The 56,031-nt window shown below is 61.9% G+C and carries 54 protein-coding genes (1 of these 54 only partly in view); 24 read left to right on the top strand and 30 right to left on the bottom strand.

Going from position 1 to position 56,031, the window contains the following annotated elements; all coding sequences use genetic code 11:
* Window positions 1-39: 39 nt before the first annotated feature.
* Window positions 40-414: a rhodanese-like domain-containing protein gene (locus CRO18_RS04995; RefSeq protein WP_097081555.1), complete on the bottom strand. Its 375-nt coding sequence runs from the start codon at window positions 412-414 to the stop codon at window positions 40-42.
* 256 nt (window positions 415-670) lie between these two features.
* Here CRO18_RS04995 and uvrA point away from each other — a divergent pair, with 256 nt between their 5' ends.
* Window positions 671-3,544 carry an excinuclease ABC subunit UvrA gene (uvrA, locus tag CRO18_RS04990; protein WP_097081278.1) on the top strand — a complete coding sequence of 958 codons (2,874 nt, stop codon included), beginning with the start codon at window positions 671-673 and terminating at the stop codon, window positions 3,542-3,544.
* 127 nt (window positions 3,545-3,671) lie between these two features.
* On the opposite strand, the gene CRO18_RS04985 is transcribed toward uvrA, so the two are convergent.
* The 8 genes from CRO18_RS04985 to CRO18_RS04950 all read right to left on the bottom strand — a co-directional run bounded on the left by CRO18_RS04985 (window position 3,672) and on the right by CRO18_RS04950 (window position 10,480).
* Window positions 3,672-3,980, bottom strand: a complete 309-nt coding sequence (locus CRO18_RS04985; RefSeq protein ID WP_143128597.1) for a hypothetical protein — start codon at window positions 3,978-3,980, stop codon at window positions 3,672-3,674.
* 184 nt (window positions 3,981-4,164) lie between these two features.
* A complete protein-coding gene (locus CRO18_RS04980) occupies window positions 4,165-4,356 on the bottom strand; it encodes a DUF2892 domain-containing protein (RefSeq protein ID WP_097081276.1) in 192 nt (63 codons plus the stop codon).
* 162 nt (window positions 4,357-4,518) lie between these two features.
* Entirely contained in the window at window positions 4,519-5,181 is a 663-nt protein-coding gene (locus CRO18_RS04975) for a Crp/Fnr family transcriptional regulator (protein WP_097081275.1), read from the bottom strand.
* A 68-nt stretch (window positions 5,182-5,249) separates the two neighbouring features.
* The gene (locus CRO18_RS04970) at window positions 5,250-5,588 is read right to left on the bottom strand and encodes a hypothetical protein (RefSeq protein WP_097081274.1); all 339 of its coding nucleotides are present in this window, start codon (window positions 5,586-5,588) and stop codon (window positions 5,250-5,252) included.
* 85 nt (window positions 5,589-5,673) lie between these two features.
* Entirely contained in the window at window positions 5,674-6,546 is an 873-nt protein-coding gene (gene mmsB / locus CRO18_RS04965; protein WP_097081273.1) for a 3-hydroxyisobutyrate dehydrogenase, read from the bottom strand.
* A gap of 31 nt (window positions 6,547-6,577) precedes the next feature.
* A complete protein-coding gene (locus CRO18_RS04960) occupies window positions 6,578-7,621 on the bottom strand; it encodes an enoyl-CoA hydratase/isomerase family protein (RefSeq protein ID WP_097081272.1) in 1,044 nt (347 codons plus the stop codon).
* The gene (locus CRO18_RS04955) at window positions 7,621-8,766 is read right to left on the bottom strand and encodes an acyl-CoA dehydrogenase family protein (RefSeq protein ID WP_097081271.1); all 1,146 of its coding nucleotides are present in this window, start codon (window positions 8,764-8,766) and stop codon (window positions 7,621-7,623) included. The genes CRO18_RS04960 and CRO18_RS04955 overlap by 1 nt, the downstream gene beginning before the upstream one ends.
* Before the next feature lie 214 nt (window positions 8,767-8,980).
* On the bottom strand, window positions 8,981-10,480 hold the full coding sequence (locus tag CRO18_RS04950) for a CoA-acylating methylmalonate-semialdehyde dehydrogenase (RefSeq protein ID WP_097081270.1): 1,500 nt from the start codon (window positions 10,478-10,480) through the stop codon (window positions 8,981-8,983).
* 149 nt (window positions 10,481-10,629) lie between these two features.
* On the opposite strand from CRO18_RS04950, the gene CRO18_RS04945 reads away from it, so the two are divergent.
* Window positions 10,630-11,574 carry a LysR family transcriptional regulator gene (locus CRO18_RS04945; RefSeq protein ID WP_097081269.1) on the top strand — a complete coding sequence of 315 codons (945 nt, stop codon included), beginning with the start codon at window positions 10,630-10,632 and terminating at the stop codon, window positions 11,572-11,574.
* 111 nt (window positions 11,575-11,685) lie between these two features.
* Window positions 11,686-12,180 (top strand): pantetheine-phosphate adenylyltransferase, encoded by a 495-nt coding sequence (gene coaD, locus CRO18_RS04940; RefSeq protein WP_076483380.1) that lies wholly within the window; start codon window positions 11,686-11,688, stop codon window positions 12,178-12,180.
* Between the two features lie 123 nt (window positions 12,181-12,303).
* Here the strand turns inward: coaD and CRO18_RS04935 are convergent, their stop codons facing one another.
* Window positions 12,304-13,380, bottom strand: a complete 1,077-nt coding sequence (locus CRO18_RS04935; RefSeq protein WP_097081268.1) for an Mrp/NBP35 family ATP-binding protein — start codon at window positions 13,378-13,380, stop codon at window positions 12,304-12,306.
* A gap of 302 nt (window positions 13,381-13,682) precedes the next feature.
* Between CRO18_RS04935 and CRO18_RS04930 the strand changes: the two genes are divergently transcribed.
* Entirely contained in the window at window positions 13,683-13,886 is a 204-nt protein-coding gene (locus CRO18_RS04930; protein ID WP_097081267.1) for a DUF1127 domain-containing protein, read from the top strand.
* 469 nt (window positions 13,887-14,355) lie between these two features.
* A complete protein-coding gene (locus tag CRO18_RS04925) occupies window positions 14,356-15,156 on the top strand; it encodes a 23S rRNA (adenine(2030)-N(6))-methyltransferase RlmJ (RefSeq protein WP_097081266.1) in 801 nt (266 codons plus the stop codon).
* Between the two features lie 96 nt (window positions 15,157-15,252).
* Here the strand turns inward: CRO18_RS04925 and CRO18_RS04920 are convergent, their stop codons facing one another.
* Window positions 15,253-16,299: a cytochrome-c peroxidase gene (locus tag CRO18_RS04920; protein WP_097081265.1), complete on the bottom strand. Its 1,047-nt coding sequence runs from the start codon at window positions 16,297-16,299 to the stop codon at window positions 15,253-15,255.
* A gap of 169 nt (window positions 16,300-16,468) precedes the next feature.
* On the opposite strand from CRO18_RS04920, the gene speB reads away from it, so the two are divergent.
* Window positions 16,469-17,434 (top strand): agmatinase, encoded by a 966-nt coding sequence (speB, locus tag CRO18_RS04915; protein WP_097081554.1) that lies wholly within the window; start codon window positions 16,469-16,471, stop codon window positions 17,432-17,434.
* Between the two features lie 135 nt (window positions 17,435-17,569).
* Window positions 17,570-18,613: a DUF475 domain-containing protein gene (locus CRO18_RS04910; protein WP_097081264.1), complete on the top strand. Its 1,044-nt coding sequence runs from the start codon at window positions 17,570-17,572 to the stop codon at window positions 18,611-18,613.
* Between the two features lie 73 nt (window positions 18,614-18,686).
* On the opposite strand, the gene CRO18_RS04905 is transcribed toward CRO18_RS04910, so the two are convergent.
* From CRO18_RS04905 to CRO18_RS04875, 7 genes are all read right to left on the bottom strand, one after another.
* A complete protein-coding gene (locus CRO18_RS04905) occupies window positions 18,687-20,753 on the bottom strand; it encodes a PAS domain-containing methyl-accepting chemotaxis protein (RefSeq protein ID WP_097081263.1) in 2,067 nt (688 codons plus the stop codon).
* 97 nt (window positions 20,754-20,850) lie between these two features.
* The gene (locus tag CRO18_RS04900; protein WP_097081262.1) at window positions 20,851-21,846 is read right to left on the bottom strand and encodes a dihydroorotate dehydrogenase-like protein; all 996 of its coding nucleotides are present in this window, start codon (window positions 21,844-21,846) and stop codon (window positions 20,851-20,853) included.
* 12 nt (window positions 21,847-21,858) lie between these two features.
* A complete protein-coding gene (nifJ, locus tag CRO18_RS04895; protein ID WP_097081261.1) occupies window positions 21,859-25,491 on the bottom strand; it encodes a pyruvate:ferredoxin (flavodoxin) oxidoreductase in 3,633 nt (1,210 codons plus the stop codon).
* Window positions 25,484-27,124: an NAD(P)-binding protein gene (locus CRO18_RS04890; RefSeq protein ID WP_097081260.1), complete on the bottom strand. Its 1,641-nt coding sequence runs from the start codon at window positions 27,122-27,124 to the stop codon at window positions 25,484-25,486. The genes nifJ and CRO18_RS04890 overlap by 8 nt, the downstream gene beginning before the upstream one ends.
* Window positions 27,125-27,281: 157 nt before the next feature.
* Entirely contained in the window at window positions 27,282-28,184 is a 903-nt protein-coding gene (locus tag CRO18_RS04885) for a U32 family peptidase (protein ID WP_097081553.1), read from the bottom strand.
* Between the two features lie 2 nt (window positions 28,185-28,186).
* Window positions 28,187-29,164 (bottom strand): peptidase U32 family protein, encoded by a 978-nt coding sequence (locus CRO18_RS04880; protein ID WP_076483390.1) that lies wholly within the window; start codon window positions 29,162-29,164, stop codon window positions 28,187-28,189.
* A complete protein-coding gene (locus tag CRO18_RS04875) occupies window positions 29,164-29,709 on the bottom strand; it encodes an SCP2 domain-containing protein (protein WP_076483391.1) in 546 nt (181 codons plus the stop codon). Before CRO18_RS04875 ends, CRO18_RS04880 begins: the two co-directional genes overlap by 1 nt.
* 135 nt (window positions 29,710-29,844) lie before the next feature.
* Between CRO18_RS04875 and CRO18_RS04870 the strand changes: the two genes are divergently transcribed.
* Together CRO18_RS04870 and CRO18_RS04865 are read left to right on the top strand one after the other, a co-directional pair.
* Window positions 29,845-31,356 (top strand): UbiD family decarboxylase, encoded by a 1,512-nt coding sequence (locus CRO18_RS04870; protein WP_097081259.1) that lies wholly within the window; start codon window positions 29,845-29,847, stop codon window positions 31,354-31,356.
* Window positions 31,353-31,916 (top strand): UbiX family flavin prenyltransferase, encoded by a 564-nt coding sequence (locus tag CRO18_RS04865; protein WP_097081258.1) that lies wholly within the window; start codon window positions 31,353-31,355, stop codon window positions 31,914-31,916. Before CRO18_RS04870 ends, CRO18_RS04865 begins: the two co-directional genes overlap by 4 nt.
* Here the strand turns inward: CRO18_RS04865 and CRO18_RS04860 are convergent.
* The gene (locus tag CRO18_RS04860) at window positions 31,913-33,175 is read right to left on the bottom strand and encodes an NnrS family protein (RefSeq protein WP_076483394.1); all 1,263 of its coding nucleotides are present in this window, start codon (window positions 33,173-33,175) and stop codon (window positions 31,913-31,915) included. The two genes, CRO18_RS04865 and CRO18_RS04860, sit on opposite strands and share 4 nt — an antisense overlap.
* A gap of 97 nt (window positions 33,176-33,272) precedes the next feature.
* On the bottom strand, window positions 33,273-34,193 hold the full coding sequence (locus CRO18_RS04855; protein ID WP_097081257.1) for a hydrogen peroxide-inducible genes activator: 921 nt from the start codon (window positions 34,191-34,193) through the stop codon (window positions 33,273-33,275).
* A 117-nt stretch (window positions 34,194-34,310) separates the two neighbouring features.
* Here CRO18_RS04855 and katG point away from each other — a divergent pair, with 117 nt between their 5' ends.
* Window positions 34,311-36,482, top strand: a complete 2,172-nt coding sequence (gene katG, locus CRO18_RS04850) for a catalase/peroxidase HPI (RefSeq protein WP_097081256.1) — start codon at window positions 34,311-34,313, stop codon at window positions 36,480-36,482.
* Between the two features lie 239 nt (window positions 36,483-36,721).
* Here katG and CRO18_RS04845 read toward each other — a convergent pair whose 3' ends face one another.
* The 8 genes from CRO18_RS04845 to rsxA are packed head-to-tail and all read right to left on the bottom strand — an operon-like array spanning window position 36,722 to window position 43,203.
* Window positions 36,722-37,726: an FAD-dependent oxidoreductase gene (locus CRO18_RS04845; RefSeq protein WP_097081255.1), complete on the bottom strand. Its 1,005-nt coding sequence runs from the start codon at window positions 37,724-37,726 to the stop codon at window positions 36,722-36,724.
* Between the two features lie 14 nt (window positions 37,727-37,740).
* Window positions 37,741-37,998, bottom strand: coding sequence for an RnfH family protein (locus CRO18_RS04840; RefSeq protein ID WP_076483398.1), 258 nt, complete (start codon window positions 37,996-37,998; stop codon window positions 37,741-37,743).
* Window positions 37,995-38,726 (bottom strand): electron transport complex subunit E, encoded by a 732-nt coding sequence (locus CRO18_RS04835; RefSeq protein WP_076483591.1) that lies wholly within the window; start codon window positions 38,724-38,726, stop codon window positions 37,995-37,997. Before CRO18_RS04835 ends, CRO18_RS04840 begins: the two co-directional genes overlap by 4 nt.
* Window positions 38,726-39,385: an electron transport complex subunit RsxG gene (gene rsxG, locus CRO18_RS04830; protein ID WP_076483399.1), complete on the bottom strand. Its 660-nt coding sequence runs from the start codon at window positions 39,383-39,385 to the stop codon at window positions 38,726-38,728. The genes CRO18_RS04835 and rsxG overlap by 1 nt, the downstream gene beginning before the upstream one ends.
* A complete protein-coding gene (locus CRO18_RS04825; protein ID WP_097081254.1) occupies window positions 39,382-40,482 on the bottom strand; it encodes an RnfABCDGE type electron transport complex subunit D in 1,101 nt (366 codons plus the stop codon). Before CRO18_RS04825 ends, rsxG begins: the two co-directional genes overlap by 4 nt.
* Window positions 40,479-42,041 carry an electron transport complex subunit RsxC gene (gene rsxC / locus CRO18_RS04820; RefSeq protein ID WP_097081253.1) on the bottom strand — a complete coding sequence of 521 codons (1,563 nt, stop codon included), beginning with the start codon at window positions 42,039-42,041 and terminating at the stop codon, window positions 40,479-40,481. The genes CRO18_RS04825 and rsxC overlap by 4 nt, the downstream gene beginning before the upstream one ends.
* Complete coding sequence (locus tag CRO18_RS04815; protein ID WP_076483402.1) at window positions 42,038-42,601, bottom strand: RnfABCDGE type electron transport complex subunit B; 564 nt, start codon at window positions 42,599-42,601, stop codon at window positions 42,038-42,040. Before CRO18_RS04815 ends, rsxC begins: the two co-directional genes overlap by 4 nt.
* Before the next feature lie 20 nt (window positions 42,602-42,621).
* A complete protein-coding gene (rsxA, locus tag CRO18_RS04810) occupies window positions 42,622-43,203 on the bottom strand; it encodes an electron transport complex subunit RsxA (protein ID WP_097081252.1) in 582 nt (193 codons plus the stop codon).
* Between the two features lie 392 nt (window positions 43,204-43,595).
* Between rsxA and CRO18_RS04805 the strand changes: the two genes are divergently transcribed.
* From CRO18_RS04805 to CRO18_RS04775, 7 genes are all read left to right on the top strand, one after another.
* Complete coding sequence (locus CRO18_RS04805) at window positions 43,596-44,900, top strand: FprA family A-type flavoprotein (protein ID WP_083951860.1); 1,305 nt, start codon at window positions 43,596-43,598, stop codon at window positions 44,898-44,900.
* A 26-nt stretch (window positions 44,901-44,926) separates the two neighbouring features.
* On the top strand, window positions 44,927-45,214 hold the full coding sequence (gene fdxC, locus CRO18_RS04800) for a ferredoxin FdxC (protein WP_076483404.1): 288 nt from the start codon (window positions 44,927-44,929) through the stop codon (window positions 45,212-45,214).
* A 63-nt stretch (window positions 45,215-45,277) separates the two neighbouring features.
* Entirely contained in the window at window positions 45,278-45,475 is a 198-nt protein-coding gene (locus tag CRO18_RS04795; RefSeq protein ID WP_076483405.1) for a DUF362 domain-containing protein, read from the top strand.
* 1 nt (window position 45,476) lies between these two features.
* Window positions 45,477-45,971: a SoxR reducing system RseC family protein gene (locus tag CRO18_RS04790; protein WP_170952559.1), complete on the top strand. Its 495-nt coding sequence runs from the start codon at window positions 45,477-45,479 to the stop codon at window positions 45,969-45,971.
* Complete coding sequence (locus CRO18_RS04785; RefSeq protein ID WP_097081250.1) at window positions 45,968-47,056, top strand: FAD:protein FMN transferase; 1,089 nt, start codon at window positions 45,968-45,970, stop codon at window positions 47,054-47,056. Before CRO18_RS04790 ends, CRO18_RS04785 begins: the two co-directional genes overlap by 4 nt.
* Before the next feature lie 66 nt (window positions 47,057-47,122).
* Window positions 47,123-47,494 carry a ferredoxin FdxD gene (fdxD, locus tag CRO18_RS04780; RefSeq protein WP_076483408.1) on the top strand — a complete coding sequence of 124 codons (372 nt, stop codon included), beginning with the start codon at window positions 47,123-47,125 and terminating at the stop codon, window positions 47,492-47,494.
* Window positions 47,495-47,551: 57 nt separating this feature from the next.
* A complete protein-coding gene (locus tag CRO18_RS04775; protein WP_097081249.1) occupies window positions 47,552-48,091 on the top strand; it encodes a peroxiredoxin in 540 nt (179 codons plus the stop codon).
* Between the two features lie 69 nt (window positions 48,092-48,160).
* Here CRO18_RS04775 and CRO18_RS04770 read toward each other — a convergent pair whose 3' ends face one another.
* A complete protein-coding gene (locus tag CRO18_RS04770; protein WP_097081248.1) occupies window positions 48,161-48,391 on the bottom strand; it encodes a hypothetical protein in 231 nt (76 codons plus the stop codon).
* Window positions 48,392-48,671: 280 nt separating this feature from the next.
* Between CRO18_RS04770 and rplU the strand changes: the two genes are divergently transcribed.
* From rplU to proB, 5 genes are all read left to right on the top strand, one after another.
* Window positions 48,672-49,121, top strand: a complete 450-nt coding sequence (gene rplU / locus CRO18_RS04765) for a 50S ribosomal protein L21 (RefSeq protein WP_076483410.1) — start codon at window positions 48,672-48,674, stop codon at window positions 49,119-49,121.
* Window positions 49,122-49,127: 6 nt separating this feature from the next.
* Window positions 49,128-49,397: a 50S ribosomal protein L27 gene (rpmA, locus tag CRO18_RS04760; protein ID WP_076483411.1), complete on the top strand. Its 270-nt coding sequence runs from the start codon at window positions 49,128-49,130 to the stop codon at window positions 49,395-49,397.
* Between the two features lie 188 nt (window positions 49,398-49,585).
* Entirely contained in the window at window positions 49,586-50,125 is a 540-nt protein-coding gene (locus CRO18_RS04755) for a GNAT family N-acetyltransferase (protein WP_076483412.1), read from the top strand.
* 158 nt (window positions 50,126-50,283) lie between these two features.
* Window positions 50,284-51,309: a GTPase ObgE gene (gene obgE, locus CRO18_RS04750; protein WP_076483593.1), complete on the top strand. Its 1,026-nt coding sequence runs from the start codon at window positions 50,284-50,286 to the stop codon at window positions 51,307-51,309.
* Window positions 51,309-52,412, top strand: a complete 1,104-nt coding sequence (proB, locus tag CRO18_RS04745; RefSeq protein WP_097081247.1) for a glutamate 5-kinase — start codon at window positions 51,309-51,311, stop codon at window positions 52,410-52,412. The genes obgE and proB overlap by 1 nt, the downstream gene beginning before the upstream one ends.
* 223 nt (window positions 52,413-52,635) lie before the next feature.
* On the opposite strand, the gene CRO18_RS04740 is transcribed toward proB, so the two are convergent.
* Complete coding sequence (locus CRO18_RS04740; RefSeq protein WP_097081246.1) at window positions 52,636-54,012, bottom strand: M20/M25/M40 family metallo-hydrolase; 1,377 nt, start codon at window positions 54,010-54,012, stop codon at window positions 52,636-52,638.
* A gap of 235 nt (window positions 54,013-54,247) precedes the next feature.
* Between CRO18_RS04740 and hemA the strand changes: the two genes are divergently transcribed.
* Together hemA and CRO18_RS04730 are read left to right on the top strand one after the other, a co-directional pair.
* Entirely contained in the window at window positions 54,248-55,477 is a 1,230-nt protein-coding gene (gene hemA / locus CRO18_RS04735) for a 5-aminolevulinate synthase (RefSeq protein WP_097081552.1), read from the top strand.
* A gap of 105 nt (window positions 55,478-55,582) precedes the next feature.
* Window positions 55,583-56,031, top strand: partial view of a helix-turn-helix domain-containing protein gene (locus tag CRO18_RS04730; protein WP_097081245.1) — the start only. 748 nt of this gene lie beyond the right edge of the window; the window shows 449 of its 1,197 coding nt (coding positions 1-449); its start codon is at window positions 55,583-55,585; its stop codon lies off the right edge, out of view.

The following is a 56,031-nucleotide window of genomic DNA, read 5'->3' as shown; positions in this document are numbered from 1 at the left end:
ATAAAAAAGGGGGCCGCGGCCCCCTTCTTTCGTCTCAGCTTAGCGCACCACTTGGCCGCCGCCGTGGTGCCAGTCGTTTAGCCCGCCGAGGTTGAAGACCTTGGTATAGCCCATCGAAACCAGCATCCGCCCCGCGCCTTGGCTGCGCGCGCCAGAGGCGCAGTAAAGCACCACGGGTTTGTCGAGCGACAGCTCTTTCAGGCATTCGGGGCTCGACGGGTCGCACTTCATCGACAGCGACATCATCGGCACATGCAGCGCGCCCTTGGCTTTGCCGGTGGCGCGCAGCTCCATCCCGTCGCGCACATCAAGCAAAACCGCTTCGCCTTTGGCAACCATTTGCACCGCGTCTTTCGGCGCGATCCGTTCGACGCGACCTTGCCCTTGGCCAGAAGGGCGCAGGAAGTTGAACATCTCGAATTCCTTCTTTTGCGGCGCCAAAGGGGAGGGGCGCCTGTCGGTTTCATGTGGCAGAACGTTGCGCGGTTTCAAGCGCTTTTGCCTCAGATATGCGAAGAAATGAATAATTGCCATGCTGCGCGGCAGCAACAAGCGGCAGGCCGCGCAAATCTTTGGCGCTTGGCGAAAAAGTTCCCCTTCTGTTCGCATTTTCGCATTGGAGACTCGCCCGCGACCCCCTATCTATTGTTGGCTTTGAACGGAGACGGGTATGGCCGAGCAAAAATTCATCGAGGTGCGGGGCGCGCGCGAGCATAACCTCAAGGGGGTCGATCTCGACATCCCGCGCGATGCGCTGACGGTCATCACCGGGCTGTCGGGCTCGGGCAAGTCATCGCTCGCCTTCGATACGATCTATGCCGAGGGGCAGCGGCGCTATGTCGAAAGCCTGTCGGCCTATGCGCGGCAATTCCTTGATATGATGGGAAAACCCGATGTCGATCATATTTCGGGGCTGAGCCCTGCGATCTCGATTGAGCAAAAGACCACCTCAAAAAATCCGCGCTCCACCGTCGGCACGGTGACCGAGATTTATGACTATCTGCGGCTGTTGTTCGCCCGCGCGGGCACGCCCTATAGCCCCGCGACGGGGCTGCCGATTCAGGCGATGCAAGTGCAAGACATGGTCGATCGCGTGATGGCGATGGAAGAGGGCGCGCGGGGCTATTTGCTGGCCCCCGTCATCCGCGACCGCAAGGGCGAATATCGCAAAGAGTTTGCCGAATGGCGCAAGGCGGGCTTTCAACGGGTGAAGGTGAACGGGGCCTTTTACGACCTTGAGGAACCGCCCACCTTGGACAAAAAATTCCGCCACAATATTGATGTGGTGGTGGATCGGATTGTGGTCCGTGAAGGGTTGGAGACACGTCTGGCCGACAGTTTCCGCACTGCGCTCGATCTGGCCGATGGGATCGCACTTTGGGAAGAGGCGCTCTCGAATGATGCGCTTGAGGCGGGGCAAGAGCCCGCGCGGGTGACCTTTTCGGAAAAATTCGCCTGCCCGGTCTCTGGCTTCACCATTCCGGAAATTGAGCCGCGCCTGTTTTCGTTCAACGCGCCTTTTGGCGCCTGCCCGGCCTGTGACGGGCTGGGGGTTGAGCTTTTCTTTGATGAACGGCTCGTGGTGCCCGATACTACGCTAACGCTGATGGCAGGCGCGCTTGCGCCTTGGGCGAAGTCGAAAAGCCCTTACTTCACGCAAACGATTGACGCGCTTGCCAAGCACTATGGGTTTGATAAGCGCAAACCGTGGAAAGACCTCAAGCCCGAGGTGCAGCGCTTGTTCCTCTATGGCTCGGGCGAGGAACAGATCAAATTCCGCTTTGACGAGGCGGGGCGGGTCTATGAGGTCAGCCGGACCTTTGAAGGCATCATCCCCAATATGGAGCGCCGCTACCGCGAGACCGACAGCGCTTGGTCGCGCGAAGAGATGGAGCGCTATCAAAACAACCGCTCTTGCGGCGCCTGCCACGGCTATCGTCTGAAGCCCGAGGCTTTGGCGGTGAAAATCGCCGGGCTGCACATTGGCCAACTGGTCGAAATGTCGATCCGCGAGGCGCATGACTGGATTGGCACCGTGCCAGAAACGCTTGGCACGCAGCACAATGAAATTGCCCGTCCGATCTTGAAAGAAATCCGTGAGCGGTTGGGGTTCTTGGTCAATGTGGGCCTTGATTACCTGACGCTTTCGCGCGCGGCGGGCACGTTGTCGGGCGGCGAAAGCCAGCGGATCCGGCTGGCCAGCCAGATCGGCTCTGGTCTGACGGGCGTGCTTTACGTGCTCGACGAACCCTCGATCGGGTTGCACCAGCGCGATAATGATCGGCTGCTTGGCACGCTGAAAAACCTGCGCGATCAAGGCAATACGGTGCTGGTGGTGGAGCATGATGAAGATGCGATCCGCCATGCGGATTACGTTTTTGACATTGGCCCCGGCGCGGGCGTGCATGGCGGCCAAGTGGTTGCGCGCGGCACACCTGCCGAGATTGCGGCGGACCCGGCGAGCCTCACCGGGCAATATCTCTCTGGCACCCGCGCGATTGAGGTGCCGCCCAAACGCCGCAAGGGGAATGGCAAAAAGCTCAAGGTCTCAAAGGCGTGCGGCAACAACCTCAAAGATGTGACGGTGGAATTCCCGCTGGGGAAATTTGTCTGTGTCACGGGCGTTTCGGGCGGCGGCAAATCCACGCTGACGATTGAAACGCTTTATAAAAATGCAGCGATGCGATTGAATGGCGCGCGCGAGACCCCCGCGCCGTGCGAAAGCATCCGCGGCTTTGAACACCTTGATAAGGTGATCGACATCGACCAACGCCCGATTGGGCGCACGCCCCGTTCTAACCCCGCCACCTATACCGGGGCCTTCACGCCGATCCGCGATTGGTTCGCGGGGCTCCCCGAGGCGCAGGCGCGCGGCTACAAGCCGGGGCGGTTTTCCTTCAACGTCAAAGGTGGGCGTTGTGAGGCCTGCCAAGGCGATGGCGTCATCAAGATCGAGATGCACTTCCTGCCCGATGTCTATGTCGAATGCGAAACCTGCAAGGGCCACCGCTACAACCGCGAGACGCTGGAAATTCAGTTCAAGGGCAAGTCGATTGCCGATGTGCTGGATATGACGGTGGAAGACGCGCAGGAGTTCTTTAAAGCCGTGCCCGCGATCCGCGAAAAGATGGATGCGCTGGTGGAGGTGGGGCTTGGCTATATCAAGGTCGGCCAGCAGGCGACCACGCTTTCGGGCGGGGAAGCGCAGCGGGTGAAACTGTCTAAAGAACTCAGCCGCCGCGCCACGGGCCGCACGCTTTATATCTTGGATGAGCCCACCACGGGGCTGCATTTCGAAGATGTCCGGAAACTTCTGGAAGTTCTGCATTCGCTGGTCGAACAGGGCAATACGGTGGTGGTGATCGAACACAATCTCGATGTGATCAAAACCGCCGATTGGATCATCGACATTGGCCCCGAGGGCGGCGATGGCGGCGGGCGTATCGTGGCCGAGGGCACACCCGAACAGGTGGCCACGGTACCCGAAAGCCATACCGGGCGCTACCTTGCGCCAATGCTGGGTTTGCCGGTCGCGGCGGAATAAGGGCAGGGGGGGGCGCTGCCCCCTCTTTTCCTGCGGAAAATTCACCCCCGGGATATTTAGGCAAAGTCGAAGGGCAAAGCGTTTTGCTTCAACGTCGCGCCGCGCCAGAAAGGGCAGCGCTACGCGTTTAGCGGCGGCGCATGCGGCCCAGCACCTCGATTACCTTGCCGGTCTCGGCCGAGACTTTGTAGATGATCCGGTGGTGTTCATAATAGCGCCAAGGGCCATCCACCGGGGACAGATTGTAGCGCCGCAGATCCATCAACATGGACTGTTCATAGACCGGGAAATCATCGCCCACCGCATAGTCCGGCGCGCGCGCGTTTTCGAGTTTCCAGCGGTGGCCGTATTTGCAAAACCGATCCCCTGTCGCCTCCAAAATCCGGCATTCGGAGGGCTGCTCGGCCTGCGGCACTTGGGGGCCAATCGGTGCCACGCTTTCGGCGCGCGCGGGGAGCGCTGCGCAAAGGGTAACTAGCAAAAGGGCAGGGCGGAAGCACATGGGCACAGTGTAAAACCGCCCTCGCCAAATGAAAACCCGCCGAAGGCGCGGGGGGCCGTCGGCGGGTTTGCCCCGTAGCAGAAAATCGGTGGCTCTGGCCAGCCACCGATGCGCGGGGTTAGCTCTTGCAGGTGTTGATGCCCACGATCGTGTAAAGCGGGCAGGAGCCAGCCAGACCGGTGATCAGCGGCACGACGCCGATCAGCCAGAACCACGAGGCATCGGGCATCAGGAAATAGGCGGCCAGCATGGCGGCGCCGAGAACGATGCGGGCGATTTTATCCATCCCGCCGACGTTGTTCTTGAACATATGCACTCCCTCCAATCGGCCCGCGACAGCGCGGGTTTGTGGTAAAGGAGATAGCACGCAGGCGTTTTAGCGTCGGTGACGTGATCACCAAGACCGATCACAGGGACGCGAGCGGATGTTTCAGGCGCGCTCGGTCAAGCTCCCCCGGTCACGATCCCTCAGTCACGCGCCTTCGGTCACCGCATCAAGGCGTTTGAGCGCGGCAGCGTCGCATATCTCAACGAGCCCGCGTTCGGTGCGCACCCAGCCGCGCCGGGCAAAAGCATCCAAGCGGCGCGAAACCACCTCGCGCGCCGAGCCGATTTGCGCGGCAATCTCGGCATGCGTTGCGGCGACGCGGCTATTTTCCGCCCGCGCCAAAAGCCAGCTGGCCAAGCGGCTTTCCACTGATTGGAAAGAGACCCGTTCCATCAGCCGGATCACCTCTTCCATCCGCACCGCCATCGACGAAAACACAAGCGCGCGGAACGAGGGGCTGTCTTCCATCAACCGCAAAAAGGTCGGGCGCGGCACCAGCACGATGCGCGAGGGCGTGGTGGCAATGGCCTCGCCGGTGTAATCTGCCTCGCCCAAAAGGCCGAGTGTGGTTTGCACGCAGGTCTGGCCGGGCTCGACCGCGTAAAGCATCAACTCGCGCCCATTGGCGCCGGTCAAAAACACCTCGACCCGGCCTTGCAGCACCAAAACAAAGCCCTGCACCGCATCGCCGGGGCGAAACAGAACGGCGCCCTTGGGCACATCCATCGGGCTTAGATCTTGCAGCAATGCCCGCTCAGGGGCACCGAGTCGGGCAAGGGCGGGGGAGGTCTCAATCCAGTGCGTCATGGTTTGGATTTAGGCGTGCAGGGGCACGAGTTACAAGCCCCCGCAGTGGGTTTTGCCGTCGCGTCGGTTTAGTTGTTCAAAAGCGCCGTCAGCAGCCCAAGCACTGCCATGGTATTGAGCGTGTCGGAATCGATCAGCACGACACGATTGTCGACCACCCGGTATTCCTGTCCATGGGGCGGCGGAGGCAGGCGGCGCAATTGCGCGCTGCTCGGCGCGTGGCCGGGCGCTTGTTTGGCGGCTTGCGGGGCTTGTTTCTTGGCGTGGCCCGGGGGCGTGTTGTGGCCGGGGGCAGCACAGCGCGCGCCGGGGGCGCTACAGTCTTGCGGCGGGTTTGCCATCGCGGCGGGGGCAAAGCTTGCAAAGGCAATGGCGAGGGCGGCAAGCGTCAGGGGGGTCTGTTTCATAAGCTCGATCTCCTTGGTCTGAAGATCGAACGCGCGAGCGGGGCAAATCAGTCGCCCCGCTCGCAGTTTTGTGAGGAAAATCCGCCTATTCGCGGCTGCGGTTTTCAAAGCGCGGCAGCATGGCCGAGAAATCCATCCCCTTGCCGCCTTCTTGTTCGACAAAGCGCTCGTAAAGCGCCGCTGCCTGCTGGCCCATCGGCGTATCGGCATCGACCGCTGCTGCGGCTTGCTGGCTCAGCCGCAGGTCTTTGAGCATGAGTTCCGCCGCAAAGCCGGGTTTATAGCCATTGTCGGCGGGGCTTTGCGGGCCAACGCCGGGGGCCGGGCAATAGGCATTCATCGTCCAAGAATAGCCCGAGGAGGTCGAGACCACATCGAACATCTTGGCCCGATCAAGGCCCAGCTTATCGGCCAAGGCAAAGGCTTCGCAGGTGGCGATCATCGTCACGCCCAAGATCATATTGTTGCAAATCTTCGCCGCTTGGCCCGCTCCGGGGGCGCCGCAATGCACAGCCTTTTGCCCCATGATCGCAAAAAGCGGCTCAACCGTGGCAAAGGCATCCTCTGTGCCGCCGACCATGAAGGTGAGCGTGCCCGCCGTCGCGCCGCCCACCCCACCAGAGACCGGCGCATCCAAAGCGCCAAGCCCGGCTTTTGCGGCTTGTTCGGCCACCGCGCGCGCGCTTTCGACATCCACGGTTGAGCAATCACACAGCACAGCCCCGGGCACCATCGCCGGGATCACCTCTGCCGCCACCGCGCGCAAAATCGCGCCATTGGGCAGCATGGTGATCACCACCTCCGCCCCGGTGGCCGCTTCGCCTGCCGTGGCCGCTTTGGTGACGCCCGCCGGGCAGGGGGCGGCAAGGTCAAACCCCACCACCTCATGGCCCGCTTGCACAAGGTTCGCCGCCATCGGCGCGCCCATATTGCCAAGCCCGATAAATCCGATCTTCATCTGTCCTCCCCCAAATATCAGACGCCTCTCCTCAAGCGTCGAAGTCGATCTCCCACTCCCGCGGCAGAGGGGCCAGGAGTTTCGTCACCAGCGCTTCGGGCAAGGTGTCGAGGCTGTAGGCCCATTGCGGGTTGCGGTCTTTGTCGATGATTTGCGCGCGCACGCCTTCCAAAAAGTCGCTGTGCTCCACCGCGCGCAAGGTGAAACGAAACTCGTTTGACAGCGCTTCGCGGATATTGGGCACAGCGCGGGTCATGCGTACGAGCCGCAGCGTGCATTCTTCACTCAGCGCAGAGTTGCGGCGCAAAGTGGCCAATGTTTCGGCGGCGAATTTCGTGGGCAGGTTCTCGAGCTTTGCCACGATCATCGCAATATCTTTGCCACCAAAGATCGCTTCAATCTCGGGGCGGCGATCGGCCAGAAAGCCTTTGTACTCGGGCTGAAACCCGCGCGGGATCACCGAAGCCTCGCCGCTCTCGGCCAATTGCGCGATCACCTCGGGCCAGCGCGCTTCGGGCAGATAGATATCCGCAAAGCCCGCATAAAGCGCATCCGCCGCGCCAATCCGGTTGCCGGTGGTTCCCAGATATTCCCCGACCCGCCCCGGCGCACGTGCCAAAATCAACGTGCCGCCGACATCGGGAATAAGCCCGATCCCGGTTTCGGGCATGGCGATTTGCGTGCTTTCGCCGACCACGCGGTGGCTTGCATGGCCGCCCACGCCCACGCCGCCGCCCATCACGAAGCCCTGCATAAAGGCGACAATGGGTTTCGGATATTCGGCGATTTTTGCGTTCATCCGATATTCGGCGCGCCAAAACTCGGCCCCGACCTGCGGATAGCCCGCGCGCCCGGCTTTATAAACAGCGGCAATGTCGCCGCCTGCGCAAAAGGCCCGGTCGCCCTCGGCATCAATGATCACAAGCTTGACCTCAGGATCATCGCGCCACTGATCCAGCGCCTGCTCAATCGTGAAAGCCATGCTTTCATCAAGGGCGTTGAGCGCCTTGGGACGGTTGAAGGTCAGCCGCCCCGCGCGGCCTTCCTTGCGAGCGATCATCCAGTCTTCTTGCATCAGCCGCGCTCCGCCAGCAGGCTGCGGCTGATGATCAGCCGCATGATTTCATTGGTGCCTTCCAAGATCTGATGCACACGCAAATCGCGCACGATCTTTTCGATCCCGTAATCGGCAAGGTAGCCATAGCCACCATGCAATTGCAGGCATTGATTGGCCACCTCAAAAGCGGCGTCAGTGACGTAAAGCTTTGCCATCGCACAGAATTTCGTGGCGTCGGGGGTGCGATTGTCCAATTTCCACGCGGCTTGGCGCAAGAAGATGCGCGCCGATTGCAGCTTCACTTCCATCTCGGCGAGCCGGAACTGCAGCGCTTGGAATTGGTCGAGCGATTGGCCAAAGGCTTTGCGCTCACCCATATAGGAAAGCGTGGCCTCAAGCGCCGCCTGCGCGCCGCCCAAAGCACAAGCAGCGATGTTGAGCCGCCCACCATCCAGCCCCGCCATCGCGTAGCTGAACCCCTTGCCGAGTTCGCCCAAAAGGTTCTCTGCCCCGATCACGCAATCATCAAATTGCACCTGCGCGGTGGGTTGCGCGCGCCAGCCCATCTTATGTTCCTGCGCGCCAAAGCTCAGCCCCGGCGTGCCGGCTTCAACGATGACGGTGGAAATCCCTTTTGGTCCCGCGTCTCCGGTGCGCACCATGGTGATATAGGCATCCGAATAGCCGCCGCCCGAGATGAACGCCTTGGTGCCATTGAGCGTGAACTGCCCCGGCGTTTCCTCGGCACGGGTGCGCAGCGCGGCCGCGTCGGAGCCAGAGCCGGGCTCGGTCAGGCAATAGGAAAAGACGCTTTCCATCGAACAAAGCTTCGGCAGATAGCGCGCTTTCAAATCCGGTGCGCCGAATTTGTCGATCATGCCGCCGCACATGTTGTGAATGGACAAAAAGGCCGAAACGGCAGGGCAGGCCATTGCCAAAGCCTCAAAGACGAGCGTCGCATCCAATCGGCTCAGCCCCGATCCGCCATGCTCTTCGGAAACATAAATCCCGCCCAAGCCAAGCGCTGCCACTTTGGGCCACAAATCGCGCGGGATCGTGCCTGCCTCTTCCCAAGCGCGCGCATGGGGCGCGATTTCATCTTGGCCAAAGGCATAGGCCATATCGAAAATGGCCTGTTGCTCCTCACTGAGCGCGAAATCCATGCCTTCCTCCCCAAAGCCTGAATTGAACACCTGTTTAATTTGGAAACCTTGCACCAGTGTTGCAAGGGGCGGTGGCGGGGCGCTGCCCCTCTTGGCCTGCGGCCAATTCACCCCGGGATATTTTGAGCAAGATGAAACAGCCCCCTTTCATCTTGCTGCAAATATCCCCGCCGGAGGCAGGCCGCGCCAAAGGCGCGGCCCGCTTGCGGTGAGATCAGTCGAGCGCTTTAAAGTTCAGCGCGACACCGTCTTTGATGCCCGAGAACCAACGCGCGGTGACGGTTTTGGTTTTCGTGTAGAAGCGCAAAGCATCGGGGCCATATTGATTGAGATCGCCAAAGGCCGATTTCTTCCAGCCGCCGAACGTGTAGTAGGACAGCGGCACCGGGATCGGGAAGTTGATCCCCACCATGCCCACATTCACCCGCGCCGCAAAGTCGCGCGCCGTGTCGCCATCGGCGGTGAAGATCGCGGTGCCGTTGCCGTAATCATTGTCGATGATCAGCTTCAGCGCGTCTTCATAGCTATCTTGGCGCACCACGCTCAAGACCGGGCCAAAGATCTCTTGTTTGTAGATCTCCATCTCCGGGGTGACTTTGTCAAAAAGGCTCGGCCCGGTGTAGAAGCCGCCTTCATAACCTTGGATCGTCAGGCCACGGCCATCAATCAGCAGCTCCGCGCCCGCTTCCACGCCCGAGGCGATCAACCCTTCGATCCGCTCTTTCGCTTGCGCAGTGATCACAGGGCCAAAGTCCACATCATTGCCGCCGGTATAGGGGCCGACTTTGAGCTTTTCGATCTTCGGTACCAGCCGTTCGATCAGCGCTTCCGCCGTGCCTTTGCCAACCGGAACGGCGACCGAAATCGCCATGCAACGCTCGCCCGCCGCGCCATACCCGGCACCGACCAGCGCATCCGCCGCTTTGTCCATATCGGCATCGGGCATGATGATCATATGGTTCTTGGCGCCGCCAAAGCACTGCGCGCGTTTGCCGTTCGAACAGGCGCGGCCATAGATATATTGCGCGATCGGGGTCGAGCCGACAAAGCCCACCGCTTGGATCGTGTCATTGTCCAAAATCGCATCCACGGCTTCTTTGTCGCCGTTCACGACTTGCAGCACACCATCGGGCAGACCCGCTTCTTGCGCGAGTTCCGCCAGCCGCAGCGCGGTCGATGGGCAGCGCTCAGACGGTTTGAGGATCATCGCATTGCCGGCCACCAGCGCCGGGCCCATTTTCCACAGCGGGATCATCGCCGGGAAGTTAAAGGGCGTGATGCCCGCGACAACGCCAAGCGGTTGGCGCATCGAATAAAGATCAATGCCGGGGCCCGCATCGCCGGTGTATTCGCCCTTCATCAGCGCGGGCGCGCCCATGCAAACCTCGATCACCTCAAGGCCGCGTTGCACGTCGCCGCGCCCGTCCAGCAGCACTTTGCCGTGCTCCATCGAGACGAGTTCCGCCAGCTCATCCATGTGCTGGTTGATCAGATCGCCAAATTTCATCATCACCCGCGCGCGGCGCTGCGGGTTGGTGGTGGCCCAGCCCGCTTGGGCTTTTTCTGCCGCGGCCACAGCGGCATCCAGTTCCGCTTTGGTGGCAAGTGCGAGTTTCGCGATCACTTCGCCCGTGGCCGGGTTCAGCACTTCGGCAAACCGCTCCGAAGTGCCGGGGACCATTTTGCCGTCAATCCAGTGTCCGATCTCTTTCATCTTTTCCTCCCTATAGTGCCTGCGCCGTGCGTGGCGTCTCGTGCGTTTGGGTGTTTGTGAGTGGGTTCCGGCGACACTCTAGCCTTGCGAAAATGCGCCATAAAGAGGAAGTCTGGCAAAAGCGTTTTGCAATAATGCAAAGGTGGGGCATGGATTGGGATGACTTGCGGGTGTTTTTGGCCGTGGTGCGGGCAGAAAGCCTTTCTGGCGCGGGGCGGGCGCTGAAATGCGATGCCGCGACCGTGGGGCGGCGTGTTGCGCGGCTGGAGGAGGCTTTGGGCAATGCGCTTTTCGTCAAATCCCCGCAAGGCTATGCGCTGACAGAGGCGGGCGGGCGGCTCTTGCCCCATGCCGAAGCGGCGGAAGCCGCCTTTGCGGGTGCGGCTGAGGAACTCTCGGGCACCGGGCGGCAACTGACCGGGCAATTGCGCATCGGTGCGCCCGATGGCTGCGCGAACTACCTGCTGCCGCAGGTCTGCGCCGAGATTTGCGACAGCCATCCGGGGCTCGAGATTCAGATCGTCGCTTTGCCACGGGTCTTTAACCTCTCGAAACGCGAGGCGGATATGGCGATTGCCGTTTCACCGCCCACGGCGGGGCGGCTTACGGTGCAAAAGCTTGTCGATTATCAACTGCATCTGGCCGCGCATGAAAGCTACTTGGCCGCGCATCCACCGATCCTGTCGCGCGCCGATCTGCGCACGCATCGGATCGTGGGCTATATTGCCGATATGATTTTCGACAAGGAACTCGACTATTTGGCCGAAACGCGGGCGGAGGGCGTGGGGCTCGCGTCCAATTCCGTTTCGGTGCAAATGCAGATGCTGCGCGCGGGTGCGGGGCTCGGCATCGTGCATGATTTCGCGCTGCCCTTTACGCCGGGCGTGGTGCGGGTGCTGCCCGAGGAAATTGGGCTGAGCCGCGCGTTTTGGCTCATTCGCCATGCCGATGACCGCCGCTCGGAACGGCTCGAACGGCTTGCCGCCGCTTTGGGGCGCGGCATGCGGCGCGAGGTGGCGCGGCTTGAAACTTTGGCCGCTGTGGGGCAGGGGGTGGGCTCGCCCACGCGCGCGGTGGCCGCGCCGGGGCTTTGAGGGCTTAAGGGGTGTGACGCTGCGCTGCGCAGCGAGTGGGTTGCAAATCGGGTGCGAATGCTGTTGCGTGCGCTCACCCGTTCGTGAATGCGGCGCAGGAGGAGGGCACCCATGCGCATCGGTCTATATCCCGGCACCTTTGACCCGGTGACGCTTGGCCATACCGACATTATTCAGCGCGCGCTGGCGCTGGTGGACCGGCTGGTGATCGGCGTGGCGATCAACCGTGACAAAGGGCCTTTGTTCACGCTCGAAGAGCGTGTGGAAATGCTGCAAGCCGAATGCGCGGGCATCACCGCCAAATGCGGCGGCGAGATTGTGGTGCATCCGTTTGAGAATCTGTTGATTGATTGCGCCCATGATGTGGGGGCGAGTGTGATCATTCGCGGCCTGCGCGCTGTGGCGGATTTTGAATATGAATTCCAGATGGTTGGCATGAACCGCGCGCTGGATGACAGCGTGGAGACGGTCTTCATGATGGCCGATGCCCGGCGTCAGGCGATTGCCTCGAAGCTGGTGAAGGAAATCGCGCGCCTTGGCGGCGATGTTTCCAGATTTGTGCCGCCTGCGGTGGAAGAACGGCTCGTCGCGCGGCTGCGGGGCTAAATCGGCCCTCTCCGTGGGGGCTAAGGCCACGGCCGCTTTCATCTTGCGCGAAATATCCCGGGGGGGCGGGGGCAGCGCCCCCGCCGGGTCGCTTCGGCAGCGCCGCAGCGAAACCCGCTTTTCTTACGCGACCCCAGCCTCAATCACATGGCGGGCGAGCGCCGCATAGGCCTCGGCTGCCGGGCTGTCGCCGGCTGCAATTGGCGTGCCTTCATCGCCGGCAATGCGCACTTCCAACGCCAAGGGGAGGGCGCCCATGAAGGGCAGGCCGAGCCGCGCGGCCTCGGCTTCCACGCCCCCATGCCCAAAGAGATGCGCCTCATGGCCGCAATTGGGGCAAACATAGGTGGACATGTTTTCAATCAGCCCGACCACCGGCACCTTCAGCTTGGCAAACATATCGAGCGCTTTCTTGGCATCCAAAAGCGCCACATCTTGCGGGGTCGACACGATCACCGCGCCATCAAGCGTTGCTTTTTGGCACAGGCTCAATTGCACATCGCCGGTGCCCGGCGGCAGGTCGATCACCAGCACATCCAAATCACCATAAGCGTTCCAGCGCACTTGCCCCAAAAGCTGTTGCATCGCGCCCATCAGCATCGGGCCGCGCCAGATCACCGCCTCATCTTCGCGCAGCATCAGCCCCAAAGACATCAGCACCACGCCATGCGCCATCACCGGCAAGATCGTATCGCCGTTTTCCGAACCGGGGCGCTCGGTCGCGCCCATCATGCGTGGCTGGCTCGGCCCGTAGAGATCGGCATCCAAAAGCCCAACGCGGCGGCCCGCTTTCGCCAAGGCGACAGCAAGGTTCGCCGCCACGGTAGATTTGCCGACGCCGCCTTTGCCCGAGCCCACCGCCAAAATGTGGCGCACACCGGGGACCGGGGCAGGGCCAGCCTGCGGGGTTGGGTGACCTCCGATCTTCACGCCTGATTGCGGCTTCTTCGCCCCCATCCCCTTGGGCGGGCCTGCCGGGATCACCACGGAAAGGGAGCTGATCCCTTCAAGACTGCGCACCGCTTGTTCCAAAACCGGGCGGATCGCCACCAGTTCGGCCTCGGGCGCCCCCTCAAGCACGAACCGCACCACACCCGATTCGACCGCCAGCGCATGCACCAGACCGCGGCTCACGGCATCTCCGCCTTCCAGCGGGGTATTGCGCAAACGTTCGAGCACTGATTCTTTCGTAAGAGCCATGAATTTCTCCTGTCGATTTGCGGGCGACTGTGGCGCTTTTGCCGCGCTTCGCAAGGGGGCACACCCCACCCAAGCAAGATTCGCCTCTTTTTTGAACTGTTCCAAAGCGAATTAACGCTGTTTTGGGGCGGAAACAGGTCAGAATCCGTTATGCATTTTTCGCAAGGCGGCGTTGCACCCGTCCGCCGTTGTGCAGATGCAGCATTTCCCCCATGTTAGCCCCAACAGCGACGGCGCACCGCAGAGACATCTCGGTCAAGCAGGCGCAGAACAACACACAGCGATAGCGAAAGAGACGACGAATGGCACTGGCGACCGACATCCGCACTTCCGACACCGGGCTTTCCCAGGTGCTTGCGACCGTGCGCGAAGCGCTGGCCCGCCGCAAGGTTTATCGTCAGACGCTTTCGGAACTGCGCTCGCTTTCGGAGCGTGAACTGAACGATCTTGGCATGCACCGCTCGATGCTGACCCGCATCGCGCTGGAAGCGGCCTACGGCAAATAAGACTTCCTGAGGCCTCTCCTCCTCCCTGGCCTCGGAGATCGGCGACACCCTCTCTCCTCCTCCCTGAGGGTGTCGCCAAACCAATACCGGCCCCATCTGCCGGAAACGTATCAGGCCCCCTCCTCCTCCCTGGGGCTTGTAAAGAAGGCGGCGGCCTCTCTCCTCCTCCCTGAGGTCGCCGCTCCTTCAACCTGATACCGCGTCCTCTCCTCCTCCCTGGGCGCGGGATATGGTGCTGCTCACCTCCTCCCGAGCAGTGCCGGACATACCAAGGCCTCTCTCCTCCTCCCTGAGGCCGCGGTTTTTAACGGCGGTGCCCCTCCTCCTCCCTGGGCGCCGCCGTTTTCCATTTTGGGGCTTTGCTCCCGTCTCCCGGCGACATTTCTGGCAAGATGAATGCGGCCCGTTGCACAGCCCGCTTGCGGGGGCGGGCGGTTGCAGGCAGGAAGGCCAAAAGAGGGATCGACCCATGCTGTCTTACCAACACGCCTATCATGCGGGAAATCTGGCCGATGTGCACAAACATGCACTCTTGGCCGCGATGATCGACTACATGACCCGCAAAGACAAACCGCTGAGCTACCTAGAGACCCATTCGGGCCGGGGGCTTTATGCGCTCGATGGGGCGGAGGCCGCGAAAACCGGCGAGGCGGCGGCAGGGATCAGCCGCGCTTTGGCCGAGCGCTGGTTCGACGCCGATCACCCCTATCTGCGTGCGCTCAAAACGGTGCGGGACGCGCAGGGCAAAACCGCCTATCCCGGCTCGCCGCTTTTGGCGGCCACGCTCTTGCGCCCGATCGACAGCATTCAATTGTGCGAACTCCATCCGCAGGAATTTGCCGCGCTGAAAGAGGCGATGGCCGAGCATGGCGGGATCTTTCACCAAAAGGATGGGCTGCAAATGGCGCTCGCCATGTGTCCGCCCACGCCGCGCCGGGGGCTGTTGTTGATTGACCCGTCTTGGGAGGTGAAGGCCGATTACGAAACCGTGCCAAAGCTGATGGGGCAGGTCGCGCGCAAATGGAATGTCGGCGTGATTGCGCTTTGGTATCCGGTGCTCGCTGCCCATGTGCCGGTGGCCGAGGCGCAAGCGCGCATGGTGCGCAACCTCAAAGCCGCGCATCCCGAAGGGCTGCTTTCAGAGGTGCGCTTCCCGCCCGCGCGCGCCGGGCACGGCATGGTGGGCTCGGGCATGTTCGTGCTGAACCCGCCTTGGGGGCTGCAAGACGAGGCCGCAAAACTCGCCAAGCTCTTTGCCAAGCTGAAATAGGGCGCCCCATAAGGAAAGGCGCCCCATAAAGAAAGGCGCGAGGGTTTCCCCCCGCGCCAGCCCTTGGGACGCACCCCTTGGGACAATTGCTCGATCTTACATCGGCGCCGGTTTCGGCGTGGCCGAGGTGCGCACCGGCAGGGTCGGGTGCACGACTTCGGGTTGTTCGCCGGTCAGCGTGGTCAGGAAGGCGGTGATATCGTCGACCTGTTCATCGCTCAGTTCCGCACCAAGCTGCGAGTTTGCCATGATCGCCACGGCTTGCTTCAGATCCCAAACCTTGCCGGAGTGGAAATAAGGCGCGGTGAGCGCGATGTTGCGCAGCGGCGCGGCGCGGAAGACATATTCGTCATCCGCCGTTTCCGAAACCGCAAACCGGCCTTTGTCGCCTTCGGGCAGCACATCGGCGCCGGGTTTTTCAACCAAACCAAACGGATAGTAGCCGTTGCCGCCGAAGTTGATGCCGTTGTGGCAGCTTGCGCAGCCGGTTTCGACAAACAGGCTCAGACCGTTTTTCTCTTGATCGGTCAGCGCGCCGTCTTGGCCCATCAGCCATTGGTCAAACTTCGAGTTCGGGGTCACAAGCGTGGCTTCAAACGCCTCGATCGCGAGCGCGAAATTGTCAAAGGTGATCGGGTCGGCTTCGCCCGGGAAAGCGGCATCAAACGCGCTGACATAGCCATCCATCGATTTCAGCGTCGCCACCACCTGCTCGGGGGTGTTGTTCATTTCCACGCCCGCTTGCACCGGGCCTTTGGCTTGCGCAGCAAGGTCAGGCGCGCGGCCATCCCAGAATTGGGCGATGTTGAAGACCGCGTTCAGCATGGTCGGCGCGTTGCGCGGACCCGCTTGCCAGCCGTGGCCAACAGAGGTTTCCAGCCCGTCAACCCCGCCGATCCCGACGTTGTGGCACGATTGGCACGAGAACAGGCCCGATTTCGACATGCGCGGATCGAAGAACAGCATCGCGCCCAGATCGACCTTATCGCGGGTGACGGCGTTGTTGTTTTCAAGCATCGGCGCTTGCATCGGGATCACTTCGAAGAGCCCTTTGGCCTCTTCGCGTAGCGCGGCATCATCCGCCAAAACGGGCGTGGCGAGGACCGTTGTCAGGGCCAGCGCGAGGGCGATTTTGCGTTTCATGGATGGTTCCTCCGTAGCAAAAGGTAGAATAAATCTAAGTTCACGGGGGCGTGAGAGAGTTGATCCAGATCAAGTTTGGAACGGTTCTAGATGCGGCAGCCTGACGCAGGTTTTGGTTGACACTTCTACCTGAAAAAGGCCCATACTATCGCCCAAAATGGGGGCGCTGATGGCACTGGAAGACGCGAAAAATCAAGTAGATACCGCATTCACCCGCGCCGAACTGCGCGGCCTTGCCTATGAAAACGCCTTTGCGGGCGCGCCGTCCTTCTTGCGCCGCCGTTACAGCAAGGATCTGGCTGGCGTCGATCTTGCTATTACCGGTGTGCCCTTCGACCAAGCGGTGACGAACCGCCCCGGCACCCGCTTTGGCCCGCGCGCGATCCGCGAGGCGGCAACGCTGCAAGCTTTCGATGCGCCCTATGGCTGGGGCTATGATCCGCTTAGTGAAATGAGCATTGTCGATTACGGCGATCTGGCCTTTGACTATGCGCATACGGCGAGCTTTCCCGACCGGGTCACCACCCATATCGCCACCATCTTGGGCGCGGGTGTGGGGGTGATTACGCTTGGCGGGGACCATTTCATCACCCAGCCGATTTTGCGCGCGATGGCGGACCGCCACGGGCCGGTGGCGCTTATTCATTTTGACGCCCATTCCGACACTTGGGCCGATGACGACATGAGCCGGATCGACCACGGCACCTTCCTGTATAAGGCGCTCAAGCTTGGCTACGTTGCGCCCGAAACCACGGTTTCGGTGGGCATCCGCACCGACAACCCCGACACTTGCGGCGTGCATATTCTTGATGCGCCCTTCGTGCATCAAGCAGGCGTGGAAGAAACCGTTGCGCGGATCAAGGCGGTGGTGGGGGAGCGGCCCTGTTACATCAGCTTTGATATCGACTGCCTTGACCCCGCTTTCGCGCCCGGCACCGGCACCCCGGTCTGGGGTGGTTTAGCCAGTTGGCAGGCGGCGGCGCTTTTGCGCGGGCTGGCGGGCATCAATATGGTCGGCGGCGATGTGGTCGAGGTCTCGCCGCCCTATGACCCAACGGGCGTCACCGCGATTGCGGGCGCCCATGTCGCCACCGAGCTTGTGGCGCTTTACGGATACACCCGCCGCAAAGGCTGAGGGCTTAACTCGGGGCGGGTCACATCCGCGCAGGGGCGCTTGCAACGGGGCTGGGGTCTTGCAGCATGGCCCTGCGATGCCTACATCCAGCAAAAGCATTTGCGGCCGGGTCTCGGCCGCCACAGCGGGGACAGAATGCGCAGCGCCTTCCACTACTTCGGCTGGGCCTTCGGCTTCACGGCGATTGGTCTCTTGCTCTCTCTCTGGCTTGGGTTTGTCTACGAACACACGTTCTCGGGGGCGATGTCGTTCTTCTTTGTCGCCTGTGTGCTGGCGGTCTTGGAAATCTCGCTTTCCTTCGACAATGCGATCGTCAATGCCAACAAGCTTAGCCGCATGTCACCGCTTTGGCAGCGGCGGTTTTTGACATGGGGGATCATCATCGCGGTCTTTGGGATGCGGATTATCTTTCCGCTCATTATCGTTGTGGTGGCGGCCCATGTTGGCCCGCTAGAGGCGATACGGCTCGCCGCGACAGAGCCCCAAGAATACGCGAAGATCATCGACGAAGCCCATGTTTCCATTGCAGGATTTGGCGGCGCCTTCCTGATGATGGTGGCGCTGACCTATTTCGTCGACGAGGGCAAAGAGGTGCATTGGTTTGCTGCGCTTGAGCGGCGGCTAAGCGCTTGCGCCTCGGTCCGGGGGCTAGAGTTGGGCTTTGTTCTGGCACTGGTTTTGGGCGTGACCGCCATTCAACCCGTGCATGAACAGGGCACCTTCTTGGTGGCCGCTTGCACCGGGCTGTTGACCTTCTTGGCGGTGGAGGGCTTGGGGCAGGTGCTCGACCGTGGGGCGTTGGCCTCTGATGTGGCGCGCGGCGGCATTGGCGCATTCCTCTACCTTGAGGTGCTTGATGCCTCCTTCAGCTTCGATGGCGTGATCGGGGCCTTTGCGCTGACGCAAAACCTCTTCTTGATTGCCATTGGCCTTGGCATTGGCGCGTTTTACGTCCGCTCAATGACGGTGATGCTGGTTGAACGCCACGCGCTGTCTGAGTTCCGGTTTTTAGAACATGGGGCGTTTTGGTCGATCTTGGTGCTCTCTGCTGCGATGTTCCTGCAAACACTGTTCCCGGTGCCGGAATGGGCCACGGGTCTGCTGGGCGTGCTTTTCATCGGGCTGAGCTTCATGTCATCGGTGCGTTGGAAACGCGCCAACCCGGAACCCTGCGAATAAGCAAAGCTGCGGTCCAAAGTGAAACGCCGCGCAGGGCACTGCGCGACGCTTCTTCTTTCCGTGGTGGTATGTCTTACGAGGCGGCGCGCAGCGCCAATTCGCTGGTGGCGCTGCCACTATTGCCGATCCGGAACACGCTCGCCTGTGCCGCCAACTGACCCGCCTGATTGCTGAGCACTGCGACGGCGGCGGAGCTTTCTTCAAACATTGCTGCGTTTTGCTGGGTGACTTGATCAAGCTGGTTCACGGCGGAGTTGATCTCGGCCAAGCCGGTGGATTGTTCCACGGCAGAGCTGGCAATCGCCTGAACCAGCCCATCGACCTCGCCCACAAGCACGTCAATCTCGCTCAGCGCTTGGCCGGATTCATTGACCAGTTCCACCCCTTGGCGCACCTGCCGCCCAGAGGTTTCAATCAGTTCGGCAATCTCGCGCGCCGCTTCCGAGGAGCGCTGCGCGAGCGCCCGCACTTCCGAGGCCACAACCGCAAAGCCACGCCCCGTCTCGCCCGCCCGCGCGGCCTCAACACCGGCATTCAGCGCCAGCAGGTTGGTTTGGAAGGCGATGTCGTCAATCACGCTGGTGATGCGCGAAATCTGATCGGAGCTTTGCGCAATATCGCCCATCGCCGAGATTGTTTGGTCGACCACACGCCGCCCTTCGGTCGAACGGCTGCGCGCCTTGCCCACAGCGCCCGCTGCATTGCGCGCGCCGGTGGCCGAGCTTTCCACCGAGGCCGAAAGCTCGTTCAGCGCGGCGGCGGTTTCTTCCAGCGAGGCGGCTTGCGTTTCGGTGCGCCGCCCAAGTTCCGCAGAGGCCCCCGACAGATGCGAGGTTTCAACCCGGATCGATTCAGCGCTGTCCAAGATTGCGCCGACAAGGTCCGAAAGCTGGCCCATCGCCTCGTTGAAATTGTTGCGCAAAGCCTCAAATTCGGGCGGCATCGCGCTGTGCAACCGATGATTCAATTCGCCCGCACTCAGCGCCGCGACGCCTTTTTCAAAGGCGAAGATCGCGTTTTTCTGGGCGGTGATATTGGTGGCGAATTTCACCACTTTATAGGGGCGCCCCTCGGCATCCAAAATCGGGTTATAGCTCGCTTGAATCCAGACATCTTGGCCGGTTTTCGAAATTCGGCGGAATTCAGAAACCTGCGCCTTGCCTGCGCGCAACTCATCCCAAAAACGGCTGTAAGCGGGGCTTTCGCGTTCCTCGCGCGCCACAAAGAGCGCGTGTTTTTGGCCGTGCAATTCGTCCAGCGTATAACCCAAGGCCGACAAGAAATTCTCGTTCGCGGTCAGGATATTGCCTTGCATGTCGAATTCGATCACGGCTTGCGAACGTTGCAGCGCATTGATCTGGCCCGCGCGGTCGAGCGCGAGGCGGAAATCCTCGGTCACGTCTTGGGCAAATTTCACCACGCCGGACACTTTGCCATCCAGCCCTTTGATCGGGTTATAGCTGGCGCGCAAGAATACCTCGCGCCCGCCTTTGGCGACCCGGTGGAACGCGCCCGAGACAAATTCGCCGGTGCGCAACGTATCCCAAAACTGTTTGTAATCGGCTTTTTCCGCCGCTCCCGGCGGCATGAACATGCGGTGATGTTTGCCGATCAGCTCCTCGCGCGAATAGCCCATCGCTGCAAGGAATGTGTCGTTCATCTCGACGATATTACCGTGCAGGTCGAATTCGATCACCGCTTGCGAGCGATCCAGCGCCGCCATCATCGATTCCCGATGTTTCCGCTCGCGGGTTTTGTCGCTGATATCAGAGGCGAAGTTGAACACCTCGACCACATTGCCCGCCGCATCGCGCACCGGAACGTAGGTGGATTCGAGCCAAACCATTTCGCCCGATTTGCGCACCCGCGTCACCGCCATATGCACCACTTCGCCCGCGCGTAGATCATCCCAAAACTGTCCCGTGCCCACGCTTTTGGCGTAGCTCGGCAGCATGATGATTGCGAGTGATTGGCCCACAAGCTCTTGTTCGGAATAGCCAATAATGTCGCAATAGCACCGGTTGGCACTGAGGATTTTGCCGGTGAGGTCAAAAGAAATCACAGCAAGGGCAGATTCGACCGCAAGGTTCAGCGCATTTTGACGTTGTTCTTGGGGCTTGGGCGGACGGCGAAGGAACATAGCGGCTCCGGACTGGGCTGGAATTCCGCGCCAGCATATGCGCCGCCGATTTATGGGGCGTTAATGTGCATCCGCCTTTTGCAAATAGGCCAATTCCTTAGGCTTTGCCCCAGCTTTGCATGACTTTGATGTAATTGGCGCGCTCATATCCCTCGGGGTCGTCCATCGCCCCATAGGCGAGTTTGCCGCGCAGATCGGCGGGAGTTTCAAGCCCGCGCGCATCAAGCCAATCTTCCACCCCCTTGAGCAGCACGCCGATATGTTCGGGCCCATGGCGCAAAAGCGCGGAGGTGGTCATCACCACATCGGCCCCCGCCAGCAGATAGCGCACCACATCCTCGGCGCTTTCCACGCCCGTCGTGGCGGCAATCGAACCGCCGAACCGCCCCGCCAAAACGCCGATCCAGCGCATCGGCAGCCGCATCTCGTAGCGGCGCGACAGTTCCAGCTGCGGCTCTACGGTCAGGCGCACCGGGTCGATCTCGGGTTGATAGAAGCGGTTGAAAAGCACCACCCCCTTCGCCCCCGCGACCACGATCCGCTTCGACATATGCGCGGGCGAAGAGAAATAAGGCCCGATTTTCACCGAAACCGGGATTTGCACCGTCTCGCAAACCGCGCTCACCACATCGAGCGTGCGCTGTTCCACCTCCGCGCCCGACATATCCGGGTCGGTGGGCAGGAAATGCACGTTGAGTTCAATCGCGCCCGCACCGGCTTCGGCAAATTCATAGGCCATATCGGTCCAGCCGGTATCGGTGGTGCCATTGAGCGAGGCAATCACCGGAATAGGCAGCGCGGTGGCCGCCTTTTCCACCAGCGTCAGGTGGTTCGAACTGTCAAAGGCAAAGGCGGATTGGGTCGGGAAATAGCTCAGCGCTTCGCCCGAACTTTCTGACCCATGCTCGACCAGCTGATCGAGAATGCGCTGCTCGTGCCAGATTTGCTCCTCAAAGACCGAGGGCAGCACCACCGCCCCCGCGCCGTGATCGGCCAAGATCTTGAGCACCTCAAGTTTGGCATTGAGCGGGCTTGCCGAGGCCACAAGCGGGCTTGGCAGATCAAGGCCCAGATAGCGGGTTTTCATCTCCATCTCGGGTCTCCGTTACAGTTTGCCAGCCGCCCCAAGCGCCTGCGCCGGGCCGGGGCCGCCATCCATCGCGGCAAAATCTTCATAGCTGCGGTATTTCTCCAAGATCGCCTGCTGCGCCTCGTCCAACAGGGCGGCGGCATCTTCGGGCCGGGTGGCGGCAAGGGCGGAATAACGCAACTCATTATAGGCGTAGTCCTTAAAGGGCAGCACCGGGCGCGGGCTATCAAGCCGGAACGGCGCCGCGCCGGTGCCCCGCAATTGCGGATCATAGCGTAGGAGCGGCCAATAGCCAGAGGCGACGGCCCGGTCTTGCTGGTTCAGCCCTTTGCGGATGTCAAACCCATGCGCGATGCAATGGCTATAGGCCAAGATAAGGCTTGGCCCGTCATAGGCCTCTGCCTCGCGGAAGGCTTGCAGCGTTTGCTGCGGGTTTGCCCCCATTGCCACCTGCGCGACGTAAACATTGCCGTAAGCCACCGCTTGCAGGGCGAGGTCTTTGCGCGCGGTGCGCTTTCCTGCGGCGGCGAATTTTGCAATCGCCCCCAAGGGCGTGGCTTTTGAAGCTTGCCCGCCGGTGTTGGAATAGACCTCCGTATCCATCACCAGCACATTCACATTGCGCCCCGAGGCCAGCACATGGTCAAGCCCGCCATAGCCAATGTCATAGGCCCAGCCATCACCGCCAACGATCCAAATCGAGCGGCGGACGAGGTGATCCACCACGCTCAGAAGATGCCGCGCTTGCGGGGCCTCGCGATGGGCGAGCAGCCGGGTTTTCAGCGTGGCGACGCGCTCGCGTTGCGCGCGGATCTCGCTTTCGCGGATTTGCGGCGCGCTGAGGATATCTGCCACCAAATCCTCGCCCACCATCGGCGCCATCTCTTGGGTGAGTGTGCGGGCAAGATCTAAGTGCTTGTCGGCGGCAAGCCGGAAGCCAAGGCCAAATTCGGCATTGTCTTCAAAGAGCGAATTCGCCCAAGCCGGGCCGCGCCCTTCGGCGTTTTTCGTCCAAGGCGTCACCGGAAGGTTGCCTGAATAAATCGAGGAACAGCCCGTGGCATTGGCCACCATCAGCCGGTCACCAAAGAGCTGGGACAGAAGCTTCACATAGGGTGTTTCCCCACAGCCCGCGCAAGCACCCGAGAACTCGAACAAAGGCTCAAGGAATTGCACGCCACGCACATTGGCAAAGTCGATCCGCGCGCGGTCATTCACCGGCAGATGTTCAAAGAAGGTCATCGCCCTACGCGCGGTTTCGACAAGCGGTTGCTTCTCTGAAAGGTTGATCGCCTTCACGCCGGGCTCATGGGGCGAAAGCGACGGGCAAGCCTCGATACACAGCCCGCAACCGGTGCAATCTTCGACATGGAATTGCAACGAAAACCGCGCGCCGGGGTAGCCGCGCGCATTGACCGGCGCGGATTTGAACCCTTCGGGCGCGCCTTCCAGCAGGTCTTCGTCAAAGTATTTCGCGCGAATGACGCTGTGCGGGCAGACGAACGAACATTGCCCGCATTGGATGCACAAATCCTCGCGCCAAAGCGGCACTTCATCGGCCACGTTGCGTTTTTCCCACGCCGCCGTGCCGGTGGGGAAGGTGCCATCGGCGGGCAGCAAGCTCACGGGGATATCGTCGCCGCGATCTTCCATCATCAGCGCGGTGACGCGGCGCACAAATTCGGGCGCGGTGGCGGGCACGGCGGGCGGGCGCTCGGTCTCTGAACTGGGTGCTTTCGGCACGGGGACCTCATGCAGCCGTTCCAGCGCGCCATCCACCGCCGCCCAGTTTTGCTCGATCACCCGTTTGCCCTTGCGGCCATAGGTTTTCTTGATCGAGGCTTTGATCTGTTCAATCGCCGCCTCGCGCGGCAACACGCCCGAAAGCGCAAAGAAACAGGTCTGCAAGATCGTATTGGTGCGCCGCCCCAGCCCCACTTCGCGCGCGGCTTTGTTGGCATCAATCACATAGAATTTCAGCCCCTTTTCGATGATGGCCGCTTGGGCCGAGCGGGGCAGGCGGTCCCAGACCTTCTCTGGCCCAAAGGGGGCGTTCAAAAGGAAGGTTGCCCCCGGGGCCGCCACGCGCAACACATCAATCTTTTGCATGAAGTGGAACTGATGGCAGGCCACGAAATTGGCCGAATGGATCAGATAGGGCGCTTTGATCGGGCGCGGGCCGAAACGGAGGTGAGACACCGTCTGCGCGCCGGATTTATGGCTGTCATAGACAAAATAGCCTTGCGCAAAGCGCCCGGCTTCTTCCGCCAAAATCTTGACCGAGTTTTTATTGGCCCCCACCGTGCCATCGGCCCCAAGGCCATAAAAGACCGCGCGGACAACGTCTTGCGGCTCGGTGACAAAGCTGGGGTCCGCGGGCAGCGAGGTCAGCCCCACATCATCGGTGATGCCAACGGTAAAGCCCTGTTTGGGCGCATCCCCCGTCAGTTCATCATAAATCGCTTTCACCTGCGCGGGGTCAAAGTCTTTGGATGAAAGCCCATAGCGCCCGCCGGTGATGCGCGGCAGGGTGGCGCGTTTTTCGGTGGCGACGGCTTCGGCCAATGTGGCCACCACATCCAAAAAGAGCGGCTCGCCCGGGGCGCCGGGTTCTTTGCAGCGGTCCAGCACGGCCAATTTGGTGCACGTAGCAGGCAGCGCCGCCAAGAACGCCTCGGCCGGGAAGGGGCGGTAGAGCCGCACCACCACCGCGCCGAGTTTCGCCCCTTGTGCGTTCAGCGCGGCGAGCGCTTCTTCCACCACCTCCGCGCCCGAGCCCATGACCACAATCACCCGCTCGGCCTCTGGATCGCCAATGTAATCGCACAGCTTGTATGCGCGCCCGGTGAGCGCGGCGAGTTTTGCCATTTCCTCGGCCACAATGCCCGGCACCGCCGCGTGGAACGGGTTTGCCGCTTCGCGCCCTTGAAAGAACACATCGGGGTTTTGCGCCGTGCCGCGCACCACGGGATTGTCGGGCGAAAGCGCGCGGGCGCGATGCGCGCGCACCAGATCATCGTCAATCATCGCGCGGATTTGCGCATCGGGGATGAGGCTCAGCGTATTGACCTCATGGCTGGTGCGGAACCCATCGAAAAAATGCACAAACGGCACGCGGGCGCGCAGCGTCGCGGCTTGCGCAATCAGCGCCATATCATGCGCCTCTTGCACCGAGGCGGAGGCGAGCATCGCAAAGCCCGTCGAGCGCACCGCCATCACATCGGAATGATCACCAAAGATCGAGAGCGCATGGGTTGCAAGCGCCCGCGCCGCCACATGAAAGACCGTGGGTGTTAACTCCCCGGCGATCTTGAACATATTGGGGATCATCAGCATGAGGCCTTGAGAGGCGGTGAAGGTCGTCGTCATCGCGCCCGCTTGCAAAGCACCATGCACCGCGCCTGCGGCCCCGGCTTCAGACTGCATTTCTTGCACCACGGGGACATTGCCCCAGATGTTACGCAGATCGCGCGCAGCCCATTCATCGGCCAGTTCCGCCATCGTCGAAGAGGGGGTGATCGGGTAAATCCCGCAAACCTCATTCACGCGGTAAGCGATATGCGCCACCGCTGTGTTGCCATCCATCACCGCTTGCACGGTGGTTGCGTCTTTTGCGGGGGCCTCTTGTTGCACAACACTGTCACGCATGGGGGGCCTCCTCCGCAATCATATCAAGCGCGCCGCAGGGGCATTGGTCGTAACAGCTTGAACAGCCTGTGCATTTGGTCAGATCAATGCGGTACCCGCGGCCCGGCCCGTGCTTCACAATTGCCTCTTCCGGGCAGGCGGCAAAGCAATTGTCGCATTCATAACATTGCCCGCAGGAATAGCACCGCGCCGCCTCATAACGGGCTTCCTTGGTGGTCAGCCCTTTGATGATTTCCTGAAACCCGCCCATGCGCACGGTTTCCGACAAATGCGCCTGCGCGCTTTGCTCGGCATCGGAATAAACGGGCAAATGCAGCGTCGCGAAATCTGCCAACGGCTGGGGTGGGGGCTCGCTGTACGTCTCGCCGCGCAGCCACGCATCTATATGGCGCGCGGCGCGTTTGCCGTGGCCGGTGGAGATGGTGACAGATTGCTGCGCGGGCACCATATCGCCGCCCGCAAAGACGCCCGTGGCCCCGGTCATCATCTCGCCCGAAACCACCACCGCACCATCGGGGGTGAACTCCAGCCCCGGCACGTTTTTCAAAAACCCACTGTCGGTTTGCTGGCCCAAGGCCAGCACCACCGCATCCGCCGAAAGGGTCTCAATCTCGCCCGTGGGTTGGGGGCGGCCCTCGGCATCAATCTCCATTCGCTCGACTTGCAGATCGGAGCCCGAGATTTCCTTGATCGTCGTCAGCCAGCGGATTTTGACGCCTTCTTCAATCGCCTCATCGGCTTCAAAACTATGCGCGGGCATATGCTCGCGGTCGCGGCGATACACGATGATCGTTTCCGTTGCGCCAAGGCGTTTCGCGGTGCGCGCCGCATCCATCGCGGTATTGCCGCCACCATACACCACCACGCGGCGGCCCAAGAGTGGCGGGGTCTCGGACGAGGTTTCATGCAGCAGATTCACCGCATCGAGCACCTTGGCCGCATCGCGCGCGGGGATTTCGACGCGTTTGCCCAGCCCCGCACCAATCGCCAGAAACACGGCATCAAACCCGCCCTGTTCCTTTTCGGCCATCAGGTCGGTGACCTTGTGGTTGAGCGTGATCCGCACCCCCAAATTCACAATCCGCGCCACATCGGCGGCCAGTTCGGCGCGCGGCATCCGATAGGCGGGAATGCCGAAATGCATCATGCCGCCCGCAATCGGCCCGGCTTCGCGGATTTCGACCTTATGGCCAAGCCGCGCCAAATGATAAGCGGCCGAAAGCCCTGCAGGCCCGGCCCCCACAATCAACACGCGCTTGTCGGTGTCCGAGCGGAGCTTGTGAAATTCCCAGCCTTCGCGCGTGGCCATATCGCCCAAGAAGCGCTCGACCGCGTGGATCGAGACCGCCTCATCCACCTCGCCCCGGTTACAGCCGCTTTCGCAGGGGTGGTAGCACACCCGGCCATGCACGGCGGGCATCGGGTTTTCTTCGGTCAGCTTTTCCCATGCGGCGCGGTAGCGGCCCTGCATCGCAAGTTCTAGCCAGGCGCGGATATTTTCTCCTGCCGGGCAGGCGGCTGAACAGGGCGGGGTGAGTGTGACGTAGCGCGGATGCTGGCTGCGCACCGGCCCCGTGCCGCGGTTGCCATAGGGGCTGACCGATGGTGTGAAATCCCGAAGCCGCGTGCTCATGCTGTTCCTCCCCAGGCGCAGTGACCGACGGGGCGAGATTAGCGAGGCGGGGAGGGGGCTTGCATGACATAGATCAGCCTAAAGGCGTATTCCTACATCACATTATTGCGCTTGAGGCGGGGCCGGGGGCAGAGCGTTGCCGCCCCCGGCCAAAATCTCAGGCCGGGATCGGATGCGCCCAATCCGAGCCAGAGGGCCCGGTAAAGAAGCCATCGGCAAAGCGGCCACCCGGCGCTTCGGGCAGCAGTTGCGCGACCAAAGCTTCGGGGGTGATATTGCCCGCGATCCGATCCGCATAGGCGGCGCAAAGCCCCATGAAATCGCCGGTTTGCGGCGACAGGCGCAGGCTATCAACGCCCGCATCGCGCAAGGCTTCGGTGTGATAGGCCGCGCAGCCGGTGGCGGCGGAAAGCGTTTGCACGCCATTCACCGACAAGAAGGCTTGCCCGTCGAGCGTATCCACCTCGCGCCCATCCCAATCTTCACCGCAGATGAATTGGCAATTGTCCTTGGCCCGGTCATGGAGCCGTGCATGGTAGCAGCGCGCCGAAATGGCGAGCGGCAACCGCCCATGCCCCCAGACCTCGATCTTCACGCCCGCCTCTTTGCCTGCTTTCGCCAAAGTCGCGATCGAGGCCAGCGGCAATTCGGGCGGCAAGCAGATGCGGGTCGCGCCCCGGCGCGCCAGATAGGCCACCGTGCCCTCGTTATAGACGTTCACCAGCGGGCCCACCCAGAACGGGGTGTTTTCCGGCAAATGTTTGAGCGCGGTGATATCGTTGATCTCAACCGGAACCCCCATCCCGAAAATATCATCGGTCTGGTTGCGTTCGCGCTTGAGCGTGACAAGCCCCAAGGTCGAGATTGCCACTTCCTTGCCCGCCTCTTGCAGCGTGGCGAGCGCCGTGGGAATTTCGGCTTCCCAAAACGGCAAGCGTTTTGAGCAGACCACTTCGCCCACAACCACCCGCGAGACCGGGGCCTGCGCAAGGTCAGCGTAGAATTTGCGCGTTGCTTCGGCTGTCCAGAAGAACAGGTTCGAGCCTACCGTCAGGTCCATCGTCATCTCCAGGTTTTCGCATAGGCCCCGGCGGTGGCGGATTGGCCTTCTGTCAGCCGGGCAAGCTCTGCCAGCGGCAATTCGCGCCCATCGGCAAGGGCATCGGTGGCAGCGCGGAAGGCGCGGACCACTTCGGCCACATAGGCGCGCGAGCGTTGCCGCCCCTCGATTTTTAGCGCGGTCACGCCCGCTTTGGCGAGCGCCGGAATAAGATGGCGCGCGTCGAGCGAAACCGGGTCTTCAAACACATGGCCGGTTTGTTCTCCGGATGTGAAGCAGCCCTTGCACAAAGTCGGATAGGGCGCGGGGCGGTCTTTGGGCGTGCGGTGGATGGTGAAGCCACCAAGCTTCGCCGCCAGATCCGGGCCTTCTTCGGCATAGACCACGTGGGAAGCCGGCGAGCAGACGCCGTTCATATTGGGCGACAGGCCGGTGGCGTAAGAGGAAAGCGCACAGCGCCCCTCGGCCATCACGCAAAGCCCGCCAAAGACGAAGGCTTCGGTTTCCACGTCGATTTCTTTGTTGATCGCGGAAATCTCGGCCACGGTCAGCACGCGCGGCAGCACAACCCGTTTTACATCAAAGGCTTCTGCATAGAAGTTGATCGCATCGGGGTTGGCGGCAGCGGCTTGCACACTCAGGTGGCGGCGCAGGTTCGGGTGATGCGTCGCTGCATAATCCAAAAGCCCGATATCGGCCAAGATCACCGCATCCACGCCCGCGGCTTCGGCATCGGCCAAGCGTTGGTGCCAAAGTTTCTCGCCGCCCGCGCGCGGGAAGGTGTTGAGCGCCACCAGCACTTTCGCGCCGCGCTTGTGCGCGCCCGCGACGGCAGGCACCAATTCTTCGGGCGAGAAGTTCAGCCCCGGAAAGTTGCGCGCGTTCGTCTCATCGGAAAACCCGCAATAAACCGCATGTGCGCCCGCCTCCACAGCGGCGCGTAGTGCCGCGGGGGTGCCTGCGGGGCAAACCAGTTCCATCATGTCCAGCCTCCAGCCAGCGTATCGACCCGGTGCAGCACCATGCCGGAGCGTTTTTCCGCCAAGGTGACGGCGGGCTGCACGAAGGGTTTGAGCGGTCCGGCCAATTCGGTCAGTTCCGCTGCAAGATCAAGTTCCGCATCATCAATCGCATTGCGCAGCGCCACCACGGCAGAGGTGTCGCCCTCAACGATCAAATCGCGGGAGAAGAAAAGCGCGTCGCCATCATAGGCGCCGTGCATCATACCAAGGAAACCTGCAATCGGCCCGGCAATGCGCGCCTCGGCCTGAGGCACATTGCGATGTGCTGTCAGCTTGACCTTGCCGCCGCGCAGATCAAGCAAGAGCTTGAAGGGCAGATCGGTCGCGTCCAGCAAGAAACGCGCTTCGCGATATTGGCCAAGGCGTTGAAACAGGCCCGGATGGCGTTTGGCAATGCGGCGCGCCAAAAGGGTCAGCGTCACCGACAGCGGCGCAAGCGGCAAGGGCCGCATCGCCCGGCCCATCAGCTTGGGCAGGCGGGGGATCTGATCATGGTCGGACATGGCGCTCCTTTCGTCAGGGATTTCTCCCCACTCCTAGATGGGCTGCTTTAACGCGGGTCACAATGCGGCAACTTGATCAATGTCAAACCTTTGATGAACCCTAGATGCTATCGCCACCATGACTTAGGAGGACATATGCGCAGCTTACCCGTTTTTTCCGACCTGCGGTCCTTCCTAGATTGGGCAAAGGGCCGCAATGAGTTACGCGCAATCGCAGAGCCGGTGGGCGTTGAATTGCAAATGTCTGCCGTGCATCGCGCGGTTTTGGAGCAAGGCGGGCCGGTGCTGCGGTTTGACGCGCCGGTGCTGCCCTCGGGCAAACGCTCAAATATCCCGGTGGTGACGAATCTTTTTGGCACCACGTCGCGGGTCGCGGCGGGGCTTGGCTTGCCGCTTGATCAGGTGCCCGCGCTTGGCGAATTTTTGGCTTCGTTGAAGGCGCCCGCGCCCGTTGAGGGGATGCGTGACGCGATTTCGCGCTGGCCGATGCTGAAAGCGGCGCTCTCGACCCGCGTCAATATTTCGAAAAAAGGCCCGGTGCAGGAGGTCGTTCTAGAACCCGGCAAGGGCCTCAACCTCGAAGATCTTCCGGTGCAGCAGTTGTGGCCGGGCGATGGCGGGCGGCTCTTTACGTGGCCCGTGGTCGTGACCCGGCCCTATGGCTCAGATGTTGATGCGGTGATGTCGTATAACCTTGGCATCTATCGCGCACAGTTGCATGGGCCCGAAAGCATCATCATGCGCTGGCTCGCCCATCGCGGCGGCGCGCAGCATCACCGCACATGGCAAGCGGCGGGCAAGCCGATGCCGGTGGCGATGGTTTTGGGCGCGGACCCGGCGACGCTTCTCTCCGCCGCTTTGCCCTTGCCCGAAAACGTCTCGGAACTCACTTTCTCGGGCGTGTTGCGCGGCCAGCGCTCGCATCTTGTGCCGTGCAAAACCGTGCCGTTGATGGTGCCTGCCGACGCCGAAATGGTGATTGAGGGCTGGATCAACGAGGGCGATACCGCGCCCGAGGGGCCGTTTGGCGACCACACTGGCTATTATAATGCGGTTGAGCCTTTCCCGGTGATGCGGGTTTCTGCGCTTACGCACCGCAAAGACCCGATCTATCTCTCCACCTATACGGGGCGCCCGCCAGATGAGCCCGCGATCATTGGCGAGGTGTTCAACGATTTGGCGCTGCCGGTCATTCGCCAACAAATCCCCGAGGTGAAAGACCTCTGGCTGCCGCCGGCCGCTTGTTCCTACCGGATCGCGGTGGTGCAGATTAAGAAAAGCTACCCCGGCCAAGCGCGGCGCGTGATGATGGCGCTTTGGGGGATGCTGGCGCAGTTCAGCTATACAAAAATGGTGATCGTCGTGGATGACGATATCGACCCGCGCAATTGGGATGATATCGCTTGGGCGATGGCCACGCGGATGGACCCGGGCCGCGATCTGGTGGTGCTCGACCGCACGCCGATGGATTACCTTGATTTCGCCTCTCCGCTGGAAGGGTTGGCGGGCAAACTGGGCATTGATGCGACCACCAAGATCGGCACCGAGACCACGCGCGAATGGGGCACGGTGATGAAAATGCGTCCCGAAGATGAGGCCTTTGCCGAAGCCGTTTTGAAGCGCCAATTCCCCGGCGGTGTGAAATGACCGCGCGGGTGATCTTGGGTGTTTCGGGGGCCTCTGGCGCGCTGTTGTCGCTCGCCGTGGCGGAAGCGCTGAGCGCGCTCAAGGTCGAGATTGATCTGGTGATGTCATCGGCTGCGAAGCTCACCTTCGCGACCGAGGCGGATGAGGGCGCGTTGGAGCGGCTGCAAGCGCTTGCGACCCGCATTCATCCGATTGGTAATGTCGGTGCGGCGATTGCCTCTGGCTCTGCGCCAAGCGCCGGGATGATCGTTGCGCCGTGCTCAATGCGCTCGCTCGCCGCGATTGCCTGCGGGATGGATGATAACCTGCTGGTCCGCGCTGCCTCGGTGCAGCTTAAAGAGCGGCGTCCGCTGATCTTGCTTGCGCGCGAAGCGCCGCTCACGCTTGCGCATCTGCGCAACATGACCTCAGTCACAGAAATGGGCGGCATCATCTTGCCGCCCGTGCCTGCCTTCTATCTGCGCCCGCAAGGGGTGGAAGAGATCGCCCGTCAGATCGGCGCGCGGGCCGTGGATTTGCTCCGTCTCGGCCCGCCACAAGCGCAAAGCTGGCAGCCTTAATCGTTCAGGCCCTTGATCTGAACGGTGGTGGTCATGCCGTCGCCTTTACCATGCCCCAAAGGCCGCGCCCCCGGTTCGCCGGGGGTGAGTTTTTTGCCAAAGAGCGCAGGCGCAAGCCCCACCGCCAGCGCCACATAGCCCGCCGCAAAGAAGAGGGCCGAGGCCATCAGCGTGACGGTTTGCTCGCCCGAGACACGCAGCGCGAGCGCCAAGATCAAAGCGATCCCCGCCGCTTTGAGCGGTTTCGTCGCCACGGCGGGGCGTGCCGCGCGGCCAAGGCTCGATTTGATCATCACCGCCATCGACAGGCCCGCCACCGCGCCAATCGCCAGCAAATGGGTCGCGGCAGGGAAGATTTGCATCGAGGTCGCCGCGGACAGCCCCATCGCATATTGGCCAAGGCCAAGGCACATGAAGGCGACATGGAAGCCCGTCAGCAGCGCGTCATTTTTGAACGCCCAGCCCGAGCGCCAGAACATCACGCGGAACAGGTTCGTCGCACCAGCGAGCACCAGCACCGCACCAAAGGCCCGCACCGGCAAAAACGCGGCGGGCACGCACAGCCCGGTGAAAATCGGCCCCCAACGATCAAGGCTTTTCATCGCATGGGGCAGGGCGGTTTCCCCCGCATGGACCATTGCATTGCGGGTCAGCGCATTGGTAAGTTTGCCGCCAAACGCCGCATTCATCGTGGCACACGCCATCAAACCCGCCATGGCGCCCGTGGCCGCAATACCATCCCAAATGCCCATCCAATCAAGGTGCATGACAAGGTTGGAGATGAAGTGCAGGAAGAAAATCATCACAAAACCAAAGGTTTTGAGCTTGGCGTGAAAGGTCTCGACGGTGATCTTGCCTGCAAAGATCGGCATCGCGACTCGCGCCATCACCACCACGTCAAAGCTGAGATCAATCAGCGCAACCATCGGGGCCGAGAGCGTGGCAGAGGCCGCAACGGCGATCCGCCCCGCGACCCAAAGCGCGGTCAGAAGCGGAAAGAAAAGCCAGCCGGTGAAGCGCGGCGCATTGGCCAAGAAAATCCCCGCCATCACCGCGCCGCCATAGCCAAAAATCAGCTCATGCGCGTGCCAATCAATCGGCATGGCGCGGGTGGGCAAAAGCTCGTTGCCAATACCATGACCGATCCAATGCCCCCAAAGCCCGGCTGCAAGGGCAGCAAAAAGGGCGGCGGCAAGGTAAAGCGGGCGGTGACCTTCCCGAAGGAAGCGAGGCGGCGCGAAGGTCTGCGCAAAGGACATGGGGCGGCTCCTTGTATTTCTTCTTTCGTGCCCCCAACCGCGCCCCTTGGCAAGCCTGTGACGCGGCGGCAGATAGCTGCACCCAAGTGGGCGTGGCCTAACCCATCATTGCGCGCGCGGCATCGCGTTGCGCCGCGCCAAGCCGTGCGATCAGCGCGCCAAACGCGCGCAATTGCGCCCCCAAGGGGGAGGAGCGGCGCCACACAAGCCCCACACGGCGCCCCAGCACGGGGGGTGGCAGGCGCACCAAATTGACCTGCGCAGAGCGGGTTTCGACCGGCAGGGCGATCTCTGGCAACAGCGTAACGCCAATGCCCACACCGACCATTTGCACGAGCGTGGACAGCGAAGACCCTTCCATCACCGAGCGGCCCTGCGTGGGACCGGGTTTGCAAAAGGCAAGCGCTTGGTCGCGAAAGCAATGCCCTTCTTCAAGCAGCAACAGCCGCATCGTCGGCAAAGCCTCCGCCGAGGGAACCGGCAGCCCCGCATCCCCCGCCGGGCGCACCAGCACGAAATCTTCCTCAAAAAGCGGCTCTTCAAAAAGCGCGGGTTCAGAAATGGGCAAAGCCATGATCGCCGCATCAAGCCGTGCCTCGATCAGGTCTTCGACGAGCTTCCCCGTCACCGCCTCGCGCGGCAAAAGATCGAGCCCCGGAAAGGTCACTGCGCATTCGCGCACCAGCCCCGGCAAAAGGTATGGCGCAATCGTCGGGATCACGCCAAGCCGCATCGGCCCGGTGAGCGGCCCCCGCGCGCTGCGCGCCAAATGCCCCAATTCATCCACGGCGCGCAAAATCTCGCGCACGCGGGGCGCAAAGGCGGCCCCCAACGCCGTGAGCCGGATTTGCCGGGCCGAGCGTTCCACCAAAGCGCCGCCCACGGCGGCCTCCATCTCGCGGATTTGCACCGAAAGTGCAGGTTGCGAGATCGCGCAATCTTCCGCCGCGCGGCCAAAATGGCCCAAACGGGCGAGCGCATCGAAATAGCGCAACTGCTTCATCGACAGGTTTAACATCAGATTTTCTTATCGAAGCCTTCAGCTATTGCAATTGGAAATTATCGCCCATCGCCCCTAGCTTGTGTGCAGACGGCGGAACACCCCGCAAGACAGGCCTTCAAGGGAGGAACTCTGATGGACGGCAATGATCTCAAAAGCACGGGCAAATGCCCTGTGATGCATGGCGGCGCGACCGCGCTTGGCGCGGATACGATGCGCTGGTGGCCGAATGCGCTCAACCTCGACATTTTGCATCAGCATGATGAAAAGACCAATCCGCTCAAAGGCTTCAACTACCGCGAAGCGGTACAGGAGTTGGATTTTGAGGCGCTGCGGGCCGATTTGCATGCGCTCATGACCGATAGCCAATCTTGGTGGCCGGCGGATTGGGGCCATTACGGCGGGTTGATGATCCGCATGGCGTGGCACGCGGCGGGCAGCTATCGCAGCGCCGATGGGCGCGGCGGCGGCAATACCGGCAACCAACGTTTCGCACCGCTCAATTCCTGGCCCGATAACGTGAGCCTTGATAAAGCGCGGCGTCTGCTGTGGCCGATCAAAAAGAAATACGGCAGCAAAATCTCTTGGGCGGATTTGATCCTTTACGCAGGCACGGTGGCCTATGAATCGATGGGGTTGAAGCCCTATGGATTTGGCTTTGGCCGCGAAGATATTTGGGCCCCGGAGAAAGACGTCTATTGGGGCGCCGAGACCGAATGGCTTGCGCCGTCCGATGGCCGCTACGGCGATGTTGAAAAGCCCGACACGATGGAAAACCCGCTCGCTGCCGTGCAGATGGGGCTGATCTATGTGAACCCCGAGGGTGTGAACGGCAAACCCGATCCGGCGAAAACTGCGCTCCATGTGCGCGAAACCTTTGCCCGGATGGGGATGAATGACGAAGAAACCGTCGCGCTGACGGCGGGCGGGCACACCGTTGGCAAAACCCACGGCAATGGCGACGCAAGCCAATTGGGCGCGGACCCGGAAGCGGCGGATGTGACGGCCCAAGGCCTTGGCTGGGCGAACCCGACGATGGCGGGTAAAGCGGCCAATGCGATCACCTCTGGCCTTGAAGGGGCATGGACCACGCATCCGACCAAATGGGACATGGGCTTCTTTGAGATGCTCTTTGGCCATGAATGGGAGTTGCGCAAATCCCCCGCGGGCGCGTGGCAATGGGAGCCGGTGGAGATTGCGGAAGAAGACCGCCCGCTTGATGCCACCGACCCGAGCAAGCGGCACAATCCGATGATGACCGATGCCGATATGGCGATGAAGGTGGACCCGATTTACAACGCGATCTGCCAGAAATTCATGGCCGATCCGGCGGCGTTCAACGATGCCTTTGCCCGCGCGTGGTTCAAGCTGTTGCACCGCGATATGGGGCCGAAGTCGCGCTACCTTGGCCCTTGGGTGCCGAGCGAAGATCTGGTCTGGCAAGACCCGGTTCCGGTTGGCCCGACGGGCTATGATGTGCCTGCGCTCAAAGCGAAAATCGCCGCTTCTGGCCTGAGTGTGGGGGAATTGGTTGCCACCGCTTGGGACAGCGCGCGGACCTTCCGCCAATCCGATATGCGCGGCGGGGCGAATGGCGCGCGCATCCGCCTTGCGCCGCAAAAGGATTGGGAAGGCAATGAGCCTGCGCGTTTGGCCAAGGTGCTGGGCGTGTTAGAGCCGCTCGCGGCAGAAGCCGGGGCCTCGGTCGCCGATGTGATCGTGCTTGCGGGCAATGTCGGCGTCGAGCAGGCCGCGAAGGTGGCGGGGGTCACCGTCACCGTGCCCTTCACGCCGGGCCGCGGCGACGCGACCGATGCGATGACCGATGCGGAAAGCTTTGACGTGCTGGAACCGATCCATGACGGGTTCCGCAACTGGCTGAAGAAAGACTATGCCGTTGCGCCCGAAGAACTGCTTTTGGACCGTGCGCAACTGATGGGGCTGACGGCGGCGGAAATGACCGTGTTGGTCGGCGGGCTGCGGGTGATCGGCGCTAATGCTGGCGCGTCGGCCGACGGGGTGTTCACCGATAAGCCCGGCGCGCTCAGCACCGATTTCTTTGTGAACCTCACCGATATGGGCAACACTTGGGAGAAGGTGCCGGGCGGCTATGAAGTCCGCGACCGGGCGAGCGGGGCTGCGAAATGGCCCGCGAGCCGCGTCGATCTGGTGTTTGGCTCCAATTCGATCCTGCGCGCCTATGCCGAGCTTTATGCCCAAGATGATGCGGGCGAGAAGTTCGTGTGCGATTTCGTGTCGGCTTGGGTCAAGGTGATGGAGGCGGACCGCTTCGATCTGCGCGCCTAAGGAATGGCGGAAAAGACGAAAGGCCCCGGCGTGCTCCGGGGCCTTTTTATTGTTGGGCTCGATAGGGTCGTTTATGGTCCGGGCGACAAGCCCGGGCCGCGCCCGACCCGCCCCATGGGCGGGCGCATTGCTGCGGCGCGAACAGAACAATCGTCCGAGTTGAGGGCACCATAAAGCGCCCCTCACCAGCGTTTCGAAGCGCACACCCCGGGTCGGGCGCGGCCCTCATCTCTATAAAATCACACCGGCAGCGCTTGCGCCGAGGCCAGCGCGCAAGCCACGGTGCGCGCGGCGGATTTGCGGGCATCGCCCAGAACCACCGCGCCCAGCACCCGCGCGGAGCGGCCTTGATCGTCACAGGGGCACCAGCCCGAAGCATCGGTGAGACCGGCTTTTTGCGCCAGCACCCCGGCCTGTTGCGGTGCGATGAAGTTCACCACATCGGCACGGATCTCGCCCGCATCGGTCAGCAACAGCCCGCGGTCGGCATCGACCGCCGTCACCCGCGCGCCCTGCGCCGGGGCGAGCCACGCGACATTGCGCGAAATGCGTTGAAGACCCGCCGCCATCGCAAAGCCCTGACGCAAAGCCGGATCATTGCTTTCATCCAAAACGGTGAGCCGCGCGCCGGGCACCGCCGCCACGGCGCGGGCCAAGGCGAGGGCTCGGGTCATTGCCACATGCGGGTGGCTGATCTCAGCGGGCAGGCGCAGCACGACATGGCCGTTTTCCCGCAAAGCCGCGAGTTGCGCCGAAAGTCTGCGGGCCTCACGGGCATTGCCCCAAGCGGCGGGCCAAGCATGGCGCGCGCGCGCATCCAGCCCGGCGATCTTTTCTACTTTCGGCGCAATGCCGGGGGCCAGAACCAAACGGTCAAAGGCCATAGCGCGGCCCGAGAACAGCGCCGCGCGGCCCGCACGCCAATCCACGCCCGTGACCTCGTCAATTTTCACCTGCACGCCTGCAGCGGCGAGCGTGGAGAGCGTTGCGCCCGAGGCGGGGCGGTCAAAGGCTGTGGCGGGGGACGGGTCACGCGCCATCCGGGTCGGGTCGCGTTCGATCAGCGTCACCGAGGCGCCGGGGTTCGAAGCGGCAAGTTTCGAGGCGGCCAAAGCGCCTGCGGGGCCTGCGCCAATCACCAAGGCGCGCTCGCCTTTACGAAGCGCGAAGCTGGTGCCCGTGGCCGCCAGCGCGGCGCCGGACAAAAGGCCTAGGGTCAGGCTGCGGCGGCTCATACGGGTCATCACATCGCTCCTTTTCAGCGTTTCTTTTCAAGAAGTTCGGCTTCGGGGTGAATGGGGCGGTAAATCTCCACCCGATCGCCTTCCTTCAGCACTCGGTCAAGGTTACAGATTTGGCCAAAGACACCGATCTTGTTTTCTTCCAGATCAATCTCGGGGAATTGCTCCAACAGGCCGGAACGGTCGATCGCCTCTTTCGCGGTCGCCTCTTCGGGCACATCAACATGTCTCCAGACCTGTGCGGTCGGCTTGGCATAGGCAACACCAACGATCATTCGTCATCCTCCTCAACCGGGACGGGGCCAAGGGCGCCAGCGGCGGTAAAGACCTTGGGCGCGCGCAGTTCTTGGATTTCTTCGTCAATGGATTTGCCGCGCGCATCAATCACCGCTTTGAGCGCAAGCAAGAAGCCCGTCACGATGAAACCGCCGGGCGGCAAGATCAGGATCAAAAAGCCCGGAAAATCGGGAAAGAGCGTCATTTCCATAAAGGCGAAATGGCTTCCCAGCAGGATCGAGGCATTGGCAAACAGCGTGCCCGAGCCAAAGACCTCGCGCAGCGCGCCCACCAAAACCAGCGCCACGGTAAAGCCGATGCCCATCATCAACCCATCCCAAAGCGACGGGATCACGCCATTGCGCGAGGCAAAGGCTTCGGCGCGGCCCAAGATCGCGCAGTTGGTCACGATCAGCGGGATGAAGAGGCCCAGAACCTTATGCAAATCATGCACATAGGCGTTTAGCGCCATATCCACCACGGTCACGATACAAGCGATGATCAGCACGAAAGCGGGAATGCGGATTTCCGGGGCGATCACTTTACGCAGCGCCGAAATGATCCCGTTCGAGGCGATCAGCACGGCGGTGGAGGCGAGCCCCATGCCAAGCCCGTTCGTGGCCGTGCCGGTGATGGCAAGCGCCGGGCAAAGCGCCAAAAGCTGGCCGAAGACGATGTTTTTATCCCAAAAACCGTCGCGGGCGATTTTGCCGAAATTCGTGGCCATCATTCGTCTCCGTTGCGGGGGATGGGGGCGGTGAGCGCAAGGCGGTTGCGTTCATAAAAGGTCAGCCCGCGGGCGATGGTGCCAACCACGGCGCGCGGGGTGATGGTCGCGCCCGAGAATTGGTCAAACACACCGCCATCGCGCTTCACCTTCCAGCCATCGGGGGTGGGGTCGGTCAAAGAGCGCCCGGTAAAGCCTTCGATCCAATCGCCTTTTGCGACTTCGATCTTATCGCCAAGGCCGGGCGTTTCGGTATGGGACAGCACCCGCACGCCCAAGAGCGTGCCATCGGGCGCAATGCCGATCAGCACCCGGATCGCGCCGGAATAGCCAAAGCCCACCAGCTCATAGGCCATGCCGGTGACGCTATTGCCCTTGGCGGCGATATGCACGCTGACCATGCCCTCATCGGCATCTTCCACGCTGCGCAGATCGGTGGCTGGATCGTTGTCATAGATCTCGGCGGGCAGCACTTGCGCGAGCGAGGCGGCCAAGTCTTCGGCGCTGCGCTGCGCGATTGGGGCTTGGGTGGTTTGGTCGGCCATCGCCAAAAGCCCGGCGGTGACGAGTGAGAACAGCCCCAGCATCAGCCCATGCGCGAAGGGCGAGGATTTCAGCCAGCTTTTGGCTGGTTTCGGCTCTTTGATGTCCTCGCTCATGCCTTGCCTCCGGCGGCTTGTTTGGTGCGTTTCGGTTTGGCAATCGGCAACGGTTTGCCGGTGCGGGTGCGCCCAAAGACACGCGGGCGGACATAGGTCTCAATCAGCGGCGTGCAGGAGTTCATCAAGAGCACCGCAAAGGCCACGCCTTCAGGGAACGACCCCCAAGTGCGGATCACAAAAATCAGCGCGCCGATGCCGATGCCATAAATCACCTTGCCCAAGGCCGAGACCGGGGAGGTCACGTAATCAGTGGCAATGAAGAAGGCGCAGAGCATGGTCGAGCCCGCGGTGAGGTGCAGGATCGGCGGGGCGAAGGTGTCGGGTGCGAGCGTCGACGCGATGAAGGAAAGCCCCGCGATTGTGCCCAAAACCGAGAGCGGAATGGCGAGCGTGATGATGCGCATGAAAACCAGCGCCAAGCCGCCCGCGAGCAAGAGCAGGGTGGAAGTTTCGCCCATCGAGCCGGGCACAAGGCCAATCAACCGCGCTTTGAGGTCGGCCAGATCAGGCGTGATCGCCCCCATCGAGGCGCCAGCGCCCAACTGGCTTTTGATGTGGCTCAGTGTCGACGCCGAGGAGATCGCATCATATTCGCTTGACCCGGCAAAGGTGATGGCGAGCGAATGCACAAAGCCCGGGCCTTCAAACAGGCCCACCGGCGGCACCCAAGTGGTCATATGCACGGGCAGGGCAATGAGCAGCATGGCGCGCGCAACCATCGCGGGGTTGAAAAGGTTTTGCCCCAGACCGCCGAACATGTGTTTGGCAATCACAATCGCGATGCCCGAGCCAATCACCCCCACCCACCACGGCGCATAGGGCGGCAAGGTCATCGCCACAAGCCAGCCGGAGAGCAGCGCAGAGCCATCCCGGGCAAAGGGGCCAATTGGTTTGCCCGCCACCCAAAGCGACAGGATTTCAAACAGATAGGCAGAGGCCACCGTGGTGATAAACAGAAAAATCGCGGGCCAGCCGAATTGATAGAGGCCAAACACGGTGGCGGGCGTCAGCGCCAGCACCACCGCCAGCATCGTGCGGTTCACGGTGAAGACGGTATGGGTATGCGGAGCGGCCAGAAGCGGTTGCGCGGTCACGAGTTGGCCTCCCCTTGGGTTTGTTGCGCCATGGGTTCGGCGGCGGCGGCTTCCGCAGCGGCCTTTTCAGCGGCGGCTTTTTTCTTGGCTTCCATCTCGGCTTTGCGCTTCAGCATCATCTGGCGTTTTGCCTCGGCGATGGCTTCTTCGCGGGCCTTGCGGGCCTCGGCCAAGCGTTTGGTTTCTTCGGCTTGGTGCTTGCGGCTTTGCTTCTCGGCCAGCTTGCCTTTGGCGAAGTGGAAGGTCTGCACAAGCGGGATATTGCCCGGGCAGGTATAGGCGCAGCAGCCGCAGGTCAGGCAATCCATCAGGCCGATTTTCGCGGCCCCATCCAGATCATCGGCTTGGATGCGGGCGTTCATTTCAAAGGGCGTCAGCCCCACCGGGCAAGATTGCACGCAGCGTCCGCAGCGAATGCAGGGCATCACGTCAGAGCCGGGGGTTTCCGCTTTTGACAGCGCCAAAATCCCGTTTGCACCCTTCACAATCGGCACGCGGCGGTTGTGGATCGGTTGGCCCATCATCGGCCCGCCCAGCAGCAGCCGGTCGGGTTCTTCGGCAAAGCCGCCGCAATGGTTGATCACTTCAGACACCGGGGTGCCGATCAGCACTTTGACATTCGCGGGCCGTTTCGCGGCGCGGCCCGAGACCGTCACAATCCGCGAAATCAGCGGCTCGCCGTAGCGCACCGCATTGTGGACGGCATGCGCCGTGGCGACATTATGGACCACTACGCCAAGGTCCGCAGTGAGCGCGCGGGCAGGCGTTTCCTTGCCCGTCAAAATCCGCACCAGATGCTTTTCCGAGCCCATCGGATATTGCGTCGGCACGACCTTCACTTGGAACGTGTAATCAAGCGCGCGGTTGTAGCGGCTCATCACATCAATCGCTTGCGGCTTGTTCGATTCAATCGCAACGATGATGTTTTTCACGCCAAGCGCGCGGCCCATGATGCCGATGCCGTCGGCGATTTCCTCGGCGCGTTCGCGCATCAAGCGGTCATCGCAGGTCAGGTAGGGTTCGCATTCTGCGCCATTGATGATGAGCGTGTGCAGATCATATTTGGCGCGCAGATTGAGCTTCACGGCAGAGGGGAAGGTCGCGCCCCCCATCCCCACAATCCCGGCTTCGGCCACTTGGGCGGAAATCTCTTCGGGCGTGGCATCTTCGGGGCGCATACGCGGCAGGCGGGGGCCCCATTTGTCTTCGCCATCGGGACGAATGGTGATGGTGGGCACCGGCAGGCCCGACGGGTGCGGGGCGATGAAATGACCGACCGCAATCACCCGGCCCGAGGTGGGCGCGTGGATATTGGCCGACACCGGGCCGCGCGCCTTCGCCACCAACTGGCCTTTGAGCACATAATCATCGCGTGCCACGATCGGTTCGGCTTCGGCCCCGATATGCTGTTGAAGCGGCAGCCGGATCAGGGTCGGCACCGGCATCACCTCGATCTCGCTTTCGGAGCTGAGGTATTTGCGCGGATCGGGGTGCACGCCTTTGAAGCTGAAGAACTGCGACGGGTGCAAAAGCGTGGAAAGAGAGGGCAGAAGGCTCATGCTGCGCGCTCCGTGCTGGCGGCGCCAAGGCGCGGTTCGGGTTTGTCCCAATACCATTGGCGCAGGGATTTCGGTTTGACGCGCTTGACGATCGCCTCGGTCGGGCAAACTTCGATACAGGCGTCACAGCCGGTGCAAGCATCGGTGATGACGGTGTGAATTTGCCGGTTCGCGCCGATGATCGCGTCGGTCGGGCAGCGCTTGAAGCATTTGGTGCAGCCGGTGCAGTGGTCTTCAAAGATGAAGGCGACCATCGGCTCCACCTCGGCCATGCCCGAAAGTGCGCCATCGCCCTCAATCGTGACCACCTGCGCGAGTTCAAGCGCGAGATCGCGGCCGCCCGGCGTGCAAGCGGTGACGGGCGCTTCACCCGCCGCCATTGCCTCGGCCAGACCGTGGCAGCCCGGATAGCCACAGGCGCCGCAATTGGTGCCCGGCAAGATCGCGTCAATCGCATCCACCACCGGGGGCGCTTCGACATGGAACTTGCGCGCGGCAAAACCGAGCATCAGCCCCAGCCCGGTCCCAAGGGCAGACATCGCGGCGACGGCTTCGATCATCTCGGGTACTCCTTATCGTCTCAATTGGGCACGAGGCCGGCAAAGCCCATGAAGGCCATCGACAGAAGGCCCGCAGATACAAAGGCAATGGGGGCGCCCGCGAAGGGGGCAGGAACGGCCAGCTGCGCCATGCGCTCGCGCATGCCCGCGAAGATCACCAGCACCAGTGTGAAGCCAAGCGCCGAGCCAAAACCATAAAGCAGGCTGGAGGCGAAGCCGTGGCCTTCTTGGATGTTCAAAAGCGCCACGCCCAGCACCGCACAGTTGGTGGTGATGAGCGGCAGATAAATACCGAGCGAGCGGTGCAGCCCCGGCGAGAGCTTGCGCAGCACGGTTTCGATAAACTGCACGATCGCGGCGATCACCAAGATCAGGCTCAGGATGCGCAGAAAGCCCAAATCGAGCGGCTCCAGCACCAGCACTTCAACAAACCAGCTGGCCGCGGCGGCAAGCGTCAGCACGAAGGTGGTGGCAAGCCCCATGCCGATGGCAGCATCGGTTTTGCGCGACACGCCCATGAAGGGGCACAGGCCCAGAAACTTCACCAGCACCACGTTGTTCACCAGCGCCGTGCTGAGCAGGATCAGGAAAAAGTCGTGCATGCCAGCCTCCGTTCACGGCCCGTCGGGGGAAATGCGAGCCCTTGCCGGAGTTGAAGCAAAGCCTGTGCCAAGTGGCTTTGTCTGGCGGGCGGCGGGGTGCTTTTTGCGCGCGCGGGTCATGCAGGCACGGGGGAACGACGGCGCGGGGGCTGTGGGATGGGGAAACGAGGCTTTGTGCCTGTTTTGCAAGGCTTGTCGCATTCCCTACAAATTGTCGGACCTGCGCCATCACGCATTCGGGAGCAGGGCCCGTGGTGTGAAACCCGACTTTCCCTGCCTTGGGCCAAGCGGGGCAGGGCAGGGTGGCGCTATGGCGGGCTTTGGGGCGCTTGGCACGGTTCTTGCTTCATCTTTGGTGATGCGCATTTTTCGCGCCCAACCGGAGCAAGACCTTGTCCGTCCCGCCTTTTGCCCTGCGCCCGCCCGCGCCCCGCACCACCGGCCCCGAGGGTCCGGTCACGGTCGCCCCCGGTGTGACCTGGATCGGTGCGTTGGACCCCGGTCTGCGCAGCTTCGATGTGATTTTGAAAACCTCCAACGGCACGACCTATAATTCTTACCTCGTGCGCGGCTCCGAAGGCGTGGCGGTGATTGATACCGTCAAAGCCGAATTCACCGGAGCCTTCTTCAAGAGGTTTGAGGAAAGCGCCTCTTACGACGAGATCCGCTACATCGTTTTGAACCACCTTGAGCCCGATCACACCGGCGCCGTGCCCGAATTGGTGCGCCGTGCGCCGCAGGCGGAAATTCTGCTGTCCCCGCGTGGGCTGCCGATGCTGCGCGCGCTTTTGGGGGCCGAGTTTGACAATGCCAAGGTGCGCCCCGTCACCACCGGCCACAGCGCCGATCTGGGCGACCGCAAGCTTGATTTCATCAACACGCCCTATGTCCATTGGCCCGATACGCAATGCACCTGGCTTGCCGATGCGCGGGTGCTGTTTACCTGCGATCTTTTTGGCAGCCATTTCTGCGATGGGCGGCTGTTTGAAGATCAGGTGGATGATTTCCGCCTTGCCTTTGACAATTACTTCGACCGGATCATGCGGCCTTTCCGCAGTTTCGTGACCTCGGCGCTCGATAAAATCGAGCCGCTGGATTTCGCAGTGCTTGCCCCGGCCCATGGCCCGATTTTGCGCTCCGCGCCCCGCGATTGGCTCGCGCGCACACGGCTTTTGGCGACGCCGCGCCGCAAGGCGGACAGCGCCGAAAAAGTGCTGCTGATCTTTTACGTCTCGGCCTATGGCTCGACCGCGCAATTGGCGCAGGCGATCCATGATGGCGCCGAAGAAGAGCCCGGTGTGCGGGTTTCGCTCTTTGATCTGGAAGGCTCGGATATCTCCCCCTTCCTTGATCTGATCGAAGAGGCCGACGGGATCGCCCTTGGCACGCCCACCATCAACGGGGATGCGGTGCGCACCGTTTGGGATATGCTTGCGCGCTTGGTAGATATTGAAACCAAAGGGAAATTGGGCGCAGCCTTTGGGTCTTATGGTTGGTCGGGTGAGGCGGTGCGCCTTGTTGAGGCGCGGCTGCAAGGGTTGAAAATGCGCCTGCCCGAACCGGGGCTGCGGGTCAAACTGCACCCGTCCCCCGAAGAGTTGGAAGAGGGGCGCGCCTTTGGCCGTCGTTTGGCGCAGCAACTCACCGGCACCGCCGCGCCGCGCGAAATCGACTTTGCAGAACTTGCCGCCCGCTAACCGGATTTAAGAACGAAGGACAAAGCATGGAAAAGGCGACACTGACGTTCACCGATGTCTCGATCACAGTGAACGTTCCCCCCGGAACCCGGATCATTGAGATGTCCGAAAAAGTTGGCTCCGGCATCACTTACGGCTGCCGCGAGGGCGAATGCGGCACCTGCCTGACCCATGTGGTTGAAGGCGCCGAGAACCTCTCGGAACCCTCGGCGCTGGAAATGCGGGTGCTGTCGGAGAATTTGGCAGGCAGCGACGATCGGCTCGCTTGCCAATGCCGTGTCCTTGGCGGGAACGTCAAAGTCCGTCCGGGCTAAAAGTTAAAAGCCTTCCACCGCGAGCTTCGGCTCGCAAAACCCTGACCAGGAAAGGAAATTCCAATGGCCATGCAAATCGACCCGAACCTGTGCACCTCCTGTGGCGATTGCGAACCGCAATGCCCGACCGAGGCGATCTCGCCGAAAAAAGGCGTTTATGCGATCAACGCCGATCTGTGCAACGAATGCGAAGGGGAAGACCTGCCGCATTGCGTCTCGACCTGCATGGAAGACGGCTGCATCACGCCGATCGAGGCGTAAGATGACGGGCTGCACGCCCGATCTTGCCGCCGATCCCGCACCGCGCGCGCTGAGCGAGCGGCTGCGGGTCGTGGCGGTGGGGCCCGAGCGGGTGACGGTTTTGGCCGACCGCGCGGCGGGCTGTGCGGCTTGCGCCTCGCGCAAGGGCTGCGGCACCGGGGCTTTGGCCCAGTTGTCGCGCCCGCAACTGCTTGAGATTGCCCGCCCCGAAGGCTTGGAAATCCGCCCCGGCGATGAGCTTGAGGTGATGATGGGCGGCAATGACTTTTTGGCGGCTGCCGGGCTCGCCTATCTTTTGCCGGCAGTGACCTTGGTGGTGGGGGTGTCCATCGCGGCGGGGCTCGGGGCAGGGGATCTGCTTTCGGGGCTCGTTGGCCTTGGGGCTTTGGCGCTTGGCTTTGTTCCGGTGGCTTTGATGGAGCGACGCGGGCGAAACGTGGCCGAATTGCAAGCGGTTGCCGTGCATCCGCCGCGCGTGGAGAGTTGCCACACATGAAGGCACGGGGCGCGCTTTTTCGGCTCTCTATCGCCGCTGTGACGGTGCTGGCCTTGGCCGGAACAGTCCACGCTTTGCGCCCCGAACCGGATGTGAGCCAATCGCTTTATTTGTTTGGCACGCTGGTCGAGGTGGAAATCCACGGCGTGGACGAAGCCAAGGCAAAGGCCGCGATTGCCCGTGTCGATCAGCATCTACAACATATCCACAAAGATTGGCACGCGTGGCGCCCCGGCACGTTGGAACGCCTGAATGCGGCCTTTGCGGCGGGCGAAAGCATCTCCGTCGACCCGACCTTGGCGAAGGTTTTGGAACGAGGGCGTGATCTCACCTGCGCCTCTGATGGGCTTTTTGACCCGGCGATCGGCGCGTTGATCGAGGCGTGGGGCTTTCATGCCGACACGCTGCCCGAGGGTGATCCGCCCTCCGAGGGCACCATTGCCGCATTGATTGCGCCGCATCCGACCATGCTGGATGTGACGATTGACGGCACCACGATCCGCGCCGCCAACCCCGCCGTGCAGCTTGACCTTGGCGCCTATGCCAAAGGCGCGGCGCTCGATTTGGCCGAAGAGGATCTGCGCGCCGCAGGCATTACCGATGCCGTTTTAAATGCCGGTGGCGGCGTGCAGGTGATGGGCCACCACGGCGCGCGGCCTTGGCGGGTGGCGATCCGCGACCCCTTCGCTTGGGGGGTGGTGGCCGCGCTCGAACTCGCGCCCGGCGAGGCGCTGCATACCTCTGGCAATTATGAGCGGTATCTTGAGGCCGGGGGCCTTCGTTTTTCTCACATTCTTGACCCGCGCACGGGGCGGCCTGTGACCGATATCGTCTCAGTTTCGGTGCTGGCTGAAAACGGCGCGCTCGCCGATGCCGCAGCCACCGCGCTGAGTGTGGCCGGTGCGCAAGATTGGCCGCGCATCGCCGCGCAGATGGGGGTTGAGAATGTGCTGATGATCACCGGGCAGGGCGAGATTTTCGCCACGCCTTCCATGCGGGCGCGGCTTGATCCGGTGGGGGGCGATTTTCCCGCCCCCGTGACCTTGGTCGATCTGCCCGCCTCACCCCGCCCGCGCTGCAACTAAGCGCTGGCATAGCCCTTGCTGTGCCCCCTTTGGGGGGTGCCCCCACTCGCATAAAAGGAGAGAGCGATGTCCAATATTACTTTTACGTCCCCGATCATGAAGAAAGACAAGACGATTTATGCTGTGGCGGGCAACACCGCGACCATTCTGTCGCTCGCCAAAGAGCATGAAATCCCGATTCCGTTCGAATGCGGTGATGGTGATTGCGGTTCGTGCCTGATCGAAGTAACAGCGCTGGGTGACAAGCCCCTGATGGGGATGTCGCTGACCGAGAAGGAGAAGGCGCGGTTGAAGGAACTTCAGATGATTTCGGCGGAAGAGCTGGAACAAGCCGAAGTGAACGACATCCCGCCGCGGTTCCGGCTGGCGTGCCAGTTCATCCCGCGCGACGAAGACGTGCTGGTGAGCTTCACCGGAACGCCCGGCGGTTCTGCCTGACCATTCTTCGACGCGCCGCCTCCCCGGCGCGTCGGCCAACGACCCAGAGGATTGATCATGAAAACCAACTCCCGACTGCCTGAAGTCACCTTCCACACCCGCGTGCGCGACGAAAGCGTTGGCGGGCCGAACCCGTTCCGCTGGGAGGATGTGACCACCTCCGACTATTTCGCGGGCAAACGCGTGGTGCTGTTCTCGCTGCCGGGCGCGTTCACGCCGACCTGCTCGACCTACCAACTTCCGGGCTTTGAAAAAGGCTTTGCGGATTTTGCGGCCAAGGGCATCGACGAAATCTACTGCTTGTCGGTCAACGACAGCTTCGTGATGAACCAATGGGCCAAGGCGCAAGGGCTGGAAAACGTCAAAGTCATCCCGGATGGCTCGGGCGAATTCACCCGCCGCATGGGCATGCTGGTGCGCAAAGACAACCTCGGCTTCGGTCTGCGCTCGTGGCGCTATGCCTGCATCGTCAATGACGGTGTGATCGAAGCGTGGTTCGAAGAGCCCGGTCTGATGGATAACTGCCCCGAAGACCCCTATGGCGTCTCGAGCCCGGAAAATGTGATGGCTTGGCTCAACCAAGCCGCCGCGGCCTAAGCCCGGCGCAACCCGGCTCCAAGACAGGAAAGCCCCGCCTTGTGCGGGGCTTTTGCTTTTGAGCGTCGCTTAGCGTCGCATTCTACCTCTTCCTCTTCGCGCCAAGGCTTGTTCAACCGTAGGACCAAGCACCAAAAGCCCTATGATCGCGATCAGAGGCGAAAAGAAGAGGCTGATCAGGACCCAGCCGACCGCAGAGCGACCACGCTCCTTCGCCATCGAGGCCGGAAGCCAGATGAAGAGCAGAACAGAGACCACCACTCCGAAAAGAAGCCCGAATGCGCTCATGTTCGTGAACATGGTCTTTTCCCCAAAAGTGTGCTTGGATATCTAATGACTTCATGGTGCGGGCCTCAAGCCCTTGGTGCACGCGAAGCTTGGGCCAATTGCCTCGGCAAACGCCCCGAAATGGCTTGACACATAAGGCCCGCTCACAGATAAGGCGCGGACCCGGCGGCGAGTCTCCTCTCCGCCGGGGTCATGTTTTCAACAACGCCCCTATGGGCGCGCTGTCCGAGGCGGGGCAACCCGGTAACACCCATTGGGGGCCACAGGGCGCGGCTGACAAAAGGAAGAACGCATGTTCGCGGTCCTCAAAACGGGCGGCAAGCAATACAAAGTTCAAGCGGGCGACGTGCTCCGCGTGGAACTGATTGCCGCCGCGGCTGGTGAAAAAGTCCAGTTCAACGAAATTCTGATGGTCGGTGGCGAAACGCTCACCGTCGGCGCCCCCACCGTGGAAGGCGCTGCCGTCGTGGCCGAAGTGATCGACACGATCAAAGCGGACAAGGTCATCACCTACCACAAACGCCGCCGGAAACACTCGTCGCAGCGCACCCGTGGCCACCGTCAGCAGCTCACGCTGCTGCGCGTCACCGAAGTGCTGGCCTCGGGCGCCGACAAATCGGGCGTCAAAGAAGCCGTCGGCACCGCCTCGGTGCGTCGCGCGCTGCACGGCGCTGCGGCTCCCGAAGCTGCCCCCGCGAAACCGAAGCGCGCTTCCAAAAAAGCCGCTGAAGCACAGGAGTAATCCCCCATGGCACACAAGAAAGCAGGCGGTTCTTCGCGTAACGGCCGCGACTCTGCGGGTCGTCGCCTCGGCGTGAAACTCTATGGCGGTCAAACGGCTGTTCCGGGCAACATCATCGTGCGTCAGCGCGGCACCAAAGTTTGGGCCGGCGAAGGCGTGATGATGGGCAAGGACCACACCCTGTTCGCCGTTGTCGATGGCAAGATTGCCTATCGCAAGGGCCTCAAGGGCCGCACTTTCGTTTCGGTTCTCCCGGTCGCGGAGGCCGCGGAATAAGCCGAACGAACCCGGTAAAAGAAAATGGGGGGATCGGCTGCAAAGCCGGTCCCCTTTTCGTTTGTTGCGTCTGGGGAGGCGAGGCAAGCGGTCGCAGTTGAAAACGGTCCCAATCCTGCACAGCTTTGTCACAGGGCCGTTTTGTTTCTTGATTAGGGCCAGAACGACCAGCGTTTGAGGAGAGCGCGATGTTTCAGACGACCATACCTGCGCAGCCGGTGATTGAGGCCGAGCGGTTTATCCTGCGCCCCTTGCGGCGCTCGGATGCTGGGCTGATTACGATGTACACCGCCGACAAGCGCGTGGCCGAGGGGACGCGTGCGATCCCGCATCCGCTGCCGCCGGGCACCGCCGAGAATTTCATCTTGCGCGCGCTGGCCGAGGGGCGGGCAGAAGATGTCTGGGCGCTTGATGGCTCTGATCATGGTCTGGCCGAGGTGCTGGGGCTCGTCTCGCTCACCCGGCTTGAAGACGATCAATCCGAGATCGGCTTTTGGGTCGGCCCGGGCTTCTGGAACACAGGCTTTGCCTCTGAGGCGGTTGCGGCGCTGATCGCGGCAAACCCGCATCGTGCCCGCACGCTGATGGCCGAAGTCTTTCAAGACAATCCCGGCTCGGCCCGTGTCCTGACCCATAACGGTTTTGAGTATCTGGGCGATGCCGAAAGCTGGTCTTTGGCGCGCAATGCCCGCGTGCCGACCTGGACCTATGTGAAAAAACTCGACTGAGTTGCGGGGGAGGGGCAACCCTCCCCGACCCGCCCTTGGTGGCCTTTGTTCATCTTGCCCCAAATATCCTTGGGCTTTGGGCGCTCTGCCCCCCATGCGCCGCTTGCGAAATGCGCGCCATGCGCGTAAACGGGCGCCTTGCGAAAGGGGCCATGGCGATGAAATTTCTCGACCTTGCAAAAGTCTATATCCGTTCGGGCGGCGGTGGCGCGGGCTGCGTCAGCTTCCGGCGTGAGAAATTCATCGAATTCGGCGGCCCCGATGGCGGCGATGGCGGCAAGGGCGGCTCGGTTTATGCTGAGGCGGTGGACGGGCTCAACACGCTCATTGACTTCCGCTATCAGCAGCACTTCTTCGCGCAAACCGGCCAGCACGGTATGGGCAGCCAGCGCACTGGCAAAGATGGCGATGACATCGTGCTGAAAGTGCCGGTGGGCACCGAAATCATTGACGAAGACGAAGAGACGGTGATTGCCGACCTCGTCGAAGTGGGGCAGCGCGTGTTGCTGGCCAAGGGCGGCAATGGCGGCTGGGGCAACCTGCGGTTCAAATCCTCAACAAACCGCGCACCGCGCAATGCCAACCCTGGCCAAGAAGGCGTTGAGCGCACCTTGTGGCTGCGGCTGAAACTGATTGCGGATGCCGGGCTTCTAGGCCTGCCCAATGCGGGCAAATCGACCTTCCTATCGGCGGTTTCAAACGCGCGGCCCAAAATTGCCGATTACCCGTTCACCACCCTTGTGCCGAACTTGGGCGTTGTGGGTGTGGATGGGAAAGAATTCGTGATGGCCGATATTCCGGGGCTGATCGAAGGCGCGTCCGAGGGGCGTGGCTTGGGCGATCAGTTCTTGGGCCATGTGGAGCGCTGTTCGGTGCTGTTGCATCTGGTCGATGGCACCTCAAGCACGATTACCAAAGATTACCGGACCATCATTGGCGAACTCGAAGCCTATGCCGAAGAGCTTTATGAAAAGCCGCGTGTGACGGTGCTGAACAAGGCCGATGCGCTTGATAGCAAAACGCTTTCCAGCCGCAAACGCGCGCTGGAAAAAGCCTCTGGCGGGCCGGTGATTGTGATGTCGGGTGTGTCGAAACAGGGTGTGAACGAGGTGCTGCGCGCGCTTTGGGCCGAAATTTCCGAAGACCGCCGCGATGAGGATGAGGTGAAACCGTGGCAACCGTAATGCCGCGCGTCGAGGCTGCGCAGCGGTTGGTGCTGAAGATCGGCTCGGCGCTTTTGGTCGATGCTGCCGGGCTGCGCTCGGATTGGCTTGCGGGTTTGGCCGCCGATGTGGCCGCCGCGCGCAAACGCGGCAGTGATGTGGTGCTGGTCTCCTCAGGCTCGATCGCTTTGGGGCGGCGCGTGCTGGGCCTGCCCGCCGGGCCTTTGCCGCTTGAGCAATCGCAAGCCGCTGCGGCAGTGGGGCAAATTCAACTTGCCCGCGCTTATCAAGAGGTGCTCGCGCCGCATGGGGTGACGACCGCGCAGGTTTTGGTGACGCTGGAAGACACCGACAACCGCCGCCGCTACCTCAATTCCCGCGCGACGATGGAAACGCTTTTGTCGATGGGCGTGGTGCCGATCGTCAATGAAAACGACACTGTCGCGACCGATGAAATTCGCTTCGGCGACAACGACCGGCTGGCCGCGCAGATCGCGGTGACAGTGGCGGCGGATCAGTTGATCTTGCTCTCTGACGTGGATGGGCTTTACACCGCCAACCCGAAAGAAGACCCAACCGCGACCCGCTTTGATGTGGTTGAGCACATCACCCCCGAGATCGAGGCGATGGCGGGTGACCCGATCTCGGGCCTGTCCAAGGGTGGGATGAAAACCAAGCTGATGGCGGCCAAAACTGCCGTGGCGGGTGGCTGCGCGATGGCGATCATGGAAGGCTCGGTGCCGCAGCCGCTTTTGGCGCTGGCGCAAGGCGCCAATTGCACATGGTTCTTGCCTGAGGGCGACCCGCAAGCCGCACGCAAGCGCTGGATCGCAGCGATGAAACCGCGCGGCGAGGTGATGGTGGATGCCGGGGCGGTGGGCGCGCTGCGGGCGGGCAAATCGCTTCTGCCTGCGGGTGTGGTGAAGGTGCAGGGCCGCTTCGGGCGCGGCGAACCCGTGACCATTTCCGGCCCCGATGGCGCGGTGCTTGGCAAAGGTCTTGTGCGCTACACCGCCGAAGAGGCGCGCAAAATCGCGCGGCATCGCTCGGGCGAGATTGAAAGCATTTTGGGCTATCCGGGCCGCGCGGTGCTGCTGCATCGCGATGATATGGTGATTGGCTGAATTTGCGCCGGGGCAGGGGGCGCTGCCCCCCTCTTGCCTACGGCAAGTCATCCCCCCAGATATTTGGCCCACAGATATTTGGCCACGCGATATTTACACAAAGTCGAAGACCTCAGGTCATTGAAAAGGGCGCCCCAGCGGAGCGCCCTTCTTGCTTTCAGCTTGCTCTAAATATCCCGGGGGGCGTCCTGAAAGGACGGGGGGCAGCGCCCCCCAGCGCCAGTTATTGCTGCGACAGCCGGTCGAGGATGCGCGCCCAAGAGCGGATGCCCTTGTGGAAGCTTTCGAGGTCGTATTTCTCGTTCGGGGAGTGGATTTGGTCATCATCGCGGCCAAAGCCGATCAGCATCGCATCCATGCCCAGATACTCTTTGAAATAGCCCGCAATCGGGATCGACCCGCCGCAGCCAACGAAGGCCGCCGGGCGTTCCCATTCATCCGAGAGCGCCGCGCGCGCCGCATCAAAGGCCGGATCGGTGATCGACATGGTGGAGGCGGGGCTACCCTCAGGTTCGCTCCAGATCAACTCACAATCGGGCGGCAGTTGCGCTTCGATCCACGCTTTGAAGGCGGGCAGGATTTTGTCGGGGTCTTGGCCCGAGACGAGCCGGAAGCTAACCTTGGCGCTGGCTTGCGAGGGCAGCACGGTCTTGAAGCCCGCGCCTGTATAGCCGCCCCAGATGCCATTGATCTCGGCGGTGGGGCGCGACCAGATTTGTTCCAAAGGCGTGCGGTCCACCTCGCCTGCGGGGGTGGTCAGATCCACCCCGCCAAGGAAGGAGGCATGATCAAAGCCAAGCGCTTGCCATTGTGCGGCGACCGCGTCGGGCAGTTCGGCCACATCGTCATAAAAGTCCGGCACCTGCACCCGGCCTTGGTCATCATGCAGCCCGCCCAAGATCCGCGTCAGCACCCGGATCGGGTTGATCGCCACACCGCCAAACATCCCCGAATGCAGGTCTTTGCTGGCCGCGCGGATGGTGAATTCCACTTTGGCAAGGCCGCGCAGCATGGTCACGATGGCGGGGATATGGTCCGAGAACAGCCCGGTGTCGCAAATCAGCGCAAGATCGGCCGAAAGCTCCTCGCGGTTTTCTTGCAAGAACGGGATGAGCGAGGGCGAGCCCGATTCCTCTTCCCCTTCAAAGAAGATCGTCAGATTGCCCGGCAACTCGCCATGCACATCTTTCCACGCCCGGCAGGCTTCCAAAAAGGTCATCAATTGACCTTTGTCATCGGAGGCCCCGCGCGCGCGGATCAGCGGGCCTTTCGGGCCTTGCTGGATCACCGGGTCGAACGGGTCCCGTTCCCAAAGCTCGATCGGGTCAACGGGCTGCACATCGTAATGGCCGTAAAACAAGATGTGGCGGCCTTCGCCTGCATGGCGGCCCACCACCATCGGATGCCCCGGTGTGGGGCGCGCGCTGGCGGAAAAGCCCAATGATTTCAATTCCTGCACCAGCCAAGCGGCGGCTTGGGCGCAATCCCCATTATAGGCGGGGTCGGTGGAAATCGAGGCAATGCGCAGCAAGTCCATCAGCCGGTCAGTGGCCTCGGGCAGGGTGTCGTCAATGCGGGAAAGAACGGCGTCAAGCGTCATGAGTGGTCTCCTTCGAGCCAAAACCGTAGCAGCCGTTTTCCGGAAGGGCCAGAGCAGGCGGAAAACAGGCGATGCTTAAAGTTTGAGCCTTAGGGGATAATTATGCACCGAGATGCGACAATTTAATTCTCCCCTTTTTTGACTTTGGGGTTTAACACTACCCGTGCCGGATAGGGCCGATGAGCCGACGCCCGGCGACACACAACCAAGTGCATAGAAGCCAGGGGTGATGAACATGGACTACAATCTCGCGCTCGACAAAGCTCTTCAACGTCTCCATGACGAGGGCCGGTATCGGACTTTCATCAACATCGAACGCGAGAAAGGCGCTTTCCCGAAAGCGCAATGGAACCGCCCCGATGGTGGCAAGCAAGACATCACCGTGTGGTGCGGCAACGACTATCTGGGCATGGGCCAACACCCGGTCGTTCTGGCCGCGATGCATGAAGCGCTGGAAGCCGTTGGCGCTGGTTCGGGCGGCACCCGCAACATTTCGGGCACCACCGCTTACCACAAAGCGCTGGAAGCCGAGATCGCCGATCTGCACCAAAAAGAAGCCGCGCTGGTTTTCTCGTCGGCTTATATTGCGAACGACGCCACGCTTTCGACGCTGCGCGTTCTGTTCCCCGGCCTGATCATTTATTCCGACAGCCTGAACCACGCCTCGATGATCGAAGGCATCAAGCGCAACCAAGGCCCGAAGCGGATCTTCCGTCACAATGACGTGGCGCATCTGCGCGAACTCTTGGAAGCCGATGATCCGGCGGCGCCGAAGCTGATCGCCTTCGAATCGATCTATTCGATGGATGGCGACTTTGGCCCGATCAAAGAAATCTGCGACTTGGCCGATGAATTCAAAGCGCTGACCTATATCGACGAAGTCCATGCCGTCGGCATGTATGGCCCCCGCGGCGCGGGTGTGGCCGAGCGCGATGGCCTGATGGATCGCATCGATATCTTCAACGGCACGCTCGCCAAAGCCTATGGCGTGTTCGGTGGCTATATCGCCACGTCGGCGAAAATGGTCGATGCCGTGCGCTCCTATGCGCCGGGCTTCATCTTCTCGACCTCGCTGCCGCCGGCGATTGCTGCGGGCGCGCGCGCCTCGATCGCCTTCCTCAAAACCGCCGAAGGTCAGAAACTCCGCGACATGCAACAGCTGCATGCTAAAGAGCTGAAAATGCGCTTTAAATCGCTCGGCATGCCGGTCATCGACCACGGCAGCCACATCGTTCCGGTCGTCATCGGCGACCCCGTCCACACCAAAGCGGTGTCGGATATGCTGCTCAGCGATTACGGCGTTTACGTGCAGCCGATCAACTTCCCGACCGTGCCGCGCGGCACCGAACGTCTGCGGTTTACGCCGTCGCCGGTGCATGATCTGACCCAGATCGATGGGCTCGTGAATGCCATGGATGCGCTCTGGGCGCGCTGTGCGCTGAATCGTGCCGAAGCGGTCGCCTGATCACTTCTACGGGTGCATGCCCGTCCCGGGTATGGTAGTTCTTTGTCAAGGAATTCGCGCTAGCAGGCTCGAATCGGCATAACACCACTGGGGCGGGACAGGCACATGATCAAGTGGAAGGGCAAACCTTCGACGCAAGAAGCTGAAGTTGGGCCCAAGGGCTTTGACGATTTCGAGCTGCGTCTGGGGGATGTTCTGCGCGGGGAACGCGCGACCCTTGCCAAATCATTGCTCGATGTGCAGCGCGAGCTGCGCATCAAAGCCATCCACATCGCGGCGATTGAAAACTGCGATGTTTCGGCATTTGAATCCCCCTCCTTCATCGCTGGTTTTGTCCGCTCTTATGCGCGCTATCTGGGCATTGATCCCGATTGGGCGTTTGAGCGGTTCTGTGCCGAAGCGGGCTTTGAGCCGACGCATGGTTTGGCCGCTGCCGCCTCAGGGCCGAAGCCGCAGCGTCGCCCGGCGGATTTGACCGCGTCGCTTGCCAATCCCAATGCGTCTTTCATTCCGAAACAAGCGCCGTTCTGGACCAAGATCGACCCGCGCGCGGT

It is taken from the genome of Rhodobacter sp. JA431, from assembly GCF_900217725.1.
Classification (GTDB): Bacteria; Pseudomonadota; Alphaproteobacteria; order Rhodobacterales; family Rhodobacteraceae; genus Rhodobacter; species Rhodobacter aestuarii.
This window is presented reverse-complemented; position numbering and strand designations above follow the sequence as displayed.

Bases quoted from the DNA above. Each gene is read 5' to 3' on its own strand.
- CRO18_RS04995 (WP_097081555.1), bottom strand. From the start codon at position 414: ATGTTCAACTTCCTGCGCCCTTCTGGCCAAGGGCAAGGTCGCGTCGAA.
- uvrA (WP_097081278.1), top strand. From the start codon at position 671: ATGGCCGAGCAAAAATTCATCGAGGTGCGGGGCGCGCGCGAGCATAAC.
- CRO18_RS04980 (WP_097081276.1), bottom strand. From the start codon at position 4,356: ATGTTCAAGAACAACGTCGGCGGGATGGATAAAATCGCCCGCATCGTT.
- CRO18_RS04975 (WP_097081275.1), bottom strand. From the start codon at position 5,181: ATGACGCACTGGATTGAGACCTCCCCCGCCCTTGCCCGACTCGGTGCC.
- CRO18_RS04970 (WP_097081274.1), bottom strand. From the start codon at position 5,588: ATGAAACAGACCCCCCTGACGCTTGCCGCCCTCGCCATTGCCTTTGCA.
- mmsB (WP_097081273.1), bottom strand. From the start codon at position 6,546: ATGAAGATCGGATTTATCGGGCTTGGCAATATGGGCGCGCCGATGGCG.
- CRO18_RS04960 (WP_097081272.1), bottom strand. From the start codon at position 7,621: ATGCAAGAAGACTGGATGATCGCTCGCAAGGAAGGCCGCGCGGGGCGG.
- CRO18_RS04955 (WP_097081271.1), bottom strand. From the start codon at position 8,766: ATGGATTTCGCGCTCAGTGAGGAGCAACAGGCCATTTTCGATATGGCC.
- CRO18_RS04950 (WP_097081270.1), bottom strand. From the start codon at position 10,480: ATGAAAGAGATCGGACACTGGATTGACGGCAAAATGGTCCCCGGCACT.
- CRO18_RS04945 (WP_097081269.1), top strand. From the start codon at position 10,630: ATGGATTGGGATGACTTGCGGGTGTTTTTGGCCGTGGTGCGGGCAGAA.
- coaD (WP_076483380.1), top strand. From the start codon at position 11,686: ATGCGCATCGGTCTATATCCCGGCACCTTTGACCCGGTGACGCTTGGC.
- CRO18_RS04935 (WP_097081268.1), bottom strand. From the start codon at position 13,380: ATGGCTCTTACGAAAGAATCAGTGCTCGAACGTTTGCGCAATACCCCG.
- CRO18_RS04930 (WP_097081267.1), top strand. From the start codon at position 13,683: ATGGCACTGGCGACCGACATCCGCACTTCCGACACCGGGCTTTCCCAG.
- CRO18_RS04925 (WP_097081266.1), top strand. From the start codon at position 14,356: ATGCTGTCTTACCAACACGCCTATCATGCGGGAAATCTGGCCGATGTG.
- CRO18_RS04920 (WP_097081265.1), bottom strand. From the start codon at position 16,299: ATGAAACGCAAAATCGCCCTCGCGCTGGCCCTGACAACGGTCCTCGCC.
- speB (WP_097081554.1), top strand. From the start codon at position 16,469: ATGGCACTGGAAGACGCGAAAAATCAAGTAGATACCGCATTCACCCGC.
- CRO18_RS04910 (WP_097081264.1), top strand. From the start codon at position 17,570: ATGCGCAGCGCCTTCCACTACTTCGGCTGGGCCTTCGGCTTCACGGCG.
- CRO18_RS04905 (WP_097081263.1), bottom strand. From the start codon at position 20,753: ATGTTCCTTCGCCGTCCGCCCAAGCCCCAAGAACAACGTCAAAATGCG.
- CRO18_RS04900 (WP_097081262.1), bottom strand. From the start codon at position 21,846: ATGGAGATGAAAACCCGCTATCTGGGCCTTGATCTGCCAAGCCCGCTT.
- nifJ (WP_097081261.1), bottom strand. From the start codon at position 25,491: ATGCGTGACAGTGTTGTGCAACAAGAGGCCCCCGCAAAAGACGCAACC.
- CRO18_RS04890 (WP_097081260.1), bottom strand. From the start codon at position 27,124: ATGAGCACGCGGCTTCGGGATTTCACACCATCGGTCAGCCCCTATGGC.
- CRO18_RS04885 (WP_097081553.1), bottom strand. From the start codon at position 28,184: ATGGACCTGACGGTAGGCTCGAACCTGTTCTTCTGGACAGCCGAAGCA.
- CRO18_RS04880 (WP_076483390.1), bottom strand. From the start codon at position 29,164: ATGGAACTGGTTTGCCCCGCAGGCACCCCCGCGGCACTACGCGCCGCT.
- CRO18_RS04875 (WP_076483391.1), bottom strand. From the start codon at position 29,709: ATGTCCGACCATGATCAGATCCCCCGCCTGCCCAAGCTGATGGGCCGG.
- CRO18_RS04870 (WP_097081259.1), top strand. From the start codon at position 29,845: ATGCGCAGCTTACCCGTTTTTTCCGACCTGCGGTCCTTCCTAGATTGG.
- CRO18_RS04865 (WP_097081258.1), top strand. From the start codon at position 31,353: ATGACCGCGCGGGTGATCTTGGGTGTTTCGGGGGCCTCTGGCGCGCTG.
- CRO18_RS04860 (WP_076483394.1), bottom strand. From the start codon at position 33,175: ATGTCCTTTGCGCAGACCTTCGCGCCGCCTCGCTTCCTTCGGGAAGGT.
- CRO18_RS04855 (WP_097081257.1), bottom strand. From the start codon at position 34,193: ATGTTAAACCTGTCGATGAAGCAGTTGCGCTATTTCGATGCGCTCGCC.
- katG (WP_097081256.1), top strand. From the start codon at position 34,311: ATGGACGGCAATGATCTCAAAAGCACGGGCAAATGCCCTGTGATGCAT.
- CRO18_RS04845 (WP_097081255.1), bottom strand. From the start codon at position 37,726: ATGACCCGTATGAGCCGCCGCAGCCTGACCCTAGGCCTTTTGTCCGGC.
- CRO18_RS04840 (WP_076483398.1), bottom strand. From the start codon at position 37,998: ATGATCGTTGGTGTTGCCTATGCCAAGCCGACCGCACAGGTCTGGAGA.
- CRO18_RS04835 (WP_076483591.1), bottom strand. From the start codon at position 38,726: ATGGCCACGAATTTCGGCAAAATCGCCCGCGACGGTTTTTGGGATAAA.
- rsxG (WP_076483399.1), bottom strand. From the start codon at position 39,385: ATGAGCGAGGACATCAAAGAGCCGAAACCAGCCAAAAGCTGGCTGAAA.
- rsxC (WP_097081253.1), bottom strand. From the start codon at position 42,041: ATGAGCCTTCTGCCCTCTCTTTCCACGCTTTTGCACCCGTCGCAGTTC.
- CRO18_RS04815 (WP_076483402.1), bottom strand. From the start codon at position 42,601: ATGATCGAAGCCGTCGCCGCGATGTCTGCCCTTGGGACCGGGCTGGGG.
- rsxA (WP_097081252.1), bottom strand. From the start codon at position 43,203: ATGCACGACTTTTTCCTGATCCTGCTCAGCACGGCGCTGGTGAACAAC.
- fdxC (WP_076483404.1), top strand. From the start codon at position 44,927: ATGGAAAAGGCGACACTGACGTTCACCGATGTCTCGATCACAGTGAAC.
- CRO18_RS04795 (WP_076483405.1), top strand. From the start codon at position 45,278: ATGGCCATGCAAATCGACCCGAACCTGTGCACCTCCTGTGGCGATTGC.
- CRO18_RS04790 (WP_170952559.1), top strand. From the start codon at position 45,477: ATGACGGGCTGCACGCCCGATCTTGCCGCCGATCCCGCACCGCGCGCG.
- CRO18_RS04785 (WP_097081250.1), top strand. From the start codon at position 45,968: ATGAAGGCACGGGGCGCGCTTTTTCGGCTCTCTATCGCCGCTGTGACG.
- fdxD (WP_076483408.1), top strand. From the start codon at position 47,123: ATGTCCAATATTACTTTTACGTCCCCGATCATGAAGAAAGACAAGACG.
- CRO18_RS04775 (WP_097081249.1), top strand. From the start codon at position 47,552: ATGAAAACCAACTCCCGACTGCCTGAAGTCACCTTCCACACCCGCGTG.
- CRO18_RS04770 (WP_097081248.1), bottom strand. From the start codon at position 48,391: ATGTTCACGAACATGAGCGCATTCGGGCTTCTTTTCGGAGTGGTGGTC.
- rplU (WP_076483410.1), top strand. From the start codon at position 48,672: ATGTTCGCGGTCCTCAAAACGGGCGGCAAGCAATACAAAGTTCAAGCG.
- rpmA (WP_076483411.1), top strand. From the start codon at position 49,128: ATGGCACACAAGAAAGCAGGCGGTTCTTCGCGTAACGGCCGCGACTCT.
- CRO18_RS04755 (WP_076483412.1), top strand. From the start codon at position 49,586: ATGTTTCAGACGACCATACCTGCGCAGCCGGTGATTGAGGCCGAGCGG.
- obgE (WP_076483593.1), top strand. From the start codon at position 50,284: ATGAAATTTCTCGACCTTGCAAAAGTCTATATCCGTTCGGGCGGCGGT.
- proB (WP_097081247.1), top strand. From the start codon at position 51,309: ATGCCGCGCGTCGAGGCTGCGCAGCGGTTGGTGCTGAAGATCGGCTCG.
- CRO18_RS04740 (WP_097081246.1), bottom strand. From the start codon at position 54,012: ATGACGCTTGACGCCGTTCTTTCCCGCATTGACGACACCCTGCCCGAG.
- hemA (WP_097081552.1), top strand. From the start codon at position 54,248: ATGGACTACAATCTCGCGCTCGACAAAGCTCTTCAACGTCTCCATGAC.